Here is a 57671-nt window from a genome sequence, read left to right on the forward strand (position 1 = left end):
CCGCATGCTGAAGCGGGACGATTTGACGACCGATGAACGAAATGAATATTTGGATACGATTATCGATGAATCAGAACGGCTTGCAGAACTAGCTTCAAATGTGCTTAATCTATCCAAAATTGAGCGGCAGTCTATTCTGGCTGATAAAAAACACTATAACGTCAGTGAACAGCTTCGTCTGGTTATCGCCCTTCTTGACCGCAAGTGGAGTGATAAACATATTGACATAACTTTTGATTGTGGAGAAATCTTTCTCTATGGCAGTGAGGACTTGCTGAAGCAGGCCTGGATAAATCTTCTCGATAACGCCATTAAATTTTCGCCTGACTACGGAACAATTTCGCTTGCAATTCATCTGCAAGGGCAGACTGTTGTTTTTTCCTTTGCTGATCAAGGTGAGGGAATGAGTGAAGAAACAGCCGCCCATATCTTTGATAAATTTTATCAAGGGGACACCTCTCATGGCACAAAAGGAAATGGCCTGGGGCTTACCATTACGAAAAGAATCATCGAACTGCACGGTGGAAGTATTGCAATCGCCAGCACAGGGAAAGAGGGGACCGTATTTGAAATCAGACTGCCGCAAGATAGGAATATGGAGATGTAAATGCCGATTCTATTTTTAGTTGCTTATTTGTGGTATAATGAACGCACAATCTTACGACGTTGTCGCAAGGAAGCGTTCATTGAATCATGTGCTGCGATTGTAATTAAAAAAGTATATGGCATCATATTTGAAATATTAGCGGGAAAAAGTTGTGTATAAGGGTAAGGGGCTTGCTCTTTGGGAAAGGAGAGGAACTATGGAGGACAGCAAGATCGTAGAACTATACTGGCAGCGATCTGAAGCGGCTATCTCAGAGACAGCGAAGAAATACGATAAATACTGCAACCACATAGCCTACAACATTCTTTACAATTCGGAAGACGCAGAAGAATGTGTAAATGATACTTATATGAGAGCCTGGAATGCTATTCCTCCTCATAAACCGAGCAGATTGTCTACTTTTCTGGGTAAAATTACGAGAAATCTGGCTTTGAATAAATACAAGGGATACAACACCCAGAAACGCGGTGCAGGACAAACCGATCTGGTTCTGGCGGAGCTAGAGGAATGTTTATCCACTAATGGAAAGGTAGAGGATTTGGTGGACGAGATGGTCTTGGTGGATGCAATCAATCGATTTCTGGCAGGACTGCCGAAGGCGAACAGGATGGTATTCGTCAGGCGATACTGGTATATGAATTCTATCAAAGAAATCTCAGACCAGTTTGCTATGAATCCCAATAAAGTGACCACCATGTTATTCAGAATGAGAAACGATTTAAAACTTCATCTTGAAAGTGAGGAGATACACTTATGAAAAGCGATAAATTTTTATCGGCGATAGGCAATATAGACGATGATTTTATTGAAGAAGCGGCAGAGTTTAAAAGTCCGCAGGCGAAGCGGCCGATCAGAAAGCTGTGGGTCAGATACGGCAGCCTGGCGGCTTGTCTGCTCATTGCCGTCTTTACTTGTGTACATTTTTGGCCGGCGGAGGAATCAAAGCCAATCTCAGGCGATAACGGACAGAAAACGGTTTTAAATCTGCCGAAGCTGACCATCGATACCAATCACCCTCCAAAGGAAAATGTAACAAAGAAAGCGGCTGGTGAATCTCTACTGGACGACGGAAGCCCTTGGAGTGAAACACTGGATGTAAAAGAGATGCCCGTATACAAGAACACGATGTTTACTGCAGCAGAAGGTGAATCGGCGCCTATCGATGAAAAGGAATTGAAGGACCAGGTCGAAATGATAGCGGCAAGTCTTGATGCAGAAGTACAGGATATCAATTACGATAAAGGGCAGGAAAGCGGTATTGACAACGCTGAAGATGGAACGACTGCTGCTACAGCCTACAAGGCTACGGCGACTACAGATATAGGAGAGATTTCTGTGACTAGCGATCATCACACAGTGATTAACTTTTTTCAAAGTGTAGAAGTGCCAGAAGAATACCGTTACCCTCCTGCAGAAATGAATAAAGTGGAAGCGGAATCTGTGTCAGAATATTTGTTGGAGGCATACGGCAGTCTCTTGTCGTTTAAGAACCCAAAGCAGTCAACCTCTGCTGTATATGATGAAACGGGGAACCTCAAATGGATTATCAAAGGTTATGACGACGTGGGAGACAGCAAGGATGAAATCATCAACTACAGCATGAAGAAAATGATCTTTGAAACCGATGAAACGGGGAACTTGAAATCAATTACCTTAAACGACAGTCTGTCCAGCAGTAGAAAAATAGACAGTTACCCGATTATCAGCGCGAGTGCAGCAAAGAAGCTTCTGAAAAAGGGAAATTATATTACCTTTGGAGACAACCCGCTGCCGGCTATAGAGCAGATTGAAAACGTCAATTTAGTCTACTTGACGGGTAGAACCTTCGAGACATTTCTTCCGTACTATTCATTTGATATCAGAAGCCAGGATACAGAAAGTGAGACGAGCGGTTTGGCGCAATACGCAACTTACTATGTTCCGGCTGTGAAAGGAGAATATATCTCCAATATGCCAAATGCAGCTGAATAAGATGCATTTTAAATAGACGGTAACACAAAGGACTGATGATCCATTTGTGCTGCTGTCTCTTTTTTATAACATAGGAAATATTGTCCGGAGGACGTATTTCCTATGTTTCAAGAAACGTACTCTGCGAAGAGTCGCCCCTTGTGGGCGACATAAGTGCATAGAAGCACCGCTTCGTTATGCACTCGGTTTTTATAATTGTGTGCCCCTTTGCGGAACATTCGCATAAGATAAACCTGGGGTGTAATTATGGTAAGAAAAAAAGGAATCGATGTGAGTTATTGGAATGGATGGCTCACAGAAAAACAATATAAGAAAATTAAAAAAAGTAATATAGAGTTTGTCATAGCCAGATCTGGCGGCTATCGCGGAACGATGGTAGACAGTACCTTTGACAACAACTACAGACAGTCCAAGGCGGCGGGATTGGATTTCGGCGCCTACTATTATTCCACGGCAGTGAACACGAGACAGGCGAAACTAGAAGCCAGGCATGCAGTCAGACTTTGCCGTGGCAAGAAGCTGCAATATCCAATTTGGATGGATGTAGAGGATGCTGCTACCCAGGGCCGTCTTTCTAAAACGGCTTTGACCAGAGTCATCAAAGCCTTCGTAAAGGAAGTGAAAAGATTGGGATATCCCTGCGGCGTATACGCTTCCTACTACTGGTTGACAGAGAAAATCGGCAGTCTCTCCGGTATCGATGTATGGGTTGCACAATACAACTCCCATACAAACTACCGGAAGCCGGCTATGTGGCAATTTTCCAGTGGAGGAAAATTCTCTGGCGTGCCAGGCACCTTTGACCTGGACTGGAGTTATAAGGATTATACGGGTGATTCTGGCTCAGAGGAACCGCCAGAGAAAAAAGAGCCTTACCCTGGACCGCTCTCTCTGCCTTTCAGAGGTTATTTTAAACGGGGCGATAAAGGCCGCAAAGTTCGAGAACTGCAGCGTTTTCTCAACTGGTGCGGCAGGGATCTAAAAGTCGACGGTGTTTATGGCGATAAAACCATTGCCGCCGTAAAATGGTTTGAACGAAGGAATGGCCTCTATGTAGACGGTCTTTTCGGCAGAGCATGTCTAAAAAAAGCGAAAGCTATGAAGAAATAATCATAAGCAATCAGTTTTCTGTGCCGGTAACAATTTGCCGGCACAGAGTTTTTGACCCAAAGTAAGAATTGTATGATAAAATATACATAGGAGAACACTGTCACCACTGAAGATTGGAGGCATACTATGAGAATCATTTATATCATAACAGGCGCAAATGGATTTCTTGGCAACAATATCATCAGACAGTTAAGCGACGAGTCCTGTGAGATAAGAGCCTTGATTTTACCGGGCGAATCTACTGCTGCATTGAAGGGGCTGAACTGCAGCATATATGAAGGAGATATTACTGATCTCCAAAGCTTAAGGGAGCTGTTTGATGTAGAAGCCGGGGCCAAAGTATATGTGATTCACTGCGCGGGTCTGGTTTATATTAAAACGAAGTACAATCCGGCTGTCCAACGGGTTAACGTCGACGGAACAAAAAACATCGCAGAGATGTGCCTTGAGACGGGGGCGAAGCTTGTATATGTAAACAGTGTACATGCCATTGCGGAGCCGCCAGAGGATGTGATAATTGCAGAGTCAGATTGTCTTGATCCAGAACGTGTAATAGGGCTTTATGCCAAAACAAAGGCGGAGGCGGGAGCCTATATATTAGAAAAAGTGCGGCAGGGTGGACTTTGTGGCTGTATCGTGCAGCCTTCGGGCATGATTGGCCCTTATGATTTCGGAAGCAGCCACCTGACGCAGATGGTTTTGGACTTCCTGGAGGGTCGCTTAAAAGCTTGCGTGAGAGGAGGCTACGATTTTGTGGACGTGCGTGATGTAGCGGACGGAGCCATCAAAGCCTGCAAATTTGGCAGAAGCGGCCAGTGCTACATATTATCGAACCAATTCTTTACCATTAGAGATTTTCTGAATCAGATTGCTGAGATCAGCGGGAAGAAAAAAATCTCTCTCGTTCTGCCCATGGGTCTGGCAAAAGTCACAGCGCCACTGTCGGAAATCTACTATAAATTACTGCGGCAGCCGCCTCTGTATACCAGATATTCACTCTACACTCTGACAGCAAAATCATCCTTTTCCAACGAAAAGGCCAGGAGGGAACTGCACTATTGTAATCGGCCCATGGAGGAAACCATAACGGACACTGTCTGCTGGTTGATGGAGAATAAACGATTGACGATAGGAAAATGATGTGCTATTCTGTAAAAGATAATATGTGTTCTTTCTTCGGAAACGAGTTTTACTCTACTGGCGGTACAGCCCGCGAGCAATACGCTAATTCGGTTTAATTCCGAAGCCAACAGTTAGTCTGGACGGGAGAAGAAAGCTTTCGGTTATATGCAACTGGATGCGTTTTTCTCTTTTTGTTTACGAGAGTCTCATTAGACGATTTCGCATGCATCCGGTAAATAAACCTTCTAATCTTTTAGATGGATTTGTTTTCTAGGTGCTTTTTTCATGCAGAGAAAAGGGGGAAACAAGTTCAAATATCAACGTAAAGGAGTAATTCTAATGAACCAGCAAAAAGAAGAACGAAACCCATTGGAAACAGAACCCATTACAAGATTAATCGCCAAATATTCTATACCGACGGCTTTAACGCTGATGGTCAATTATCTCTATAATATTGTCGACCAGATCTTTGTAGGGCAGGGGGTAGGTGTTACCGGCATGGCGGCTACAAACGTTGCCTTTCCTTTGACCATCATCGCTATCGCTATCGCGCTGTTGATTGGAGACGGCTGTGCAGCAAATATCAGCCTTTGCCTGGGAAGAAAGCAACAGGAAATAGCCGACCGAACTGTCAGTCACGCGGTGACACTGCTCATTGCTTCCGGTGTCGTAATTTTGCTGCTTTGCAGTATTTTGGCGCCTCAGATTGTCACCCTATTCGGCTCTACGGATACAGCCTTTCAGTCCTCTCTGACTTATACGCGCACCATCGCCTGGGGACTGCCGTTTCTGATGTTCAGCTCGGCGCTTACTGCTATCATCAGAGCAGATGGAAATCCCCAGTATACCATGAAATGCATGATGGTCGGTGCTGCAATTAATTTGGTATTAGATCCTATTTTCATTTTTGGTCTGAAAATGGGCGTTTTTGGTGCAGGCATCGCAACGGTTATCGGTCAGGCGGCGGCAGGTTTGCTCTGCTTTGCTTATGTGAAAAAACTAAAGACCGTGCACATCTTAAAATCTGCTTTAAAGCCCACTTGGCAACTTACTAGGCAGATTTTCGCGCTGGGATTTCCAAGCCTGCTGACGCAGATTATGACTGCAGTGGTGCAGATTACCATGAATAATCTGATGACGATTTACGGTGCGCAAAGCGTTTATGGCAGCGATACAGCTCTTTCTGCTTACGGTATGATGATGAAGGTCTATCAAATTGCCCATTCCATGTTTGTCGGTGTCTCCTCTGCGACACAGCCGATCAACGGCTACAACTTCGGAGCAAAGCTTTATGACAGGGTGAAGCAGACTTACAAACTGGCGGCTGTGATTGCATTGATTGTCTCTGTGGTGTGGTTCGCAATCTATCAGTTGTTCAGTAAGCAGATCGGCATGCTCTTTGTGTCTGGAGATGCGCTCTATGCAGACTGCGCCCAGCATATTTTCCGGATTTATATGATGGCCTTTTTTCTCTATGGATTACATATGGTCACAGCCTCTTTTTTACAGGGAATTGGCAAGCCGGTCAAAGCGTTGCTCATTCCGCTTTCAAGACAGGCGATCTTTCTGATTCCGCTGGCCATCATCTTATCTGGCAAATTTGGCTTAGACGGCGCGCTGTTTGCAGCGCCTATTGCGGATACCCTGGTCTTTGTCTTATCGCTGGCACTTGCGGCAGGGGAGTTCAGAAGCTGGAAACATCAGCAAATTTCGTGAGAAAGATAATTAGCAGACCTGTCAAAAGGAATTCTCTGCATACAGTGGCGGGAATGTCTTATGGCCTCACTGGTTATGACTTCCCACTATGAACCTCTGCCTGGATTACAAATGCTTTACCTGCCGCCACGGTCTTTTTGTGCTTTTTGACTGATTTTACTCGGTTCTGCACAAAACCGCTGTGCGGTTCCTCTCCTGACGGGATAAATCTAGGAGTAGGAGGGGGATTTTTTTGCACCTGGTTATTTTTAGAGGATATTATACCCCTGATTATCACAAAAAGTTGCTGAAAAAGTAACTGAAAGTGTGTTCATCACTGTTCTAAACTGTATTTGCCAGCTTGTCTATATTGGAGGCGCCTTTTATTGCGACCAAATTTGTGCAGAAAAAGTAGAAACATGGCAAAAAGCACAAAATGATCGTGATGAACTGTTCAGCAACTTGTTTCTGGAGTATAGAAAAGAGGGGCTGTAGCTGCGGCCGACTTAATCCGTCAACTGTGCGATAGCCTTTTCTTATTAGTATCGCCTAGGGGAGTTACGCAGTCTGCCTGCAGACTGCCGTCTCTAGGGAACGCTGTATAAACGTTGAAAAATACACAATTTTGTAATATCTGGACGATGATTTATCACTATTTTATCACTTTAGTTATCAGTAAGCAGAGCTATTATCTTGATTGCATTCAGCTTGTCATCAGTATCAACATTGATGTAATAGTTACGAGTTACGTTAATATCTGAGTGACCCATAAGCGCTGCAACAGTCTGTATTGGAACTCCTTTTTTAGCAAGGCTTATTCCAAAGGTATGACGGTATACATGAAATGACCGACAGGTGACCCCGAACTTCCTATATAACCGATTACATGCAGTTCGTATGGAATGCTTATCATAAATATTCCCAGTTTTTGTGGTGAAGATATATTCAGTACGATATCCATTTTCCATCATCTCAGCCTTATGCCACTTCTTGTAATAATGGCAGCCCAGCAATATCTGACTGCTTGAGATTATTGTTATAAGCGTTTACATATCTTGTCTTAGTGGAATCTGAGTACCTGGAGTCTTTCAAAAATGCCTCTTTGATAAAAGTGTCCATCATTTCGCCGAAAAATAGAGTCTTGTTAGTGACACCCTTTTTCTGATTGTCCATAAAGGCTTCGAATTTAGCCTCTGCTTCGGTTTTATTCTTGCCGTAGAATGGTTTTATAGTCATCAACCCAAACGCCCTTAGAATTGAGTTTTTTTCCTATCTTGCGTTTGATGCGGTAATAGTCTTTTCCATGGATGGTGCAGTTCGTCTTGCTGGCCATGTAATCACACTCCTTCGGAAGGGTATAAAATGTTTAATCCTTTCATTTCAGTAATTTGGCATCTTTTATCATTTCAACTGAAGGATTGTCAATTAATGAATTTAACTGATTGATTGCTGCTTGATTTAGCCTAATAAGCCTATCGTGCTGAGGAACCCCATCTTTTATTAGTTCAGCATTATAGCTTTCCAGATTGGTAAGAACAATTAGTTGTTCTAAAGTTGCACTGTCACGAATATTATCTCCTCGTTTTGCATTTGGGTTTTTATCACGCCATTCTTTTGCTGTCATCCCAAATAGAGCAACATTCAAAACATCTGCCTCGTTTGCATATGTGAAACCTTGTTCTTTTTTTGAAAGGTCTTCAGGAATGAGATGCTCTTTAATTGCATCGGTATGTATCTTATAATTTGTTTTTGATAGAGTTCTTCGCAGATTCCAATCCAGGGAGAGTCTGCTGTTCTCATCTTCTTTTAAGCGTTGATAATCTTTGATAATATACAGCTTGAACTCTGGAGATATCCAAGATGCAAATTCAAAGGCGATGTCTTTATGCGCAAAAGTGCCGCCATACCGACCTGATTTAGAACGAATACCAATTGCGTTTGTAGATGCTATCCATTTCTGGGGGGATAGTACAAAGGAGTTTGAGCCTGACTCAATTCTAAACTGGTCGAAATCGACCAGTTTAAAATTAGGATTATTCATTCTTTCCCATAATCCGAGAAATTCTATTGTGCTTCGACTACGTAACCAGTTTTTTATTATATCAGCTGGAAATTCAGGATTTCGCTTTTTGGCAATGTCTGTAAGCGAGATATAATCATCATCATTTCCAACAGAAACGACAGTAATTTCCACACCAGCAGCTTTGATTTTATCTTTAAATTCTTTTTTTGTCATAATTAATCTCCTGTACTATATTATATATTTTGATTACTTAGTCGATGATGCATATTCATTAGTAACATCGCTTGCAGGGTTGAAAGCCCATATTTAGAGCTTCTTCAAGCGTTACCTGGCTAGGGTTATTCATGTTGCTACAGTTTGGATTGTTGTGATATTTTGAGCCAGTTTGAGGTATGTAAACGTAAGTTTGAGGAACCTCCTGCTTCTGGTTTTGTTGAGCTTCTTCTTTTTCACGTTTTTCCTCGAGTTTTTTCAGTCGTTCTTCCTCAGCCTTTTTCTTAGCAGCTTCTTCTTTAGCCTTTTTGATTTTTTCTTTATCTACAACTGTAATTTTGATTTTCTGGCTTTTTACTCCGTTATCAGCAACTATATAAATATAAGCTTCGCCTTCTTTATGGGAACTGATCTTGCCGGAATCAGAATCACCAGAAAAGGTAATGACGGCATCATTTGATGTTTCAAAAGAAAGATCAACAGCGCTTGCTTCATCAGGAGTGATAGAAAACGTAATATCCTGTTCATCGTTGATGTCCATTTCCTGCTCTGGTATCTGCAAGGATATACTTTCTATGTCCGGTTCAGAAGGCGCAGCAAAGGCTAGAATGATACCTATGATAATTAGCCCTATTGAAATTATAAAGCCTAAACTCTTTTTCTTTGGAGTGTTCGGAATTCCCTCGGAGGTTGCAGGGTTATCCTTCCTTGAATTTTTCAAACCGATAATTGAAAGACCCATAAAACCTGCAATCATGGTTAACATGGCAATGCCTAATAAATCCGGACCTTCTGTAAAAATTACGATTAATCCGCCGAATGTAGTAAACCCTAGAACACCGATAAGAACGCTAAAAAGGATTGTTTTAACGGTGCGCTTGCCTTTATTAGGCTTTTTAGGAATTCTATTTTTTGGAGGATTAGGTGGCGCTCCTTCTACATTTGAACCAACTCTTGAATTACGATTAGAAGTTTTGTCGGTAGAAGCACCTATTTTAGAGGTCTCTGTGTAAGACAGCCCTGTGCCGGGAATTCCCACTGTAGTAGTCTTTCTCCCCTTGGAATTCACTGATACATGAGCGCCTTTAACGCCGGCAGTAATACCTATGCTTTTTTTGTTGATGTTGAGTTTCACTCCTGGGGCAATTTTTATACTCTTTCTAAAACGTGTTGCCATAGCTTCCTTCTTTCTTAAATATTATCACAATAATTCTTACATTGATGGGTTAGATTATTAAAGTAGCACTTAAGATGTTTTAGCTTCTTATTACCATCGCCACGATTAGGGTTACTATTAGATTAATCCTTTTCTCTTTCATTTTGAACCTTCTTTCTTTTATTTTATGCCTAACTTTTAGAGGCAGTTCATTGTTTGAATTCAGGGGTGTAGGTACGTCTTGGGCGACGCTGTTTTTTCTCGGACAGGATGATATTTCCTTTCCTTCGTATGACTTTATTATATATGCCCTTAAAATATCTGTCCAGTTTATTGTAGCCTATCTATTTGCCAGAAGATGAAAAAATGAAAATATTCAAATGATTGACTTTAAAAAATATTTTCAGAGAATATATAAAGAGACTGGGTGTAATTATAAAAAATGGCTAGATAATATAACCAAATGCGGAAAGGCAACCGGAAACACTGAAATCTATTTTTTTGGACATTCCTTGGATGTTAGTGATAAAGATATACTGAAAGAGTTGATCATGACCGATACGATACATTGCGTGTTTTATTATCATAACGCTGATGCACGAAGACAACAGATTGCAAATCTAGTAAAAGTTATTGGACAAGATGAATTAATAAAACGGAGTGGTGGATTGAATCAAACTATACGGTTTGTCAATATTGACTCATATGGAGAATAATGGGCAGTCCTGTCTATTTCGTACCTGAAAAGTATTGAAATAGACAGGTTAGATAAGGCGAAAATTATCACTTTTTTATCACTAAAGTTTTGGAAGAGTATTAAAATATGAATATTAATACGAAAAATGTGAATATATATCAAAAATATCGAAGTTCTATAGATGTTGCAATTCCAACGAAAAACAAAAGAACCGCTGTTTATCAACGGTTCTTTTTCTGTATTGGTATCGCCTAGGGGAGTTACGCAGTCTGCCTGCAGACTGCCGTCCTGCGCAGCCCCGTACAGGCTGCTTGGACCGCTCGCTACGCACCAGTTCGCAGAACTGGTGCGTTACCGCTCGCGCCCTTTCGGGTTCGACTCCCCTGCGGCTTTTATGCATAAACAAAATAGACTGACATAAAGTCAGTCTATTTTCTTTGGTATCGCCTAGGGGAGTTACGCAGTCTGTCTGCAGACTGCCGCCCTGCGCAGCCCCATACAGGCTGCTTGGACCACTCGCTACGCACCAGTTCGCAGAACTGGTGCGCTACCGCTCACGCCCTTTCGGGTTCGACTCCCCTAGACTCTAATATAAAGTACAGAAAAAACAGCACCCGATGGATGCTGTTTCTCTGTATTGGTATCGCCTAGGGGAGTTACGCAGTCTGCCTGCAGACTGCTTGCAGACTGCCGTCCTGCGCAGCCCAGTACAGGCTGCTTGGACCGCTCGCTACGCACCAGTTCACAGAACTGGTGCGCCACCGCTCGCGCCCTTGCGGGTTCGACTCCCCTGCGGCTTTTATGCATAAACAAAATAGACTGACATAAAGTCAGTCTATTTTCTTTGGTATCGCCTAGGGGAGTCGAACCCCTGATTCAGCCGTGAGAGGGCTACGTCTTGACCACTTGACCAAGGCGACATATTAAATTTTATATCTCTTATTGAAATCTCACGATATTTATTATATACTTAATGTTAACTGTTGTCCAGTAAAATTTTTAAAAAGTTTAAAATAAAAGGAGAAAGCTATATGATGAAGTTCAAAAGTACTCGTGGAAGCGACAGAGAGTTGACAGGTGCACAGGCTATTATTCAGGGAATCTCTGAAGACAAGGGGCTCTACGTTCCAACAGAAATCCCAGCACTGCCTTTCAAAATTGAGGATATGATTGGCAAGTCATATCAGGAAATTGCTTTCAAGGTAATTGGAGCTTTCTTTGATGACTATACAGAAGAAGAGATGAAGTACTGCATTGACGGGGCCTACGACGAGAAGTTTGAAGCCAAAGAAATCGCACCGATTGTAAAGGCAGGAGACGCATACTTTTTGGAGTTATATCATGGAAAGACTGCCGCGTTCAAAGATATGGCGCTGTCCATTCTGCCATACCTTTTGACGACTGCAACAAAGAAAGAGAAAGAAGATAAGAAGATCTGTATTTTGACCGCGACATCCGGCGATACAGGAAAAGCCGCTCTGGAAGGTTTTGCCGATGTACCGGGCACAGAAATCATTGTATTCTTCCCAAATCAAGGTGTCAGCCAGGTGCAGGAACAACAGATGATTACCCAGGAAGGCGAGAACACTCACGTCTTCGCCATCAACGGAAACTTTGACGATGCCCAGACTGGCGTAAAGAAAATCTTCAACGACGACGCTTTTGCTGAGAAGCTGGCGAAAAGCGGCTGCAAATTGTCGTCTGCCAACTCCATCAACGTGGGCAGGCTGGTTCCACAGGTGGCGTACTACGTCTACAGTTACATAAAGCTAGTGGAGCAGGGTGTAATTAAAAACGGCGAGAAGATGAACATCGTCGTGCCGACGGGAAACTTTGGAAACATCCTGGCCGGCTATTATGCAAAACAGATGGGCATTCCTGTCAACAAGTTTATCTGTGCATCCAATGAGAACAAAGTTCTGACAGACTTCATCAATACGGGCGTTTATGACATCAAAAGAGAGTTTTATCTGACGAATTCACCGTCCATGGACATTTTGATCTCCAGCAACCTGGAGAGACTGCTCTACCATCTGAGCGGCGGTAATGGAGAAGAGATCAAGGGACTGATGGAGAATCTGGACTCGCAGAAGAGTTACGAAGTCAGCCAGAAGATCAAAGACGGCATGGCGGACTTCTACGGCGGTTATGCGGATGTGGATACAACAAATCGGACCATCGGAGAGATGTACGCAGACCACGACTATCTGATGGATACCCATACAGCGGTGGCCTACAAAGTCTACGAGGATTACAAAGAAGCCACTGGTGATGAAACGCCGACCATCATCGCATCTACTGCCAGCGCATACAAATTTGCCGAAAGTGTGGCAAAATCCATTGGGTTGGGTGAAGAAGAAAACGGCTTCAGATATGTTGAGGCTCTTGCAGCAAAGACGGGCGTGCGTGTTCCAAAGGGTCTCAAAGATTTGGAACTGAGAGAAGTAAGACATACCGGGGTTATCGACGTGGATCAGATGCAGGCTACGGTGGAGAATTGTGTAGAATAATATTGCGATAAAAAACAGAGTCAGCAAAATAGTTGAAAATTCACTATTGAGCGGGCTCTGTTTTTGTCTTTAGAGCTGTCCGGTTTTGAGACATCTAGGCAAGACAGGCAAGGTGTGAAATAAAATGGCGTGCAGTCATTTTTGATTTTTTTAAGTTTATTTGCATTAAACCCTTTGGAGAAATGAAGTTTTTGTTATAGAATCTTTCAAATAGCGCAGAAAATTACATGATTCAGACCAAAATCGGTCGAATAAAAGAACAAAGTCTACTGAGATCAGGCGGATTCAACTCCTGTACGCAAGCAGGAAGCCTAAATTTAAAAATAAAGGCAGATTTTTAATAGTTCTGCCATGACATATCCCGCACCCGTTTATTCCTTCTGACAGCAGTCCGGTTATTTGGGAATGCCTGGATACACCCAAAAATCCTAACGTTACCGTAACAAGACAGGAACTTAAGGCGTTATCGTATTTGATGCTGATTTTAAGCAGATTTTACAAAAATTACTTGCAAAACTTCTCGATTTATGTTAAATTATAATGGTGCCTGGAGGATTGACCGAGTGGCTAAGGAGCCTGATTGGAAATCAGGTAAGGTGTAACAGCCCCGCGGGTTCGAGTCCCGTGTCCTCCGCCAAAAGAACCCTGTGATTGCAATAATCACAGGGTTTTTGTTTTTTTTGACCAGTGTATCATGTTATTCTAGTATGATTTCATAGCAATAAAACTTCTATAAAATATCGCCGTCCATTTCAATAGGTTTTTCCAACTCCGTTTTCAGAATTACGCATTATTTGTACGCGCCAAAACGTATTTAACATTTGTTATTGAGACCTCTTATTCATCAAAACTGAGGCGTCTTTGTTAGATCCCACTCACCTCATTCAAAAACATTCTAAATTTTGGAACTTTAAATGGGCATCTTATGCATACTGTGGTATACTTAAAGACATGAGTGAATTTTCATAGAAAGGATATTAAGATTATGAAATTGAGAAAGTATCTAGTGGGAGTTATTTGTGTAGCAATGTTGGTTTTATTGTGTGGATGTGCACCAAAAAGCAACTTGGACCCCGATTCTCCGCTTACAATAAATATATGGCATTACTATAATGGAAAACAGGAAAAAGCCTTTAACAAACTGGTAGAGGAGTTCAATCAGACAGAAGGGAAGGAAAAAGGCGTTATCGTGGCATCCTCCAACTACGGGAGTGTATCAGAGCTTGGCGACAGTGTACTGGACGCTGCAAATGAGAAGGTGGGTTCTGAGGACATGCCCAATATCTTTGCCGCCTATTCAGATACTGCCTACGAAATTGACAAGCTGGGAAAAGTCGTCTCCCTCAACGAGCTCTTTACAGAAGAGGAATTGAAAGAGTATGTGCCGGGGTATCTGGAAGAAGGGTACTTTAGAGGCGACGACTTAAAAATCTTTCCAATTGCCAAATCGACAGAAATCTTTATGATGAACGAGACCGACTGGGACAAGTTTGCAAAAGCGACAGGCGCAAAACGCAGTGATCTGGATACCATTGAAGGCATCACTGAGACCGCTGCCGCTTATTATGCATATACCGATTCATTGACGCCGGAACCTGACGACGGACAGGCCTTTTTTGGACGTGACGCCATGGCAAACTATTTTATTATCGGTGCAAAACAGCTCGGGCACGAAATTGTAAGCAGTGACGACGAAGGCAACCCGAAAATTGATTTTGACAAAGAGACAATCAGAAAGCTGTGGGACAATTATTATGTGCCTTATGTCAACGGATATTTTATGTCAAAAGGACGTTTCCGCAGTGACGATGTGAAGATGGGCAACATCATTGCCTGCGTATGCTCAACGTCGGGATCTACCTATTTCCCAAAAGAGATTATCTCTGATGATGAGACTTCGTACAAGATTCAGTCAATAGCCCAAGAAGCGCCAAAATTTAAGGGCGGTGAGAATATTGCAGTGCAGCAAGGAGCCGGTCTTGTGGTCACGAAGGGTACAGAGGCAGAAAATGAGGCGTCCGCAGTCTTCCTCAAATGGTTCACCGACGAAGATCAAAATATCGCCTTTTCAGTAGATTCCGGTTATATGCCGGTAAAGAAAGATGCAACAGACCAAGAGAAAATATTAGAAAAAACCAGTGTAAAAGATGAGCAGATGAAACAGGTCATCATAGCGGCAGCGGACACGATCAACAATAACGAATTATATACGCCAAAAGCTGTAGAGAATGGGACCAGCATCCGAAATATACTGGAGTACAGCATGTCAGATCAGGCATCCGCTGATAGGGAAAAGATTGAGAAGCTGATGAAATCTGGAATGTCCAGAAAAGAGGCTGTCAGCAAATTTGCTACCGACAAAAATTTTGAAAAGTGGTACAAGGATACCCTGAAAGCATTAAACGAAGCCGCAGAACAGAGGAAATAACATGGAATCTAAGATACGGGTGAAATGGCAGAAAGGGACGATGTTAAAGAGAATTTTCATACCCATGTTCATTCTCGTGCTAATTGTGTCCATTCTGTTTTTTGGAGTGATATTTTACAACAATATCCTCTCACAGATGGAGAAAAATACGAGGGATATCTTTGACTCCAAAGTGATAAACCGTTCCCACGAACTGGAAAATATGATGGTCAACCAATGGAGCAACTTAGAAACGGAAGTGGAAGATATCCAATCGGTCATAAATAATTTGACTGCTAAGAATCAGATTGACCCGAAACATCTTGCCGATAATCCCGACGATAGTCGAATCATACTAGAACATATCACAGACAATGTCATTTCCACCCTGCGCAATCACAGAGTGACAGGTGCCTATGTCTTTTTATGCAGCGATATCCCCGGCGACAGTGACAAAGTATCCCTGCCGGGCCTTTATATCAGCGACAGCAACGTAGAGAACGACAACTCCATTACCAATTCGGATTTAATGATTAGACGCGGTTCTAAAAGTTTGGTTGAAAAAATGGGGATTGCAACGGACTCTGCATGGGAGCCGAACATCATTTTAAAAGGCCATAACCTGGAAGAATTTAAGGCAGTCTATGACAACTATCACCGTTTTCAAGAAGATACCACGGACATCACAGATTTGGGCTATTGGATGCCGATGCTGCAGGTGGAAAATGATTATGTGGTATCCTACGTGCTTCCAATCGAATATAAGGGAACCGTTATCGGCGTACTGGGCATCGACGTTTCCCACGAGTATTTGAAAACGCTGCTAAACTATTTGGAACTGGACAGCGATGCAAAGGGCGCCTACAGCTTGATATTAGAGGAAAACGGAAAATATACTGATATCCTGACCAACAACTCCTATTTTGCTGTGGATTTTAAAACTGGAGATCAATTAAAAATCCAACAGAACGGCGATCATAAATATTTGATGCAGAACCATGACCGGGTGGCCTTGAGTTCGGAAAACCTCAACCTGTATAACAACAATACGCCCTATGAAAAACAGCAGTGGCAGCTGAGCGGAATGATGAAAGAGAAAGACCTTTTGGCCTTTACTTCTCAGATTAAAGTGACCTTGTTATACGCCATCATCGGGTCCGTCTTGATCGGCTTGATACTGAGCATCCTTCTCAGTATCTGGATTTCAAGGCCAGTCATATCCCTAGCTGACAGCGTCAGAAAGATGACCTTCAAGGACAAGATTTCCATTGAAAGAACAAAAATCATCGAAATTGACCAATTGATTGATGCGATTGAAAAGACTGGAAATAACGCAATTGATGCCGTAGCTCGATTTACAAAGATCATTCGTCTGGCCAATACCCAGTTGGAAGGCTTTGAGCTGGATTATGAGAAGAAGCAATTGTATGTAACAGATGACTTTTTCTCCGCTTTCGGGCTGAAGGTCGATGTGAGTCAGCTGTCCATAGAAGAATTTGAACGGCTGATGCGGCAGTTTAAAGACCGCTGCAGACCGAGCAACTCTAAAAGCGCTAATGAATATATTTTTAATTTGAACAAAAATGGCAAGAGCATTTACTTGCGCCTGCGTTATATCGACGATGAGGTGAATCATAAATACTATGGACTGGTAGAAGAAGTCAGCGAATTGATAAAGGAACGCCAGCTGATCGAATACGAGAGAGATCACGACGTGCTGACCGGCCTGGTTAACCGCAGAGCATACCAGAGACAGATGAAGCGGCTATTTACCATTGAAGCGTCCAGCATCAATATTGGCGCTCTGCTGATGTTGGATTTAGATAACCTAAAGATGATTAACGATAAATTTGGTCATGAATACGGAGATCTTTACATTCAGAAAGCGGCGGATATGTTCCGCAGGCTGTCACCGGAAGGTACGATTATCTCGCGAATATCCGGCGACGAATTTAACCTATTCCTGTATGGCTATGACAGCAGGACGGAACTGCGTGAAAAGATTGACCGCTTTTGGCGGGAACTGAGCAAGAGTTCCATCACCATGCCGAACCAACAGGAGATACATATTCTGGTGTCCGGCGGTATCGCCTGGTACCCAGACGACAGCCGCGACTTTAATACCTTGCAGAAGTACTCTGACTTCGCCATGTACAGCGTAAAACACACCCTAAAAGGGGAAATAGGAGATTTCTCCTTGCAGGACTATCGAAACGATGTCTACATGATGAAGCGAAAGGCAGAATTGAGCCGCATATTAGAAGCAAATGCCTTCACCTATTATTTCCAGCCTATTGTCAGCGCGGTAGATGGAGAGGTCTTTGCGTATGAAGCGCTGATGCGGACTGTGGATTCCACTCTGAAAAATCCTTCTGAGATTATTGAAATAGCGAAGATGGAATCAAAACTATACTTGATTGAGAAAATCACGATGAGGAACAGTTTAAAGCAATTTAACGATTTGATTGCCAGCGGTAAGGTTTCAAAAGACCTGAAGCTGTTCGTCAATTCCATTGCAAACCAACGTTTGAGTGAGGGAGAGGTACGCAGCATTGAAGAACAGTACGGAGCGTTTTTGCCTAATCTGGTTTTAGAGCTGACCGAAAACGAAGAACTCAACGAAGAATACACTGCATATAAGAAAGAAGTCCTGAAAATCTGGAACAGCCGTCTGGCCCTGGACGATTACGGAAGCGGTTATAACAGCGGGCGCAATCTATTGTTCCTCAACCCGGACTATGTGAAAATCGACATCGATATCATCAGAGATATCGACAAAGACATGGACAAGAGGACCATTGTCAAAGATACGATTACTTACTGTCACGAACGCGGTAAATACGTCATTGCAGAGGGAATTGAGACAATTGCTGAGCTCAAGACCGTAGTGGGCATGGATGTGGATTATATACAGGGCTATTTGACTGGCAAGCCTGCTCCGGAACCAAAGGACGTGTACAAAGAGATAAAGTCGGAGATTATGAACTGCCGCCGTCCTTCCCCTTTGGACTAAATAGGAAAAATCGTGGTAAAATAGCTGAGAGGAGGTGAAGCCTGTGAAAATCTCTGTTCAGGAAGTAGACAGCTGTGAAGAGGAAGAAATTATCATTAAATGTCACGAGATGAACGACGATATTATGGAATTGGTACGCAGACTGAAGATGGAGCAGCACAGGCTGACCGCCTATAGGGACGATAAGGTCTATCGACTGTCTCTCCACGACGTTTATTACTTTGAAACAGTGGACAGCAAAGCGTTTCTATACTGTGAAGACAAGGTCTATGAGTCAAAATTGAAACTGTACGAGTTTGAAGATCTGACTAGGGCCAGCAAATTTTTCCGGGCATCCAAATCAACAATTATCAACACCACAAAGATTAGTCACGTCAAACCCTCGATGAGCGGTCGGTTTGAAGTGTATTTAAAAAACGGCGAGTGTGTACTGGTGTCCAGACAGTACGTACCGGAACTGAAAAAACAAATTGGTCTGTGAGGAGGTGCAGTATGGATTTCAAAGAACTAAAAAGAGAAATGCTTCTCGGATTTTTTTATATCTACACGGGTTCCATATTTGGCACCTATGTGTTCTGCAGTCTGTTTTATCCCGATTTGACCTTCAGTTTAAGTTATTTTCCCTGGATGGCGCTTTTTTCCCTGGCAGGGGACGCTACCCTGCTGGTCTTTTATTCAAAGAAGGTTCTGACGGAAAAACAATTTTTATTCCGTACGGTGATCCATTTCATCCTGCTGGAGATCGTGCTGATGACTTTTGCCGGTCTGCTCCAGCTGTATGAGAGTACACTGGAAGCGGTGGCCTTTTTCTTCATCGTCCTCTTGGTGTATTTCATGGTAAAGCTATTGAGCTTCAAAAGCGGCAGCAAAGAGGCGGAGGTCATCAATCAGAGAATACAAGAAATCAATAAAAAAGGAGAGGACTATTGACCTCTCCTTTATTTTAACTGCAGACGGGTCTCTGCGGCATCTGAAGGATGCCTGCCGCACTGTGATCAAAGGACAGAGCGATGCTTTGATTGCGGTAAAAAACCACCCGCTCTAATACCAGGGCATCTATAGGGATTCCCCTGGCCAGGCTTTCTGATTCTTTCTGAATCTGTTCTACTGCAGGCAGGTTTTCCAGGGTTTCTCTGATCCAATCCAAAGGCAGCTTTGATACGGCAGCTTCATTCATTTCAAAGATGCCGATAAGGCTATTTCCATCAAAGGGAAAACGAAAGGAGCAGTAAGGCATATCGGGAATCCAGTTCGTAGCCTGGAGCAGTTCTTTGATAGCCGTCAAATTTTCTTCGTTACAGACGACGCCGGAAATGGCGTCCAGCTTTGCCTGACCGTCTGTATCGCCTTCGACCAAGTCCCGGTCATCCTCTTCGTAAATATAATGATTTAGTAACTGTTCCAGAGAGCAGTCCTGCCGCAGCTCCTGCTCCTGCCGGAGAAATTCGTAGTCACCAGGTACCAGAGCTAGTCCGGCATTGTTCGCTGACAGTGCGCCTTCCTTATCTCCAAAATGGCTGCGCAGTTTTGCCAGCTGCAGCCAGCCCCACGGATAATCGGGTTCTTCCATGACGCCTTTTTCCGCATAGACCAGGGCCTCTGTCAATCTGCCACAGTACATCAAAGCGCTGGAATAGCGGTAAAACCAGACACCGCAGCCCTGAGCCAGGTCCTCCACATCGGCGAGCCAGCGTACAGACGTATAGTAATATTCATATTCGTCAATATTGTTGCAGGCGTAAGAAACCCATAATGCAATCTGCAGATCGTGTTCCGCCTCTTTTTGGGTAAATCGTTTCTCCTTGAGGCCAGTATCGATGAAATCGCGAATGTAATGCAGCATCTTATAAAAATAACCTTCGGAATAGGATTCCAAGGTTTTAATGTCTTTTTCTGTAAGTAAAGTGTCTTTCATATCCTGACTCCTGTTCTATATCCTTTTACTGTTTTTATTATAGTATAATCTGCAGATCGCCGCAAGTTATTGCTGATTTTTTACAGCTTAAGTGCCTGCCAAAGCAGGTCGCTTTCTGCTATATTTACTTGATGCCGCTGAAATGCTATAGTCACAGCGGAGGTAAAGAAATGAATCATATTATAGAAGTCGACCATTTAATGAAAAGTTATGGAACTGTAAAGGCGGTACAGGATATCAGCTTTTATGTGGAAGAGGGAGGTCTTTTTGCTTTTTTAGGACCTAACGGGGCCGGGAAGTCCACGACAATCAACATGATCTGTACGTTTTTGCGGCCAGACGGCGGCAGCGTCGTCGTAGACGGCTCCCGTCTGGGAGAGGATGATAAACACATTCGAGAGAATATCGGCATCGTGTTTCAAAACAGTTTGTTGGATGATTTGCTGACAGTAGAAGAAAACCTTTTCATCAGAGGGAGCTTTTACAACTTGAAAGGGGACGCTCTGAAGAAAGCAGTTTTAAAAGCGGCCAAGGCAACAGAACTGATGGGATTTCTAAGGCGCCCGTACGGCAAGCTTTCTGGAGGACAGCGACGCAGGGCGGATATCGCCCGAGCGCTGATTCACACACCCCGCGTCCTTTTTCTCGACGAACCGACCACAGGCCTGGACCCGCAGAGCAGAAGAAGTATTTGGAACACCATAAAGAAATTACAGGCGGAGCAGGGGATGACTGTTTTCCTGACGACACACTATATGGAGGAAGCGGAAGATGCGGACTACTGCATCGTGGTGGATGACGGCAAGATCGCCGCCAAAGGTACGCCCTCAGATTTGAAAGGCAGATACGCCAAAGATAAGCTGCGCATCTTGCTGGCAGAAAGCGGTGAAACGATCAATCTAAAATTAGGATCGACAATAGAGGCTCTCGAAATTTTAAAGAAGTATGAAGGGGATATAAAGGAATTCACCGTGGAGAAAGGTTCCATGGACGATGTGTTTATTGGAATTACCGGAAAGGAGATCAGAGAATGATTGCATTTACAAAGAGGAATTTAAAAATATACTTTCGCGATAGAGCCAGCGTTCTCTTCTCCCTTTTAACAGTATTTATCATCATCGGTCTCTATGTCTTATTTCTGGGTGACGTATGGACTAAGGATCTGCAGGCGTTTGAGGGGGCAAGAGAATTGATGGACAACTGGGTTATGGCAGGAGTTCTGGCTGTCACCAGCTTTACCACTACGATGGGAATGCTGGGATCTATGGTGAAGGACCGGGAGCTGAAAATCAACATGGACTTTTATATCTCACCCATCAGCCGTACGGCTTTGACCGGCGGCTATATTGCAGGCGCTTATATTGTAGGGCTGACTATGACACTGCTGGCTTTCGTGGCGGCAGAAATTTATATCGTAGTGAACGGCGGTTCTTTCCTGGCAGCAGAGCAGATTGTCAAAGTGTTAGCGATGATTCTCTTAACTACTCTGATGAATACCACCCTGATGGTGTTTATCGTATCGCTGTTTCGCAGTCAGAGCGCTTTTTCCGTGGCCAGCACCGTCTTTGGGACAATGATTGGTTTCATTACGGGAATCTATCTTCCTATCGGCATGTATCCAGAAGCAGTACAATGGATCATCAAAATTTTCCCAGTGTCTCATGCAGCAGCAATTTTTAGAAATCTGATGATGGAGGGGCCGATGAAGACTGCTTTTGAGGGAGCACCTGCGAAGATTGCCGCAGACCTGAAAACGGAGCTGGGCGTCTGCTATGAGTTTGGCGGTCATACAGTAACACAGACAGAGAGTCTGCTGATTATCGCCGCTTGCATCGTGATATTCTTCGTCCTCGGCAGATTGTGCAATAGTAAAAGAAATGTGAAATGATTGTCTTGCTGACTGTTCTGCAGCAGATGTTAGACGAGTATCTGGCTGATTCATCCTGCTCATGCAAAAATGCAACTAAAGTTCAATAGGAAAAATAGGTTCCACCTGTTACAATAACCTCAAATATTTTAATTAAGATGGGGGAGAAAAATGACAGAAATACATAGGAACCTTATTTTTTTTGACAAAAATAAGCGAACTCGAACTTGGATCAATGAAGAGGAAATGGATGAATTCCGCTATCATCAGGTCCGGACCATGCTGACCAGCAGCCTTATATCCGGACATCAAATGAAATTCTACTATAAAAGGAGATGCAGAGATGGGCACAAGTGATGTTTTAATGCTTTTGGGCGGACTGGCTCTCTTCTTATACGGCATGCAGATGATGAGCAGCGGCCTCGAAGCGGCGGCGGGCAATCGAATGAAGACCATCTTGGAGAAACTGACCTCTAACCGGGTGAAAGGGGTCTTAGTGGGCGCAGGAATTACAGCCGTCATCCAGTCTTCTTCGGCTACCACTGTCATGGTGGTGGGTTTTGTTTCCGCCGGCTTGATGACTTTGAATCAGGCGGTATGGGTCATCATGGGCGCCAACATCGGTACGACCATTACGGGGCAGTTGATTGCCCTGGACGTCAGCGCTATTGCGCCGTTGATTACCTTTTTCGGCGTTGTGATGATGGTCTTTTTAAAGAACGAAAAAGCGCAGCACCTGGGCAACATCATAGCTGGTTTAGGCGTGCTCTTCATCGGCATGAATATGATGAGTACCGCTATGGAGCCGCTGCAGGATTCAACTGTGTTCACCAGCTTGATTACCAAATTTGATAATCCTCTGGTAGGCATTTTAGCTGGTGCAGTATTTACTGCGCTGATTCAGTCTTCCTCTGCTTCTGTAGGCATTCTGCAGGCCCTTGCGGCCAGCGGCGTTCTCGGTCTGCCCCAAGCCGTATACGTGTTGTTCGGGCAGAACATCGGCACCTGCATTACAGCAGTTTTGGCTTCTATTGGGACAAAGGTCAACGCCAAACGTTCAACGATTATCCATCTGATGTTCAACATCATCGGAACCTTTCTGTTCACCTGTATCTGTATGGCCACGCCTTTTGTGCTGTGGATGGAAGGGCTGACTCCAGGCAATACCGTAGCGCAGATTGCCAATGTACATACAGTGTTCAATATCGTCACTACACTGCTGCTCCTGCCTTTTGGCAATCTGATGGCAAAAGCGGCGACAAAGATTCTGCCTGGTGGTGAGGAAGAGGCGGAAGAGGCACATAAGCTGATTTACCTGGAACCTATCGACGGCCGGAAGACCAGACAGGTGGGCCAGATTTCCGTGTCCATCAAACAACTTGACAACGAAATCGCTCGTATGTTTGATTTGGTGTGGCAGAATGTGAAAGACGGTTTTGACGCGGTGATCACGCGGAAATGCAGCAAGATGGAACATATTGTCGCAAGAGAAGAGTACATCGATTATCTCAATGCAGAGATATCCAAATACATTGCAAAGGTCGTTGTCATGGAAATGTCTGAGTCGGACTCAGAGAGAATCAGCTCCTATTATAAAATCGTCGGTAATCTGGAACGGATTGGCGATCACGCTATGAACATTGCAGAATATGCCTACGCGATTGAAAAAGGCGAAGTACTGCTTTCGGATCACGCCATCGAAGAGACTGGAGAAATGAAAACGTTGACAGATTTTACTCTGACCTGTATCAAATGCGGTCACGAAAAGGACGGCAAAGAAGTGCTGAAGCAGACCGCGCAGAATGAACAGAAAATCGACGACATGAGCGAGACGATGAGGAATAATCAAATTAAGAGAATGAAAGAAGGACGCTGTTCGGCGGAGGCAGGAATTCTTTTTTCAGAGATGGTTACAGATTTTGAGCGAATCGGCGATCACGCCCTGAATATTGCAGAACAGTACGGGGAAATATGATGAAAATCGTAAGTTGAAACCATTCCCAATAAGATGTAGAATATCTACAGTAAATCGTAAAGCGAGGATGGAGAAATGGATATCAAAAAGATCGTTAACGCTTTTAAAAAGAATAACTACCAGGTTTCTTATTTCGAGACGGCTGCCGCCGCTGCGGATTACCTGGATCATGAAATCAATCAGACGACAGTTGCGTTTGGCGACTCACAGACGCTTCTTTCGATGGGACTGTATGAAAAGTTATCAGCGCATAACATGGTCTACGATCCAAAGCATGGGGAGGATTTTTTTAAAACCGCCAGAGACGGCATGCAGGCAGAATTCTTTGTAACTTCTGTCAATGGAGCGACAGAGGATGGCATCTTAGTCAATCTGGACGGAACCGGCAACCGGGTGGCGGGATCCTTGTACGGACACCGAAAAGTATATCTGGTCTTCGGAACTAACAAGATTGAACCTAATCTGGAAAAAACCATTTGGAGAGTGCGCAATGTGGCTGCACCTAAGAACGCCCTGCGAAAAGGGCTGAAGACGCCCTGCGCCTTAAATGGAGCAGATAAATGCCATGATTGCAGCAGCCCAGACCGGATCTGCAACGGTTTGATGATTCACTACAAAAAGATGCGCCATGAGGAAATGGAAGTCGTGATTATCGACCAACCATTAGGGTTATAAAAATAATACTTAAGTTGTATCTTGCACGAGGCTATGTCATTGCAAAGGGTTCGACAAATTTCGACAATTGCAGCACTGTTTACATAATTATGAATATAACGAAAACCATTGATTCTTCCTCTTGAAAGTGCTAAAATCCTATCTATGCAAAAGCAGAATTTTGACAGCAAGAGGTGAAGATAGTGGAAGAAATCATAGCAATTGTAATTTTTTTAGTAGTGATTGTCGCCATAATGACTGAGAAAGTACACAGGACTGCGGTTGCCCTGGCAGGCGCCGTTCTGCTGATGTTGAGTCATATACTGACAGTCGATAAGGCGGTCGGTTACATAGACTTTAATACCATAGGAGTTTTGATCGGCATGATGCTTTTTGTTGCCGTCGTCAAGAACTCAGGTATCTTTGAATATATTGCAATCAAAGCGGCCAAGCTGGCCCACGGTAACCCGTGGAAGATCATGGTCGCTTTTATGGTGATTACCGCCGTTTTGTCCGCATTTCTGGACAATGTGACGACCGTACTTCTGGTAGGTCCGATGACGATAACCATAGCCAGAATGCTGAAGGTGAACCCGGTACCATTTTTAATGACGCAGATCCTGGCTTCCAATATCGGCGGCACAGCGACATTGATCGGCGACCCGCCTAACATTATGATTGGAAGCGCAGCCGGACTGGATTTTATTGACTTTATTACGAACACTGGCATTGTGGCGGTCTTCGTCATCGCAGCCTTAGTGTTGATTATGAAATTTGTGTACAAGTCAAAGCTGGCAGCTGATGCAGAAGCGATCAAATCCGTCATGGAACTGGATGAAAATAAAGCGATTGAGGACAAAGCCCTGCTCTATAAGAGTATCGTAGTAATGATACTAGTCGTCGTCGGCTTCATGTTCCACAGTCAGCTGGGGATTGAATCTGCCACTGTTGCACTGACTGCCGCTGCCATCATGCTGGTCATCGGCAAACAAAATGTGGACTATATCATCGGGGAGGTAGAGTGGACGACCATTCTCTTTTTTGCAGGACTTTTCATCGTGGTAGGAGGACTGGATGAGACTGGCGTAATCGGACAGCTGGCAAAGCTGGTTATCGATATGACAAAGGGCCATGCAATTATGACCATGATGGTGCTGCTTTGGGCCTCGGCTCTTTTATCCTCCGTTTTGGACAACATCCCATTCGTGGCAACCCTGATTCCTTTGGTGCTGGCCTTGGGCGAGAGCGGCATAGACGTTACGCCGCTGTGGTGGGCAATTTCCTTAGGCGCATGCCTGGGCGGCAACGGCACACTGATCGGCGCATCAGCCAATGTGGTGCTCTCTGGTATCAGCGGCAAACACGGTTATCCAATCAGCTTTAAAGAATATACAAAAGTAGGCTTTCCCGTTATGATAATGTCAGTAGTGCTTGCTATGATCTATCTTTTGATCAGGTATGCTGTGTAAAAAAGGAGTGGTGATATACAATGAGAAATAGAATTTCAGACGATATGGTCAATATCATGCTGCGGCAGATGGGTGCGAAATCAATTAAAACTTCGCCGGCTCATATCAACATTGCCAAATTTGATTTGGGAGAGGATCTGAAAATTACCTATATGTACGAAGTCAAAGAGGAAGAAATCTATCTGCAGAGGGTCAGTCCTTATCCGATGATGATTGGAAAAATATATAACGAACAACAAATCGTGGATATCATCGGCACTGATCTCAGAAAGTTTCAATCGGCATACAACAGTACGAATTTTACGAAATTTATCGATGTTGCCAACAGTTTAGCCACTTTTGACAAAGAAATTGAAAATCTTTTTATGACGCATAATGTAGAACGGGAAAATCTGGTAAAAATTGAAGAGGAGATGCAGAAGCTGCACACTCTAATTGCTGAAATCACTGAGGTTTCGCCGTTACTTGTATAATGCATAAATAACCGTTTTGAGAGTATATTTTTTCTGCTTCAGGAGAGATAGGCTCTCTTTTTTTGCGTCAATTTCAACAATTATCGACTTTTGTCGTTTGACTTTGTTCAGAATTGTCGGTATAATTATATGTATTGGGGAACTTATTCTTTCGAGGACAGGAACATCCTTGTCCGCGGAAGGTACGATTAATTGAGAATCAGATAGGGGGTTTTATTATGATTCAATTTCGTGGCGTTACGAAAGAATTCAAAGGTAACGTCGTCTTATCAGACATTTCTATGGACATCAATGACGGTGAGCTTACCGTTCTAATCGGTCCCAGCGGTTGTGGAAAGACAACGACACTTAAAATGATCAACAGATTAATTCCAGCAAGCAAAGGTGAGATTTTTATCGATGAGAAGAATATCGAGGAGATGGACAAAGTCCAGCTCCGCCGAAACATGGGTTACGTCATCCAACAGGGAGGCCTGTTTCCTCATATGACCATTCGCCAGAACATCGAAATCATCGAACGCCTGGAAAAGAAAGATACTGAAAAAATTGTAGAGAACACCAAGCAACTGATGAAGATGGTAGACCTGGATCCTGATCAGTTTCTTGACAGATATCCTACAGAACTTTCAGGCGGACAGAGACAGAGAATCGGCGTCATCAGGGCCCTTGCCAACGACCCTGAGATTATTCTTTTGGACGAACCCTTCTCAGCGCTTGACCCGGTAACCAGGAGCAGCCTGCAGGATGAGCTGATCGAACTGCAGTCTAAGGTAGAGAAGACCATGGTCTTTGTTACCCACGATATGGACGAGGCTATCAAGATTGCAGACAGAATCTGCATTATGAAAGGCGGTCACATCCTTCAGTTTGATACGCCGGAAATGATCCTGAAACAGCCTGCTGACGAATTTGTAGCCAACTTCGTCGGCACCAACAGGATATGGGATTCCCCAGAATACATAAAGGTAGAAGACTTTATGATTAAAAACCCAATCACCTGTAAAGGCGACATGATTAGGAACAGATGTATCAAGCGCATGAGAGATCATCACATCGATACGCTGCTGGTGGTCGACGACGAGAAAAAACTGCGCGGCATCGTCGGCAGAAAAAATCTGTTTAAAGCCAGCAGGCCTTTGATGCAGGCAGAGGATATTATGAACGAAGTAGCCTATGTTTCTCATGTAGGCGATAATATCGTCGATGTGCTGAAGATGGTAGAAGAGACGGAAGTCAACAATATTCCTGTTCTCGACGAAGAGGAAAGACTCGTCGGTCTATTGACCAACAGTAATTTAGTTTCCACATTGAGCAAGCAGTTCCTGACGGAAGATAGTACAGAAGGGACGGTGAGCCAGTAATGATTGCATTATTTAAATATATGGCGCAGCACTTGGGGCAGATTGCAGATCTGCTCATGGAACACGTCCAAATGACGGCCATCGCCGTAGGCTTTGCCATCGTCATCGGCGTGCCTCTGGGCATTTTGATCAGTTATGTCAAAAAGCTGGATAAACCCATTATCGGCGTAGCTAACGTCGTACAGGCCATTCCGAGCATGGCGCTGCTGGGTCTTGCCATACCGCTTCTGGGTATCGGAGTTCTTCCAGCAGTTGTCATGGTTATCATCTATTCGTTATTACCGATTATAAAGAACACTTATACAGGAATCGCCAGTATCGATCCGGAGATGGTAGAGGCGGCAAAGGGGATTGGACTTACAAAGTGGCAGGTTCTGACCAAGGTCAAAATTCCCATGGCGCTGCCTGTCATCATGGCCGGTGTCAGAATTTCCGCTGTTACAGCAGTGGGACTTATGACCATGGCGGCCTTTATCGGAGCTGGCGGTCTGGGATACCTGGTTTTTTCTGGTATCAGAACAGTCAACAACTTGCAGATTCTGGCCGGTGCAATTCCAGCGTGTCTGCTTGCGCTATTGGTGGATTTCCTCATGGGACTGGTTGAAAAGCTGGTAACGCCGATCAGCCTGCAGAGCGCTTTTGGTACATCAAAGGCAGAATTGAAGAAGAAGAGAAAGAAAGAGAAACTCGTCTTGGCAGTAGCCGGCGCTTTGATCTTAGTGTTGATTGGAAACACCGTGATTGGCGGCATGAACCAGGAAGAGAAGACCATTACAGTAGGAAGCAAAGACTTTACGGAGCAGTTAATTCTCTGCAACCTGTATGCTGATGTCATCGAACACGACACGGACATCAACGTGATTCGCAAAGAAAACCTGGGCGGCAGTCAGGTCTGCTTTGAGGCTCTGAAGAAGGGCGAAATCGACATGTATGTGGATTATACTGGTACGATTTATGTCAACATCCTCAACCAACCGGCCAAGGCTGATATGCAGGCGGTCTATGACGAGTGCAAAAAGGCCTTGGACGAGAAGTACAAGATCAAGGTTTTGGAACAGGCTAACTTTAACAACACCTATACTCTGGCAGTTTCACAAGAGACGGCAAAGAAGTACGGCCTCAAGACCATGAAAGATTTGCTCAAGTGTGACTCTCAGCTAATTCTGGGTACCACGATGGAATTCCAGAACAGACCGGACGACGGTCTGCCGGGACTGCTGAAGAAATATGATTTTAACTTCAAAAAGACTTTAGCTATTGACGGATCACCGAGATTTACCGCTTTGAAGAATGGCGAAACGGATATCGTCGACGCTTATGCTACGGACGGTCTTTTGAAAAAGTATAACCTGAAAGTCCTGGAAGACAGCGACGGCTTCTTCCCTCCGTACTATGCGATTCCAATCATCAACGAAGAGATGCTGGATAAGTATCCGGAATTGGAAGATGTCATCAATAAACTGAGCAAGATTCTCACCAATGAGATCATGCAGGAACTGAACTATCAGGTTGACGAAGAAGGAAAAGAACCGGCTGACGTGGCAAGAGAGTTTGCCAAGGAGCAGGGGCTGATCTAAATCCAATATATGAAAAGGAAAGAGTTGTTGCTGACGGCGGCCAGAAAAGCTGCCGCGGCAGCGGCTCTTTTTGATTGAAAAGACAGATTCGGGCGATATCTTTACCAATGCCATCAGCCTGGATCTGACCATGCCGGCAGTTGAGGGGAATGAATCTGAAATGATCATGCCGCTCCTCGAAGAGGCAGTGGGTTTCACCCTCAATACATCCCAGACAGAGGGCGTCACCTGGTATGCGAAGGCTGGCGACGGCGAATACCAGCAGATTACGCCGGGAGAATTGACCTACGTTCTAAATTTGAACAAGCAGCAGATTGCTGCGTCGGGTTTCCATATCAAAGCGGCAGCGGAAGATCCAGCCCTTCTTGAAAATGTAGCCTGCACTATGCAATTTGCCGTCATGGAAAAAGAGACCTTTGAGGTATCCTCTGCCGAAGGTTACTGGCCTGAAAATGTCACAGCGCAGGACAAAATCAATTACAAGACCTACGTGCGCTGGGATATCCCGGAAGACGTGCCGGAAGGCCTCACCTACGAAGTCTACAGGAGCACCCTGAAAAACTTTGTTCCGGGCGAGACCACATTGGTTGCAGAAGACGTGACTGACGGCTATTGGTGCGACATCAATACCAACTACAGTATTTCCCTGTATTACAAGGTCAGAGCTGTGGTGAAAGACAAAGAAGGTAACGTGGTCTCGGCCAGCAGTTACTCCGACACTGCAGAGAGCACGCCGATAGACCGCAATGAGTACAAGAAAGCCCTCGGTCATAAGGAGTACTGGGCTTATGCAGATATTGCAACGCCAGCCGGAAACGGCTATATCGAGAAGAGCCAGGGGAACTTCCTCTATGAACAGACCGATGCGGAAATCCCCAATGAACAGCTGGACGTGGCTCTGACCAGGACCTATAATAGCATGGCAACCAGCAAATCCGGCTTCGGATACGGCTGGACCCATAGCTACGATATCGAGCTGCTCAAGCTGGGTAAGGACAACAGTCTGGAAGACGGCATCCTGGTGCTCCGCGATGGAAGCGGAACCCTTCATCAGTTCAAAACAGATGGGGACACCTACATCTCCAGCCTGGGCAAACACGTGAATCTGAAAAAAGAAGACAAGACCCAGGCCATCGCCTTGAACAACCCTGACGCAGACGGTGGAAACCAGGTGACCACGGTCAATGTGACCAGCGCCTACACCATGACCACCAGGGACAGTCAGACCTTCTACTTTGATACCAGTGGAAAACTGGTCTGGATGGAGGAATCTAACGGAAACCTGCTCCTGTTCCATTACGATGAGAAGCGGGGACTTTTAGATAAGATCACCACAGGCAATAACATCTCCGTGGAGTTCACCTACAACGAGTCGGCAGGCGGAAGCGACGCTTTGACCATTCACGATATGACATTGCCTGACGGGCAGAAGATCGTTTACAACTATCAGAACTCCCTGCTGACCGGCGTGACAAAATACCCAGCAGGACAGGCCAGCGGCGGCATCACCTATTCCTATGGTTATAACGGCAGGAAGATGACGTCTCTGACAGACGGAACAGGCAATGCCTACAGCATCCAGTACAGCGGCAGCGACGGAAAGATGGACAGATTCAACTATCCTGCGGCAGGAGGAACCGCTGAGAGCATCCGCATGACACGGTCAGATGACTATACCCTAACGGAGAAACTGGCAGGCGGAGCGGTTGTGAAACAGGAAAAAGACGAGTTTGACGGCTCTGGCCAGTGCACCAGACATACGGACATCCTTGGCGACCAGGAGCAGAGTACGACTTACGAATATATGGACAGCCTGCTAACCAAGGAAACCGAGACAGTGTCTTTTGGTACGCTGAACAAGGACGGAACGAACGGGGGCAGCGTGGTCATGAGCGAAAAGAAGAAAACGACCACCTATACCTATGACGATAAGGAACTTGTCATAGAGGAGCATGACGAAGACACCGCGGTCAGCGATTTCTTCTACGCCCATGACGGGGAGTGGACGGAATACCAACCATCTAGTTATACAGAGACCACGGAAGACGGCGTTAAGACAGCGGACGAGGTCTACCAGTACGACCAGTACGGCAATATGACAAGGCTTGTGGATAACGTGGCAGGAACCTTTACCAATTACACCTATTATACCGAGGCATCTGATACGGCGAAGGGTGCGCTGAAGAGCGAGGCGGAGTACCTGATAGAAGACGGTACCTGCATCTCTTCCACCGATATCGACATTCAGATGCTTGCAGGCGGTCAGAAGAAGGAAACCACGACGACGGTCTCGGGAGAGAATAAGACGGTGACCGAGGTTACCTATGACGTCATGGGAAGAGAACTGTCCTCTGTGACCTATACCTACACAGCCTTTGGCACAAGCAGCCAGAAAATCAGTAAAGAAGCGAAGACCTTTACTTATGACGGATTTGGACGTATGACCGGAATCACGACTACCACGTCAAAGGTGAATGGCTCTCTTGCAGATATCGAAGGAACAGTCAATACGACCACGGAGTCTAAGACCTATGATGGAAACGGCACACTGCTCAGCGAGACCGGTACAGACGGCATCACATCAAGCTACCAGTATGACGCTATGAACCGTGTGACAAGAACGGCAAAGAGTGGCGAAGGGCTGACCCAGGTGAGCCAGAACACTTACAGCTACGGTGATGTCAGCGTCAATGAGGGCAAAGACAGTAAGAAGAACTATCAGAATGCCCTTACAACGACGGAAACGGTGGACGGCCTTGTTATGAACGTCACTTACCAGGACGGCCTGGGAAGGACGGTCCGCCAGGAAGCAGACGGCGTCGTCACGGATTATTCCTACGACCTTTCCGGGAATCAGCTGACCTCCTACACCAAGACAGGCGAGAATACCGGACTTCTGGCGCTCCATGTCCTGGACGAAAACGGCAACGAGACGGCTACCCTGCAGAACCCGGTATGGGACAGCGCATCGGGAAGCTACATCCTCGGCGCAGACACCATCTGCGAAACCGCGGGCTATGACAAAGCGGGCAACCTGACATCTCAGACTGATGGAGAAGGCAATACCACTTTGTTTACCTACGATGAACAGAGCAGGATCACTGGTGTGAAGCTGACTGGCAAGGGAGGCGAATCCAACCAGACCACCTATGCCTACAGAGAGGCAGGGGAGGACGGACTGTACCGCTCCTCTGTGACGAGGACCAGTGCAAACGGCGCAGTAAGCACGGAAACCGCAGACGCTGACGGCAACGTTCTTCTGACGAGAGACGAGGGATCTGGCGCGGCAGCCATTGAAACCACGGCTTCTTATGACGCTTTTGGTAACGTCCTTGAAAGCCGCCAGTCCAGCGGCAGGAAGACTAGGTACACCTATGACGCAAAAGACAGGGTCAGCGAAAAGACCCAGTATGCGGCGGACGGCACTGCCAAATACAAGACAGTGTATACCTATTACGCCGACGATCAGGTGAAGGAGATGTACGACTACAAGGTCAGCGGCAGCAGCCAGACCCTGTACCACTACGTCTACAACACCTATGACGGGCTGAAACGACTGAAATCCACTGCGGAAGTCAGCGGTAGCAGTATCCCGTCTGATTTATCACCGTATACCATCACCTACTCCTACGACCTGAAGGATCGCATCACCGCTGTCAATTACGGCAGTGCGTCCGGCAGCGAGGTGGACGCACTGGTCTACAACTACAGCGGAAGCAGGCTCAGCGATATCCGCGTGAAGATTGGCGGGAGCACATATCTTGCCAAAGCCTATACGTATAATGTTGACGGCAGCGTGGAAACGGTGAAGGACTACTACAACTTCAGAAGCGGCGACACCACCAGCCATGCGCTGCTGACCTACGGCTATGATGTCTTCGGACGTGTCTCTGCCATGGATTATGCCAAGGACGGCACGACCTTTGAAAAGCACGGCTACAGCTATAACAAGAACAGCAGCATCACCAAGGAACGCAATGTCAACGCCCTTGCAGGCACCGACGAGGTCAGGGAGTATTCCTATGACTACAGGAACCAGCTGGCGTCTTCTACGGTGAAAAACGTCATCACCGAGACGGTCACAGTGGAAGGGGAAGCGGACGAGGACGGGAATCCGACATACACCACCCAGACGGTGACCAGGGAGGAGGCGAAGCTGCAGACCGCCTATGCCTATGATGCGGCAGGAAACCGGACAAAGAAGACGGAGAACGGCAAAGCCACCACCTACACCTACAACGGGCTGAACCAGCTGACGGGTGAAAGCGGAACAGGCACCAGCCTGTCCTACACCTATGACGCAGACGGCAACCAGACCAAGGTGACCGGCACGATAGGCGGAAGCAGCGTGAACAAGAGTTACACCTATACGCCGGAGAACATGCTGGAGACCTACACGGAAGGCTCCAAGACCCAGAGCAGCCTCTACAGCGGGGACGGCCAGCGCGTGCAGAAGAAGGATGGCAGCGATGTCACAAATTACTTCTACCAGCTGGGCAGCGTGCTGTACACCGATGACGGAAGCGGCAGTCTGAAATCCTTCAACCTGCTCAACGGGGCGGACGCTTTTGGAACTGAACGGAAGGTCGGAAGCAGCCATGACTACTACCTGTATACGGAAGATGCAAAGGGAAGCACAGTAAATGTGCTGGACAATACAGGCTCCAGGGTGGTATCATATCTGTATGACGACTTCGGCGATGTGACCGAGAGCAAAGCCACAGGCTACAGCGGTTTTGAGAACGAACTGCAGTACACCGGCGCGGTCCATGACGAGCTGACAGGACTGCTGTATCTCAACGCCAGATACTACGAGCCAAGGACCGGAAGGTTCATCACCAGGGACAGCTACAGAGGTGAGAGGGAGAATGCAGATACGTGGCATCTGTATGCGTATTGTGCAAATAACCCGATCAACTATGTGGATCCGAGCAGGCACTATGCACAGGCTGTTTATATGGGTTATAAGACTTATAGGGTTGCGAAAAGTGTAGCAGCAGTCGGAGCTTTTATAACAAGCCCTGCGGGAACCTTGCTGGTAATAACCGCAGTGCTGGGCGTGGTAGTCTATCACGGAGCTAAGTATTACAAGGCGAAGGCAGAAAAGGCGAAAAGCAAAGGAAAGGCAAAAAAACAGTTCAGCAAATCAAAAGCCTCCTCAAAAGCCTCTAAAAATACGGCCCAAAAAGCCCGGGAAATTGAATTTATCAGGAGAAAAATCCCAAATGATTTGTTAAAACCGGATGGAAGAGTAGATCTGAGTAAGTTTAAAACGAGGTTACCTGGAAATCAAGGATACAAAGGACCTAAAGGTTGGAGAATCAAAAAAGATTTTGACGGACATGGTGGATCAGCTTGGAAGTTATTTAACAAAGCGATGGATCGTATCGCTTCAGTAAGAAATAATGGTAGTATAAGGGGAGAATAGTGAATAATATTATATTTGATATATTCGACAAGGCGAATATAGAAAAATTACACGATGTATTAGAAACTGAGACAGAAAGAGTCACACGATTCTGCCTTCTGTACCAGGGGGAAGACATTTTTTTTCAGCGCTGCCGTAATAGAACGGTAAGATTGGGCACCTACATGTACTACGAGCGTAAGATGCTTGAGTTATGTAAAATATTACACTCTACGAATGGAGGTACTGAAGTAATGGTTGTTCAGGGCAGCAATAGCGATGATCCTGTAGATAACCCTTATGCAAGACTGACAATGAAGCTGGAAGACCGTAAGTTGATCCGAAGCATCTGCTGGAAATGCGTAATCATCGAAGAACTGCCTTGCCTATTAAAGCTGGCAAGATGTGGATGCAGATGTGTAGGAACCTCTTACATTTACTTCCCAGGAGTGGATATCGTTTTGCTTATCGATGAATTGGGAGGAATAATCTTTGGCGACAAAAAGATTGCCAGAGAGCTATTAGAACAATTGAATGTTCCCTACGAAATTAATTCGTGAGAAGGGATGTAAGTTGATATATGGGGTAGGCTAAATGCCTACCCTGTATTTTTTGTAAGCCCGATATGGACGCAATCAAATGAGTTATCGTTGGAGAACATGCTAGATAGGAATCCACGACTCCGACTGGGCAGCGTGCTGTATACCGACGACGGAAGCGGCAATCTGAAATCCTTCAACCTGCTCAACGGTTCTGATACTTTTAGAACTGAATGCGAGGCCAGGAGCAGCTATGACTACTACCTGTATACGGAAGATGCAAAGGGAAGCACGGTAACTGTGCTGGACAATGCAGGCTCCAGGGTGGTATCATATCTGTATGACGACTTCGGGGACGTGACCGAGAGCAAAGCCACAGGCTACAGAGGCTTTGAGAACGAACTGCAGTACACCGGAGCGGTCCATGACGAGATGACTGGACTGCTATACCTCAACGCAAGATATTACGAGCCAAGGACCGGAAGGTTCATCACCAGGGACAGCTACAGAGGCGAGAGGGAGAACGCAGATACGTGGCATCTGTATGCGTACTGCGCCAATAACCCGATCAACTACGTGGATCCGACAGGGCATAGGAAGAGAACAATTAAAACATGGATTTCTACTCTGGCAATTGATGGTATATTAACTATATTTGCCGGGTGGTGGAAATGGTCGTATGATTTAGTTGGTAAATCAATAAAGAAGGCTTTTAATAAATTTGGTAGAAAAACTGCTTCACAAAAGTTGTTAGGAGCAATTCCGAAAGTAAGAGGTGCGTATAGCAGGTTTTATACGAAAATCAGGAAAGCCATTTGGAGAGCTACCGGATATACGATTAGAATCGGCTCTTCTGCGGCAATTACAAACGGATTAACACGATTAGTGAAAATTTTTAAATCTGCAAGGGCAGATACTGTGGTATATATAGTAACCAGCTTAACTAGTTTAGGCGGTGCGATTTCTCTTGCTTTGGATTATGTCAGTGATAGAAAGGTGGATGGTAATATAACACTATGAGTAATATGAATCACAAGTTAAGAAAACAGGCAAGGCAGAACAGTATGAGAGAAAATCAAAAAGAGTGGAAGAATAAAGAAAAATTCAGATGGTTTAAAATCAAGCTAGTTACAATAAATATATTTGTTGCCTTGATTTTCTGGCTTTGCAGGAATTTGTCAGCAATTTCGACGGGAGTCATCACTTTATATGAGATAATACTGATTGTAATAAGTGTTATCTCATTGAACCAAAAAACGAGGCTTCGAAAATATGTCGGATGGTGGAACTTTATTGTCCCATTCTGTATGGGGCTGCTATGGAATGATTATTCGTTTTATAACGATAGAGAAAATCTGTTTTCCTTTGGAAAACCGGCGCTGATTATACTGGCAGTCTCTGCATGCATCGGTGTGCTGATAGTATTTATGATAAAGAATATGCGTAGTTCGCAAAAGGGAAATGCTTTAATCTTGCCCATTATTATGATGATTATTACATTAAGTGTCTCAGGCCAAATCATTAATCTGAATGCTGTTTTGGGAGCAGAAAAAATCAGTACAGAATCTTATGTAATTACGGATAAGTATGAAGAGAGTTTTAATACTCCTTTTACTCGCTATTATCTAAATGCAAGGAAGGATGAGAGCCATAGTATAAACGTAAAAGTGAAAAAAACGAACTATAAAAAAGCTGCAGTGGGAAGCACATTGATGATTCCTGTATATAAAGGATTTTTTGGAATTGAGTATTTAGAAGACATTTCATTGATTGTAAATAAACAGATTGATGATATGTAAACTTACAGGACTTTGAATTATCGTATGAATACCGAATTAAAAGATTCTACAAACTCTCAAGAGTTTGATACTTTGGAATCTTTTGCAAGTTCAAGTCTTTAAAAAAGTACAGGATTCATTCTAGTCTATAGTCTAGGAGTGAATTCTGTACTTTTTTGCTGAAATAATATAGGCGACAAAGTTGTCTCTGCCATGGACTATGCCAAGAATGGAACGACCTTTGAAAAGCACGGCTACAGCTACAACATAAATGGCAGCATCACCAAGGAACGTAAGGCCAACTCCCTTGCAGGCACCGACGAGGTCAAGGAGTATTCCTATGACTACAGGAACCAGCTGGCTGCATCCACGGTGAAAAACGTCATTACCGAGACGATCACAGTGGAAGGGGAGGCGGATGAGGACGGAAACCCAGGCCTCACCACCCAGACCGTGGCTGGAAGCAGCCATGACTATTACCTGTATATAGAAGATGCAAAAGGAAGCACGGTAAATGTGCTGGACAGCGCAGGTTTCAGGGTGGTATCATATCTGTATGACGACTTCGGCGATGTGACGGAAAGCAAGGCCACAGGCTACAGCGGCTTCGAGAACGAACAGCAGGGCGCTGGCAGTCCAAGATGAATTGACCGGATAGTTCTACCTCAACGCTAGATACTATATTAGCCCGTCCAACGAGCTATACGAGTTGCAGACGAACTTATGCAAGAAACGCCCAAATCTTTGATTTGGCTGCGTTTTACTGCCGAGCCGAGGACAGGAAGGTTTATCACCAGGGACAGCTACAGAGGCGAGAGGGAGAATGCAGATACGTGGCATCTGTATGGGTACTGTATGAATAATCCAATCAACCGAATAGACCCAAGCGGGCATGATGCAATTGTACTAAAGTCGAACTTTTTGACAAGAGCAATCGGACACATGGCTGTATTAATTAAAAAAGGAAGTAACTGGAGATATTTTTCCTGGGGACAGAGGGGTTATAAAAGCCCTCATCTTGGCGAAATGGCCAATCAAGGGAAATTTATATCTGTAAAAGGAAAGCAAGTTTATACGGATATAAATAAGCTGTTTGGGAGAAATAGCAGTTCTACCAAATATCGAAAGTATCTCTATATTAAAGGAAATTTCTCTGGCAGTTCAAAATACATTGACCAAGTAAAAGCTGGACGTTCATATAGAGACTATGGATTTACGTCACACAATTGTTCATGGATGGCGCTTGAAGTACTTAAACACGGAAATCTATCCGCTTCGAAAGAGAGCAGAATAGAAAAGATGCAGTATGAGTATGTGTGGGTGCCATATAAGAAAAAATATGTCAGAAAGGTTAAGACCGTAATACCAAGCACAGCATTTGAGAATTTGAAAAGTATCTTCAATGTAAAAACACGGTCGGTAATAGGGCGTAAAGGGAGCAGACGATGAAAGTAACAAAGCTGATTCTGAAAATCATTATAGGATTAGTCATCTTGCAGATGATCTATCTGCTGTTGGCGGAAAAGCTGCCCAAAGATATATCTTTGGGAGAAACAAGAGAAATAGGCCGTATGGGAGACCACGCACAGGGCAATTATGTCCTGTATACGAATCGCAACACCATCCTGAGCGCACCATTTGTTTTTGGAGCAAGGCTGTATCTTTATGATATCGAAAAAGATAAGAGCTATTTAATCAAGAACCAGAAGCTGCCATTCCAGGACTGGGATATGAAAATGTGTTTTGTAGGGGGACAGATTCTTGCTTACGGGGGGGCTGGCATGGGTGGTCCTCCCCCGGATATCCGCCTCCTTTCACTGAATGGAAAAGAGCAGGAGTTACAGCTTGATGTGTCAGCGTACGGTGTTCTGTTATCAAAGAGCAAAGTGTATTATGCAGAAAGAGAACGTGATTCGGCAGGGAAATGGCATATGAATGCAGGGAGGATGGACATTAAAACAGGTGAGAAGGAGATTCTCCTGCAAAGAGGTGAGTATGCCTTTGAGTCATTCTATATCTATGGAAATAATTTGCTTGCTATAGACAAAAATGAAAATAAACTGATCGTCAAAAACCTTTCGACGGGAAAAGAATCAGAGGATGAATTCTATGAAGGTCTTTATCCCGTGCAGATTCTAGAAAAAACGAACCAGACTGTGATCATTATCGGTTTAGATGAAAAGGAGGTATGGAAGGCGGTCGAATATAACCTTGAAAGCAAACAGGGAAGAGAAATTACAACATTGAGATCCGGACGGGATGATATATATTATCTCTGGGATAACAGCACTTACAAAGACGGCTGCCTGTATTGCAATGATGTTAACGACAATCTAGTGAGAGTGGATGTGGATACAGGCAAGAGGAAGATTATAGTAGAAGCCAGCCAGATTGGCGGGGATATGAGCGATTGCGTTGTGAGTTATTGCACTGATTACATCGCCATAGAAGCGTACTATGAACATATCAAGAAGCTTTTAATCTTTGATTACGATGGAAAGCTGGTAAAGAAGATGGGTTTACTATAAAATTACGATTTAAAGGTACGTTCTTATGAAATCCCATGAGACTTGTGTTACGTTTTACAATACTTTTACGCTTTTTGGGTGTATCTGGTTTTTTTCGCGTAACAGAATCGTTTCTTGAGGGTTTTTCCAGGGGGTATATCTGATTCGGGTTATTTTTTGTGTGATTTTTTATGCTTTAAATATCGTGTACCGCTCACAAAAGTAACCCATCAACAGATTCCGTAGGCCGTCAGGCCATTTTTCAGGTAAATGACTTCGGAAATTATTATAGAGTTAAGCGAAATCCATAGAACTGCATCAAAAAACCTAACTTTAACGTAAAAACATTCATCACATACCCCCACCCCCTACACACCAACAAATGATTCCCCTCATCCGAGATTATGAACATTTTCATAAGTGTATCATAAAAAAATACTCTGTTTATATTAAAAAAACGCCATATCGGGCCAGAGCAATTTTACAGTTCGGCTCGCACAATGGCGTTTTTTTTATAACATAGGAAATATCGTCTATAGGACGTATTTCCGTATGTTTCAAAAAACGTACCTTGCAAAGAGTCGCCCCTTGTGGGCGACATGTGGAAATAGGAATCTTTGATTCCGTCATTTCCACGTTTTTTACTTTTTTGAGACGTTTTGCCTCCCCGCGCCGTATACAAAAGGTATAGGCGAAGTAAATCAGTCTGCCCAAAGGTCGCAGACTACGATAGGAGGAAGGCATGGAAAACAAAGAAGTATTTAGAAAGTCAAACCTGGAGCGGATCTCTTCTCCAGAAAAGATGAACGACTATATCAAGGTCATCAATCCCAGCGTCGTCATCATGCTGGCGGCTTTAGGCCTGCTGCTGCTGGGAGGCCTGGCCTGGGGCCTTATGGGTAACATCCCCCTTACAGAAAATCTGTCAGGGGCGTTTTATGCCAGTGAGGAACAAGGCCGCTGTGACAAAATGGCCGCAGTGGTATCTGTAGAAACTGCAGCGGAACTGAAGACGGGAATGGAAGTGCAGGTTTCCCCGAGTACGGCTGACCGAGAAACCTATGGATACATGAAGGGCAGGATCGAGAGCATCGGAGAATTCCCCGTATCCGAAGAGGAGGTCGTCACCCTGGTCAAGAACAAAGAACTGGCAGGTTATCTGATGCCAGACTCTGTGGGCATTCTGGTGGTCATCTCCTTTGACAAAGACCAAGAAACCGCCAGCGGCATCGCCTGGTCCAGCAGCAAGGGTAAAGACGTCACCGTCAAAAAAGGTTCCACTGGTACGGCGCTCGCCGTCGTCAAAAATCAGAAACCGATCGAACTGATCTTAGAGTAGGAGGGATATCATGGCGAAACCAATCAAAGTGCCAGTTGTCATGCAGATGGAAGCCCTGGAATGCGGGGCTGCGTCTCTAGCCATGATACTGGCTTATCACGGACGGATCGAGCCGCTGGAAAAGGTTCGCATGGCCTGCGGTGTTTCCAGGGACGGCACCAGTGTCAAAGCCATCAAATCGGCGGCTGCCGCTTACGGACTGACTGCAAAAGCCTTCCGCTACGAGCTGGACATGGCCCAGGATATTTCCTTCCCGGCAATTATCCACTGGAATTTCAATCACTTTGTCGTCCTGTGCGGCTTCACGAAAAAAGGCGCTGTCATCAACGACCCGGCCAGAGGGCGGGTGACAGTTTCCATGAAGGAATTTGACCAGGCATTTACCGGCGTTGTGATCATGTTTGAGAAGAACGATGACTTTGAGGCTGGCGGAGAAAAGCACAGCGTGATGAACTTCGCCAGAAAACGGCTGCGGGGAACCAGGTCTGCCATCATCTTCGTCTTCATCACCACGGTATTTGTCACGGTAGTCGGCATCGTGCAGCCGCTGTTCTCCAAGGTATTCATGGACAGCATCTTGACCAAGGGACAGTCAGACTGGCTGACGCCGTTTATCGGCATCATGGCCATCGTCCTGGCCTTCAGCATCGTCGTCAACTATCTGCAGGCGGTCTACCTCAGAAAGATACAGGGCAAGTTTGCCGTCTCGGCCAACTCAGAGTTCATGTGGCATGTTCTCCGTCTGCCCATGCATTTCTTTTCCCAGCGGAACGCGGGCGACCTGGTGGGGCGGCAGGGTCTGAACCAGTCTATCACCAATACTCTGGTGGGCGAGCTGGCACCGGCCGGCCTGGACCTTCTGACCCTGGTTCTCTATCTGACCATCATGCTCAAGTACAGCGTGATTTTGACAGCGGTGGGTCTGGTCACAGTGGCGATCAACCTCTTTTCTGCAGGCTACATATCCAACAAAATCATGAACATCAGCCGTGTGGCCATGCGCGAGAGAGGCAAGGTGGACAGCACCACCACTTCCGGTATCGAGATGATTGAGACCATCAAAGCCGCCGGAGCCGAAAGCGGCTTCTTTGAAAGATGGTCTGGCTTTATCGCCAGAGAATCAGTCGAAAACAACAGAGTGTTGAAGACCAACATCTACATGAACAGCATTCCCCAGTTTCTGACCTCCCTTGCCAACAGCTCGGTACTGCTCATCGGCGCCCTGCTGATCATCAACGGGGATTTTACCGTCGGCATGCTCATGGCTTTCCAGGGCTTTATTGCGGAATTCCTTTCGCCAGCGTTGTCCCTGATCAACGTGGGCACCACCGTGCAGCAGATGCGCGCCTCCATGGAGAGGGTAGAGGACGTCATGGAGTATCCGGCAGACGTGGATTACACCAAAGACGAGAAGGAATCTTTAGAGGGAGCAAAAAAACTGAGCGGCGATATCCGCCTGAAAGACGTGACCTTCGGCTACAGCACCAATTCACCCGCTCTGATCAAAGACTTCAGCATCGACATCAAGCCGGGATCAAAGGTGGCTTTTGTGGGAGGCTCCGGCTGCGGCAAATCCACCATGACCAAGCTGATCTCGGGGCTGTACAAACCGTGGTCCGGCACCATCGAATTCGACGGAAAACCCATGGAGGAGCTGAACCACATGATCTTCACCAGCTCGGTTGCTGTGGTGGATCAGGACATCATCATGTTCGAAGACTCCATCAGGAATAACATCAAGATGTGGGATCAGTCCATCGAAGATTTTGAGATGATCATGGCGGCAAAGGACGCCAGCATGCACGAGGAGATCATGCTCCGTGAAGGCTACGACTGTAAGCTGACCGAGGGCGGAAAGAACTTCTCCGGCGGCCAGCGGCAGAGATTGGAAATCGCCCGCGTACTGGCGCAGGATCCCAGCATCGTCATCATGGACGAAGCGACCAGCGCCCTGGATGCAAAGACGGAGTACGAGGTCATAAACGCCATCAAGGATCGCGGGATCACCTGTATCATCGTGGCCCATCGTCTTTCGACCATCAGGGACTGTGATGAAATCGTCGTTATGAATTACGGTGAAGTTGTGGAGAGAGGCACCCACGAAGAGCTGATGGCAAAGGGCGGCCTCTACACCCAGCTGATCACCACGGAATAGGAGGGTACCATGAGCTGGTTTGGTGAACAACTAGAAGAAAGAAAAACAAAAGATAATGAGCTCTTTGAGGGTGCCTTTCAGGATCTCTCTTCTGTGGTCATGCCTTCAGCGGGCAGACAGAAGATGGAAGACAGCATTGAGGAATCCCAAAGTGCCATCGAAGCAATTTTGAAATATCTCCATGTAAAAATCGCTGAGGTTCCAGAAGAGATCAAAGATCTGAACGACCAGATCGAATACATGCTGCGGCCTACAGGGGTTATGAGAAGGCGCGTCGAGCTGACAGACACCTGGTACCGGGATTCTATCAATCCCATATTGGCGGCAAAAAAGGACGGCACGGTGGTAGCCCTTCTGCCCAGCCGTACCAGCGGCTACAGCTATTTTGACAAGCAAAGAGGCAGGCGGATTCGGGTGACGAAGAAGGTGGCGGAGGACTTTGAAACGGATGCCTACTGCTTCTACCGCGCCTTTCCGCTGAAATCGCTGCACATCAAAGACCTGGTGGTCTTTATGGCAAAATCCTTGAGCTTCTGGGACTACGCCTATGTGGCAAAGCTGACCCTGGCGGTCAGCCTGATCGGCCTGATTACGCCTTACGCGACCCAGATGATTTTTTCCAGTGTCATACCGGCAGGGGTCAGCTTCTATGTCCTGCCCATGGCGATTCTGGTGGTGACATCCCTCGTCGCCAGCAACCTGTTTGGCATCTGTAACACGGTTCTGGACACGAAGATAGAGAAGAAGCTGAGCGTCGCGGTAAAGAGCGCTTCTATGGCAAGGCTGCTGCTGCTGCCTGCGGGATTTTTTAAATCCTATTCCTCTGGGGAGCTTTCTAAACGTTTGGAGAGCATGGACACCCTGACAAAGATGCTGCAGGACACCATCATGAATACGGGTCTGACCGCAGTGTTCTCTATCGTCTACGTGGTGCAGATCACCAGGTATTCCAAGGCGCTGGCAGTTGCGGCAGTTGCCATCCTGCTGCTGAACCTGGTCTATACCATGATCAGCAGTATTCTGCAGCTGGGTTATTCTAGGAAGAGACTGGCAGCCAGCGCCAAGCTTTCCGGTATGGTTTTTGCCCTCTTTTCCGGCATTCAGAAGATCAAGCTCTCAGGATCGGAGAAAAGAATGTTCGGGCGCTGGGCGAAAACCTACAAAACCAGTGCGGATCTGGAGTACAACCCGCCGATAATCATCCGGCTGGCGCCGGTATTTACGGTGATCTTCACCTTCGGCAACCTGCTGGTGCTCTACTATATCGCGGCGGTGACAGGGGTTTCTGCGGCTGACTACATGGCCTTCACCACGTCCTATGGCCTGGTAAGCACGGCCATCATGGGCCTGTCCAGCATTACTAACGTGATCTCCGACATCAAGCCTGCCATGGAGATGGTGGAACCGATCATGAAGACCATGCCCGAGGTGGAGGAGAACAAAAAGGCAGTGACCAGGCTGAACGGTTCCATTGAGTTGAGCAACATCTCCTTCCAGTATTCTCCTGATGGGCCGAAGATCATCGACAACCTGTCCCTGAAGATCAGGCCCAACCAGTATGTGGCCATCGTCGGCAAAACCGGCTGCGGCAAGTCCACGCTGATGCGGATTCTGCTGGGTTTTGAAAAGCCGCAGACGGGATCGGTCTATTTTGACGGAAAAGACCTCGACTCCCTGGATGTGAAATCGGTCCGCCGCAATATCGGTGTCGTCATGCAGAACAGCTCCCTCTTTGCGGGAGACATCTATTCCAACATCGTGGTTTCGGCTCCATGGCTGGGTCTTGAAGACGCCTGGGAGGCGGCAAGGATGGCGGGAATCGCAGAGGACATTCAGCGGATGCCGATGAACATGCATACCGTCATTTCTGAGGGCAGCGGCGGCATTTCCGGCGGACAGAAGCAGAGGCTGATGATCGCCAGAGCCATCGCGCCCAAACCGAAGATCATCATGTTTGACGAGGCCACCAGCGCTCTCGACAACATCACCCAGAAGCAGGTGTCTGAATCCCTCAGCGGCCTCAGGAGCACCAGAATCGTCATCGCCCACAGGCTGTCCACCATCAAGCAGTGCGACCGCATCATCTACCTGGAAGACGGCAAAATCGCCGAAGACGGTACCTTTGACCAGCTGGTTGCGCTGAATGGGAAATTCGCCGAATTAGTAAGGCGGCAGATGATTTAAAAACTTTTGAGACACTTTGCCGCAGAGTCCGTATATATAGATACAAGGCATTTACGAGAAGATGTCAATGGAGGAAACAATATGGTTGAAGAAAAAGAAAAAAAGGTCACGGAGCTGACAGATGAGGAAATTGAGAGTGTAGACGGCGGAAAAATGGGTTTTTTCTGCGGGCGCATGATTACCTCGGGAATCACCAGCGCGAAGAGCTGCCCGCACTATGAAGCCGGCAGGAACTTCTACAACGAACAGGTTTTGGCGATCAACAGGACTTGCGGCGCGTGCAAGCATCTGATGACTGATGCAGGGTGGCATGTGTGTGCAGCGAGAACTTGTGAAGAGTAAATTTAAAGGAGGAAAATGAAATGACAGAGGAAAAGAAAGCAGTAGAACTGACAGAAGAAGAAATTCAGAGCGTAGACGGCGGATCCGGCGTGTATAACGGACACAGGATCATAACGGGTATCAGTTCCGCTAAGGGATGTCCATACTATGAAGCTGGCAGCAACTTCTACAACAAAAAAGTGATGGGCATCAGCAAGACCTGCGGCGCCTGCGTACACATGATTACAGAAAGCGGCTGGCATCTGTGTGAAGCCAGAAACGAGTAAGGAGGGTCTGAACATGGAAGAAAAGAAAATGCCGACAGAGCTCAGCGAGATGGAGCTTGAAAGTGTGGACGGCGGTGCTGCCGTCCATAACGGACACAGGATTACCACAGCCCTGACTTCATCAAAGAATTGCCCGTACTATGATGAGGGATCGAACTTCTATAACAAAAAGCTCCTTGCATTCAAGGGTACCTGCAGCGCCTGCACGAACCTGATGAAAGAGGATGGCTGGCACCTGTGCAAAGCGAGAAACGACTAAAAAAATAATGGGTTTAAAAGCTATGTGTGTAAGGCACATAGCTGATACCCGTTATAGGACCATAATACGACTAGCGCCTGACCACTCGCAGACGCTTGTGGGGCGCAAAGCATAAGGTCTGCCATCAATTTGCTTTGCAAATTGTGGCGAGGACCATAATACGACTAGCGCCTAGCCACTCGCAGACGCTTGTGGGGCGCTAAAGCATAAGGTCTGCCAAGCCAAATCAGCAGTAAAACTCACCAAATCAAAGATTTGGGAGTTTCTTGCATGAGACCTGCCATCGGTTTGCAGTGCAAACCGGGCTAGGGCTTCAAGATTTGGGGCAGGACCATTAAGGAGGGACGGTATGAAGGAAAAATGGGTGCGAAAAGACTTTTCCAGAGACAGCAAAATCAAAGATAGCCTGCTTCTCGATCTGCTGCGCTATCAGCGGATGCGAGAGCATGAGATTCCAGAGGAATACGAGGAACGGATTGCGGCAGCGGGAATCAGCCGAGAGGAGCAGAGGGCCATTGAAGAACGAAAGGAAAAGAAAAAACGCTGAAGACTTTCCAGGACATGAAAATGCCGGGAAAGTCTTTTGTCATATTTTGACGAAATAACAAATTTCAAGAAAAAAAGTACAGAAATCATCGATTTGCTAATTATGGAAAAATTTTTGTTATCATGAAAATATGTTATACGGCGAGACAGAATGGAGGCACGGCATGGAAAAACGACGGAACGGGAAAGAAATACTGATTGAAATTTACGAAGAGTTTTTCCCTAAAATATATAATTACATATATTATCAGATCAACAATAACGCCGTCTGCGACGACTTAGTCAGCAGCGTATTTATGAAAGTAGTGGAAAACATAGATAAATTTGACGAACAGAAAGCCTCATTTTCCACATGGATTTATACCATAGCCAGAAATACAGTGATTGACTATTACAGAAAAGCGAAGATTGAGTCTGATATCGATGACTACGTCGATTCAGTCAAATACTCTCTCTCTTTTGAAGACGCCTATCGAGAATATACACAAGAATACAGAGGCAGCACAGAAGCTTTGATGGCTATCCTCAACGAGAAAGAACGCCCAGTTATCTATCTTCGATATTTTGAAGGTCTCAGTTTTACGGAGATAGGAAGCCGCCTGGGAAAGAACAGCAGCACTGTCAGGACACTACACGAGAGGGCGCTGAAAAAAATGTTCAAATATCTTCAGGATAAAGGGATATGCTACGAAGATATAATATAGAGGAGATAGAAGGATGGAAGAGAAAAAAGTATGTGGTATAATTGGTATTACAAGCGATGGATATCCCATTATTATGCCGGACCATGTGTGTCGATACTTTGAAGCTGACGATACGACGACTTATGATGTAAAAGAGTGCTGGTACTGCCGTTATGCAGATTTCCGCAGGTCCAATGAGATCATGCTGGAAAACAGCGTCTGCAGACATATCTTAAATCGCGTAAAGCCCATAAGATAATGATCTGTCCATATGGAATATACTGATAATCATTGAAATAGGAGAGTTTTATGATACGGTTTGCAATCTGTGATGACTTTGCTGAAGACCGGGAATTTGTCCGAAAGGTTTTAACTGCATATTTTTATAAACGCAACGAAAGAATTGAAATAACTGAATACGAAGAAGGGACTGTGCTCCTTGACGATTACGCTGACGGAGACACCGTCTGTTTTGATGCGATTTTTTTAGATATTTTTATGAGAAAATCTCACGGAATGAAAGTGGCAGAACAGCTTCGCCAGTACGATAAGAACGTGAGCATCATTTTGATTACGACAACAGACGAGTTTGCCTTGGCGGGTTACGGCGTTCACGCATACAGCTATCTTCTAAAGCCTATCGAATCTGAAACCTTGGTGGAACTATTGGATGGATTTGTACGCTTTTTTCATGCGGATAGGAAAGAAAGCCTGCTGGTGAAAAACGGTACGACCCAAGAACGAATTCGTTACAACGATATTGTCTATCTGGAGAGTCAAACGCCCTACGTCTATATTCATCTGCGAGACGGGGCGGTACACCGCATCAGCGCTAAGCTTACCGATGTAGAAGAGGAGCTGAAAGGCAGGAGTTTTACCCGCTGTCATCAAAGTTTCATCGTAAATTTTGAAAACGTGGTCAAAGTGGACAAAGTGTTTCACATGGAGGACGGAACCCAGGTGCCTATCCGCAGGCAGGAGATGAAGGCTATGAAAGAGGCCTATTACCAGTATGTCATCAAGACTACCCTATAATGAAAGGAGAGACCATGTTAAATCCTCTCAGATACGCCATCATCAATATCGTCATGTTCATCTGTCTTTTATTGACTTTTTTCAGCCTTTATGCGCCAAAGGAGGGGACGAAGCTTTATAAGCCGGCCTGCGTTGTACTGATCGCGGCAGATCTGGGTTTCATGGCTTATGTCACTTACGCCAAAGGACTGATGGCTGCCAATAATCTGCTGCTGGTTATCTGGATAGTTCCCACTTTTTTTCTATTTATCTTCTTTTCCAAATATAATATCGAAAGATATATCGTCGCCTACTTTTCATCCCTTCTCAGTGTTACTTTAGTCAATAGTCTGGGCTTTATCGCAGTCCATTATTTTTTTGGCTGGCAGCAGACAGCCCATCTGCTGATCCGGTGCGGACTGATGATTACTGTTACGCTGGTCGTGCGGCGATTCATCAAAAAGCCGTTTTCAAAAGCGCTGGAATCAGTTGACAAAGGCTGGAAACTGATGGATGTGGTCATCATCTTATTTTTTCTATTGAGCATTATTTTTTTTGTCTATCCCAAGCCGTTTACAGAACGGGCAGGAGAATATGGATTTGCTGTTTTATTTATCATAACTATCTACTGTGCCATTGCGCTGGTCATCTGCACGATTCTCAACATGAGCAAGGAAAATGAAAAACGAATGGCAGAGGCGCAGAGGCGTAATGAACTGCGCATAGACAGCATCAAGCTGGAGCAGATGGAACAGCAGTATAAGACGATGATGAATACGTTGGAACAGACCAGTGTGGTCCGTCATGACCTCGCTCACCATTTCCTGGTGATTGCAGAGTATTGCAGACGCGGTGAATACGAGAAAATTCCAGTCTATTTAGAAACGCTGAACTTTCAAAACGTCACCGATGAGGTGAAAGTTTATTGTAGGAACTACACGGCAAACATCATTTTCAGTTACTATGCCTGGTTATCAAAGTCTGAGAATATCAGTTTTGCCTGTGAAGCAGATTTGCCAGAAAACGTCCTTCCCAATGAAATGGAATTGAGCGTGCTACTGGGTAATGCGCTGGAAAATGCGGTAGAGGGCTGCAGAAAAGCGGGAAAAGAAAAATACATTACTGCTAAAATCAGATATGAAAAGCACAAGCTGATTATGGATATCCGCAACCCTTTTGACGGCGTGCTGTGGATACATAGCGGTACTTTACAGTCAACGAAGGAGGAAGATCTTCACGGCTATGGCATGAAAAGCATGCAGAGAGTAGTCGATAAATACAACGGTTATCTGGCTTATTTTAAAGAAGACAAGGAATTCATTCTCCAAATTGTTCTGATCTGCATTGAGACGATTTAGCTGATGATACGTATCTATTAACAGTGTATACGTATCATCAGTCAGTCAAAGGAGTCCCTCATGTTAAATGCAGATCAGTTTACTATTATTAACATCGTGATGATTACATGCGTTTTAATTACTTTTTTCAGTGTTTATGTGCCAAAGCAGAGAAGCAGAAGTTATCGGGTTAGCGCGGTCTTATCTCTCTTAATCTGTGCGCTGTTTATGGCAGGCATCGCCTATTTCAAGGGAATCATGGCAGCCAATCATTCTATGCTGGCTGTTTGGATTCCCCTGACTTTCTTGGTATTTGGGACGTTTGCAAAATATAAAGACGGCAGATATGTTGTAACTTATTTTATTTCGCTCCTTTCTATCACCTCGATCAATGGTCTCGGTTTTATCATCGTAGATTCTTTCTTCGGCTGGCAGCCGGTCGCTCATGTCTCTGTCCGCTGTGGCCTGATGCTTTTAGTGGCCTGGCTGATGTGGTATTACGTCAAAAAACCTCTTGCAAAAGCATTAGCCTCAGTCAGCAAGGGATGGAGCCTGATGGCAGTTGTCTCAGGCTTATTTTATTTGCTCTTTGTCGTATTCTTTGCTTATCCCAAGCCCATCACAGAACGGCCCAAGGAATATGGATTTGCAGTCTTGCTGATTCTCACCATATACTGCGCCATTGTTTTGGTCATCTATACCATTCTAAATCTGAGCCAGGAGATTGAAAAAGGGCTGGAAGAAGCCCAGCAGCAGAACGAACAGCGCATTGACAGCATGAGACTGGAACAGATGGAGTTGCAATATCAGAACATGATGAGTACATTGGAGCAGACCCGCATCATTCGTCACGATTTGTCTCATCATTTCCGCATGATTGCAGAGTATTGCCGCAGCAGACAATACGAAAAAATTGAAGAATACTTAAAAGAACTGAATTTTAAAAATGTGGTAGAAGAGATAAAGGTCTATTGCAAGAATGATACCGCCAATATCATACTCAGCTATTACGCTTGGCTGTCTGAAACAGAGGGCATCCATTACATCTGTGAAGCAGATTTGCCCAAACGGATTTCCTGTGATGAAATGGATTTGAGCGTTTTGTTGGGCAACGCCCTGGAAAATGCGGTGGAAGGCTGCAAAAAAGCGAAGACGGAAAGGGACTTGCGCATAAAGCTGCGTTATGAAAAGAAGAAACTGATTCTCGATGTTCGCAACAGTTTTGACGGTTGCCTGAGAGAAAAGAACGGGGTTTTGTTATCCACCAAGGAGCTGGCACAACATGGATTCGGTATGAGAAGTATCCAGCGGGTGGTAGATAAATACGACGGATATCTGCGCTACTATGTAGAGGATCTGACCTTTGTACTGCAAATTGTGCTGATGTTAAATTGAATTTTTTGAGACGTTTTGATCGGCTGTACGTATATAGACATATAACATAGGAAACAGGGTCCGAAGGAGAAATATCATGGATAAGAAAATCAAGCAGAATATCATCCTCATTTTGCTGCTGATCAACTTGACTGCAACTGGCGGGCTGGCCGTTTATCTGTTTGCCGGAAGTGAAAGCCAGGATGCAGAGACAGCAGTTTTTCACAATATGGAAACAAAACAGAAATACACCCTTTATATAGGCACCAACGATAAAGACACGTATAACCAGTTGATTTCCACAGCTAAGGCTAGGAAAATCGTCGACAGAATCTGTACCAAACACGTGGAAGGTTATACCTCCTCTGAGGCCAAGGGAGGCTGGGTAGACGAAACGGGAGCCCTGACACAGGAAAATACCCTGGTCTATTCCTTTTACGATGTGAAAGACTCGCAGATCAAGGCTATTATGGACGAGGTATTGTCCAAATTGAATCAGAATTCTATTCTCTTAGAAATCGCCGAGAACCGGTCTGTTTATTACTATGGAGAGAAGGAGTAATCGTAATGACGAGAAAAGAAAACAACATCGTGCTATTTTCCATTACGCTCTGCTGGGCAGCATCCTACGTTTTTATTAAAAGCCTGCCGCCGGATTTATCTTCCTATGCTTATCTGACCTTGACGACAGGCACTGCCAGTGTGGTGCTGGTCATCGTGTTCGCAAAACAATTAAAAAAGTTAAACCTGCGCATATTGGGGCAGGGTTTTTTGATGTCTCTGCTGATGGCAGGAAATCTCTTAGCAGAAAAGGCAGGCATCGATCAGCTTCCGTCTTCTAACGCAAGCTTCATTTCTTCACTGAACATCTTATTTGTTCCCTTGCTTTTGCTGATGCTCCACCGCTATCCCACGAGAAATAACATGCTTGGCATTCCTATTATTCTCTTTGGCCTTGCACTGACCAGCGGGTTTGAACTGCGAGGATTCCTCAACACGGGTACTTTTTATATGATTGTCGCTTGTTTGTTTATGGCTGTCTACACCATTTCCGCCGACTATTTTACCAAGAGTACAGATCCGTTGCTTTTAGGGGTCACTCAGATGTGCTTTACCGCAATCATCGGATTTTTGCTGTGGCTGATAGAAGAGCCGCAGACCTTTGCCAGTATTGAATATACGAGAGAATTGCTGTCCTCTGTTTTCATCCTCGCCTTTTTTGCAAAGGCATATGCTTACATCATGCTGATGTATTCCCAGCGATATACAAGTCCTGTCAGTGTCACGATCATTGCTTCTACGGAACCGATTGTCACGCTGCTTTTAGCTTTGCTGATTCCAGCCAGCTTCGGCGCAAAAGAGGTCTTTCACTTAGAATCTCTGCTGGGCGCTATGTTTATCATGGCAGGCGCTATCGTGGCGGGAACGAATTTCCTTGACAAGAGAAAGGAGCAGGCAGCATGAAGCTTTCAAAGTGGAAACAATTTTTGATCTGCACGGCGGTCTTTGCAGTATTGGGCGCGGCCTTCAAGGTCATGGTTTTAGTGGAAGGTTTCACGGAGGTCAGACCGGTCAATGCGGTGCCCATGTTGGCGGGCCTCAGCTTTGGTCTTATAGGCGCCCTGGGATGCGGAATCGGAAACATCATCGCCGACATCTTCGGTACCTTCAATCTGACCTCAATCCTGGGGCTTTTTGCTAACTTCGTAGCCGCTTATCTGCCTTTCAAACTGTGGCATCTGCTGAAGAAGGAAGAGCCTAACGTGCATACCTGGAAGAATATCGGAATCTATGTGTACCTATCTGCCTTGTCAGCGCTGACTGCGTCCTGCATGCTGGGTTTTGGCCTCTATTATTTTTTCGGTCCGTGGATAGAGACCATCTACACCTATGTGCTCTTCAACAACTTCGGCTTTTCCGTAGCCTTGGGGCTGCCGCTCTTCATCGTATTGACCTCTGATTCTGTCAACCTGATATGCGCTGAAAACGAGGAGAGCAAATACGAGTTACTTACGCGGTGGAAAAAACCGGCAATGATTCTCTACACCCTGTTGATGATTGTCATTGCGGCCGGGGTTTTGACGGGCTGGATGCCGGAAAACCGAATTGCAGCGGGCTTTTTCAATGGGATGTCTCTGCTGTTGTTACTTTATCTGCTATTATAGAGGAATAAATTATGGAAAGAAAAACAATCTATAGAAATGCAATCAGGATGTTGCTATGCGGTCTCATTTTTTTCGCAGTGACCATGCCTTTTCGAGAACTGTTTTCTTTAATGCCGGTTACGGAAGTACGTCCAGCCAGCGCTCTGCCGCCGGCCTTCGGACTTTTGTTCGGTGTTTGGGGCGCTCTGGGAACCGCCCTGGGAAATCTGACGGCTGATATCATATCCGGTTATTCTCCCTGGTTATGTGTAACCGGATTCGCCGCCCAATTTCTGTATGGCTACATTCCTTTTAAACTGTGGTATGCCCTGGGCTCGCTAAAGGAGGAGCAGGAATTCCCCAAGCTGGATACAGCCAGACACGTGGTCAAATATCTGTTCATCGTTGCCATCGATTCTCTGATGGTGGCAGGACTGCTGGGATTTCTCATGGAGGGATTCGGCATTTCCCAGTTTCTTTCATCGACCACCTTTGTGCTGCTGCTGAACAACTTTGACTTCTGCATTCTTTTAGGCATGCCGGTGATTATTCTCGTATCGGTGACGGGCATTTCCGTTGACGTACAGAAAGAAAAAAACCACTCCCAAACAGGTCTTCTGGCAGCTTGGGCAGGCATTCTCCTGCTGTGCGCTTTTGCACTGACGGAAGCTCTGCGGCCTGGATTACTTTCTGTCTGGCCTTGTGCTGCAGCGGCTTTTCTTTTCTTCTTTGCTGCAGCAATCTGGTCTCCGTCAGGTCAGACGCTGAAAGAACGAAAGGGCAGGCACCCTCTGTCTATGAATGAAAAGATCATTTTGATTTTTCTCATCTTAGGCATCATCGCGGGAGCCATCGCAGGCAACGCCGCTTATCACGGCTTTTTCGCCCAAGGGGCTGCGGCTGTGGACTTATGGAACCGAGTATACAGCTATGTGGCGATTTCTCTGAACCTGTTTTTCCTGATTTCCCTGCTGTTCCTCTGGTATATGGAGACCAACATCACCGTACCTCTTGCGTCTCTGTCCGATGTAACGCGGTATTATGCAGAGGACAGGTCGCAGGCAATCAACCACGACAGGGTGATTGAAACCTGCACACCTCTCGGCAAGAAAAAAACGGAGGTGGGCAATCTGGCCCGCTCCTTTGTGAAGATGGTGTCTGATTTAGAAACCTACATGGAGAATCTGACAAAGGTCACGGCAGAGAAGGAACGAATTGGCGCAGAACTGGATGTGGCGACACATATACAGGCCAGTATGCTGCCCTGCATTTTTCCACCCTTTCCTGACAGAACAGAATTTGATCTTTCCGCTTCCATGGCGCCTGCCAAAGAAGTGGGCGGAGACTTTTACGATTTCTTTTTGGTGGATGAAGACCATCTGGCGGTAGTCATTGCCGATGTGTCAGGAAAAGGCGTGCCGGCAGCCCTGTTTATGGTCATCGCTAAAACTCTGATCAAAGATCAGACGCAGACTGGAAAATCAGCGGCAGAAGTCTTTGACGAAGTCAATGAACAGTTGTGTGAGAGCAATGACGAGGGACTTTTTGTCACCGCCTGGCTGGGTATTTTGCAGATTTCCACTGGACATATGGAATTCGTCAATGCAGGGCATAATCCGCCGGTCATCTGCAGCAGAGACGGCGAGTTTGCTTACTTGAAAATGAGACCGGGATTCGTATTGGCAGGTATGGAGGGCATGCATTACCGCATGGGGACCTTTGACTTCCATCCTGGAGACATTCTTTATCTGTATACCGACGGTGTGACCGAAGCTACCAACCTGAGAGAAGAATTATATGGAGAGGACAGACTGAAGAGGATCCTCGATGAAAATAAGCAGGTCGCTCCAGCAGAACTGATAGAAAGGGTGAAGATGGATGTAGATGCGTTTGCAGGGCAGGCCCCGCAATTTGACGACATCACGATGCTGGCGCTGAAAATTCTACAACAAACGTCAAACCGGCTAAAACCGGGGTGCTAAAGCAAAAGGAGTTTCCAACAATTTACTCCGTAAATTGAGGCAACTTCATTAGGAGGTGAAAAAATGGCAGAAATGACATTACAGGCAGTTCCCGAGAGTTTAGACCGAGTTCTGGAGTTTATTGATGAAACTTTAGAGCGCAGTCAGTTTCCTGCAAAGGTGCAGGTGCAGATCAATATTGCCATCGAGGAGCTGTTTGTCAATATTGCAAGATACGCCTACAGGCCTTATGTCGGCGAAGTGACGATACGAGTGAAGACGGAAGAAAGACCGCCCCAGGTGACAATCCGGTTCATCGATCAGGGAAAACCCTACAATCCGCTGAAAAAAGAAGATCCGGATGTCACTCTTTCGGCTGAAGAACGGAAAATCGGCGGTTTAGGCATCTACATGGTAAAGCAGAGTATGGATGAAATTTACTATGATTATTTGGACGGAAAAAATATATTGACGATTAAAAAGAAAGCTGATTAGCAGGAGGAAATTATGAAAATCACGAAAAGTAAAGAGAATAGCGCTTTGACCTTGGCACTCAATGGCAGATTGGATACCAACACTGCGCCGGAACTGGAGACGGAGCTTAAGGCCAGCCTGGACGGCATTGAAACCTTGGTGATAGATATGGAAGAACTGGCCTATCTCTCTTCTGCCGGTCTGCGTGTCATTCTGGCAGCACAGAAACAGATGAACAAGCAGGGCAGGATGATTATTCGAAAGGTCAATGACATGGTCATGGAAGTTTTCGAAGTGACAGGCTTTACAGATATTCTGACCATTGAATAATACTGCCCAGGGAAGGAGGAAGACGGTATGGAACTGAATATGGAGTTTTGGAACGCTTTCCTTCCATGTATAGAAGGTATTTATATCATCGATGAAGAGACAAAGGAAATCTGCTACGCCAATGATTTTATCAATCAGTCAGAGGAATCCATCGTCGGCCAGCTCTGCTATCAGGCAATGGCAGGCAGATCGGAACGCTGTGACTTTTGTCCCTCTATTCGAGAGGAAGAACTGGAAAATGGATCGGTCTATTCCTGGGAATTTTATGACAGACGGTCAAAGCAGTGGTATAAGATCAAAAATCGTCTAGTCACCATCGACGGCCGTTTATATCGCCTGGGCAATGTCAACGTAGTCGGCGATATGATGGAGCTTGGCCGCGATGCCATCAAAGAAATGGCAGTCATGCAGCACTTGGCCTGTGATCGGGATAAAATCGGCAAGATATTGGAATTCGAAAGTTCTCACGATAAACTGACCGGCGTATACAACCGTAATCAATATATTGCCGACCTGGAAGGCCAGTTTCGGAATGTGCAATGTGCGGGGATTCTTTTCTTCGACTTGAATAATTTAAAAGAAGTCAACGACAATTATTTTCACTCGGAGGGAGACCGGCTGCTTTGCCGCCTGGCAGAAGCAATTTTCACATCGGCGGGCCGAGGTAAAAGGTGTTACCGCATCGGCGGCGATGAATTTATATTAATCGCCCCAAATTGCACGAAGAGAGAACTCGAACTGTGCCGCAAAAGAGTTCTGAGCGCTTTGAAGGAGCTTGACCAGGGGGAACTGATTCCCTGCAGTGTGGCAGTGGGCAGCGCCTGGAGTCCATCAGGTAAAGATTTGGAGTCCCTGGTTACAGAAGCAGACCGATGTATGTATGCGAATAAAAAAGCGATGAAAGGTGTAAAATAATAGAAATCCCAGTCATAACGTTGACTGGGATTTCTCATGAAAAGGATTTTACTATGACAGATTCCAGGAGCCTTTCTGCCATTTAAAACTAATTTACGACAGTATTTGACAACATTCAGAATTCTTTGGTATAATGATTCTACGATCTTACGGCGATGCCGCAGGGAAAGAATCATTGAATCATGAATTTCGATTGTATTTTCAAAGGAATCGTCATGGTATAATGAACGCATCGATCCTACAGCTTTGCTGCAAGGAAGCGTTCATTGAATCATGAATTTCGATTGTATTTTCAAAGGAAT

51 protein-coding genes, 2 tRNA genes and 1 riboswitch (1 of these 54 running past the window's edge) are annotated in these 57671 nt (G+C 45.5%); of the genes, 47 read left to right on the forward strand and 6 right to left on the reverse strand.

The genetic code is table 11. The annotated features are described in order from the left end of the window. The 6 genes from BN6539_RS14440 to BN6539_RS14465 form a co-directional block, all read left to right on the forward strand. Positions 1 to 607 carry the 3' portion of a HAMP domain-containing sensor histidine kinase gene (locus BN6539_RS14440; protein ID WP_242869419.1) on the forward strand. 455 nt of this gene lie to the left of the window's left edge, so only the last 607 of its 1062 coding nucleotides appear in the window; the start codon falls outside the window, past its left edge; the stop codon is at positions 605 to 607. Between the two features lie 196 nt (positions 608 to 803). Next, positions 804 to 1364, forward strand: a complete 561-nt coding sequence (locus tag BN6539_RS14445) for an RNA polymerase sigma factor (protein ID WP_067540013.1) — start codon at positions 804 to 806, stop codon at positions 1362 to 1364. Continuing rightward, positions 1361 to 2578 (forward strand): hypothetical protein, encoded by a 1218-nt coding sequence (locus BN6539_RS14450; protein WP_067540015.1) that lies wholly within the window; start codon positions 1361 to 1363, stop codon positions 2576 to 2578. Before BN6539_RS14445 ends, BN6539_RS14450 begins: the two co-directional genes overlap by 4 nt. Before the next feature lie 246 nt (positions 2579 to 2824). Continuing rightward, positions 2825 to 3688, forward strand: a complete 864-nt coding sequence (locus tag BN6539_RS14455; RefSeq protein WP_067540018.1) for a GH25 family lysozyme — start codon at positions 2825 to 2827, stop codon at positions 3686 to 3688. Between the two features lie 126 nt (positions 3689 to 3814). Next, complete coding sequence (locus BN6539_RS14460) at positions 3815 to 4828, forward strand: NAD-dependent epimerase/dehydratase family protein (RefSeq protein ID WP_067540021.1); 1014 nt, start codon at positions 3815 to 3817, stop codon at positions 4826 to 4828. Between the two features lie 28 nt (positions 4829 to 4856). Continuing rightward, a riboswitch (FMN riboswitch) is annotated at positions 4857 to 4966 on the forward strand. Between the two features lie 183 nt (positions 4967 to 5149). Continuing rightward, positions 5150 to 6526, forward strand: a complete 1377-nt coding sequence (locus tag BN6539_RS14465) for an MATE family efflux transporter (protein ID WP_067540024.1) — start codon at positions 5150 to 5152, stop codon at positions 6524 to 6526. 644 nt (positions 6527 to 7170) lie between these two features. On the opposite strand, the gene BN6539_RS23480 is transcribed toward BN6539_RS14465, so the two are convergent. The 4 genes from BN6539_RS23480 to BN6539_RS14485 form a co-directional block, all read right to left on the reverse strand. Next, positions 7171 to 7476, reverse strand: a complete 306-nt coding sequence (locus BN6539_RS23480) for a tyrosine-type recombinase/integrase (protein ID WP_067540027.1) — start codon at positions 7474 to 7476, stop codon at positions 7171 to 7173. Positions 7477 to 7483: 7 nt separating this feature from the next. Then, positions 7484 to 7741, reverse strand: a complete 258-nt coding sequence (locus BN6539_RS14475) for a hypothetical protein (protein ID WP_067540030.1) — start codon at positions 7739 to 7741, stop codon at positions 7484 to 7486. A 139-nt stretch (positions 7742 to 7880) separates the two neighbouring features. Continuing rightward, on the reverse strand, positions 7881 to 8741 hold the full coding sequence (locus BN6539_RS14480) for a KilA-N domain-containing protein (protein WP_067540033.1): 861 nt from the start codon (positions 8739 to 8741) through the stop codon (positions 7881 to 7883). A 58-nt stretch (positions 8742 to 8799) separates the two neighbouring features. Then, positions 8800 to 9918, reverse strand: a complete 1119-nt coding sequence (locus tag BN6539_RS14485) for a DUF4236 domain-containing protein (protein ID WP_067540036.1) — start codon at positions 9916 to 9918, stop codon at positions 8800 to 8802. A gap of 359 nt (positions 9919 to 10277) precedes the next feature. Between BN6539_RS14485 and BN6539_RS14490 the strand changes: the two genes are divergently transcribed. Next, the gene (locus BN6539_RS14490) at positions 10278 to 10613 is read left to right on the forward strand and encodes an AbiH family protein (protein WP_067540039.1); all 336 of its coding nucleotides are present in this window, start codon (positions 10278 to 10280) and stop codon (positions 10611 to 10613) included. An 826-nt stretch (positions 10614 to 11439) separates the two neighbouring features. Here BN6539_RS14490 and BN6539_RS14495 read toward each other — a convergent pair. Beyond that, positions 11440 to 11514: transfer RNA gene (locus tag BN6539_RS14495), tRNA-Glu, on the reverse strand. A 111-nt stretch (positions 11515 to 11625) separates the two neighbouring features. Between BN6539_RS14495 and thrC the strand changes: the two genes are divergently transcribed. The 6 genes from thrC to BN6539_RS14525 all read left to right on the forward strand — a co-directional run bounded on the left by thrC (position 11626) and on the right by BN6539_RS14525 (position 19454). Further along, a complete protein-coding gene (gene thrC, locus BN6539_RS14500; protein ID WP_067540041.1) occupies positions 11626 to 13104 on the forward strand; it encodes a threonine synthase in 1479 nt (492 codons plus the stop codon). A gap of 549 nt (positions 13105 to 13653) precedes the next feature. Then, positions 13654 to 13741: transfer RNA gene (locus BN6539_RS14505), tRNA-Ser, on the forward strand. Between the two features lie 348 nt (positions 13742 to 14089). After that, the gene (locus tag BN6539_RS14510; protein ID WP_082907543.1) at positions 14090 to 15532 is read left to right on the forward strand and encodes an extracellular solute-binding protein; all 1443 of its coding nucleotides are present in this window, start codon (positions 14090 to 14092) and stop codon (positions 15530 to 15532) included. 40 nt (positions 15533 to 15572) lie between these two features. Then, on the forward strand, positions 15573 to 18524 hold the full coding sequence (locus tag BN6539_RS14515; RefSeq protein ID WP_207645102.1) for an EAL domain-containing protein: 2952 nt from the start codon (positions 15573 to 15575) through the stop codon (positions 18522 to 18524). A 43-nt stretch (positions 18525 to 18567) separates the two neighbouring features. After that, positions 18568 to 19005, forward strand: a complete 438-nt coding sequence (locus BN6539_RS14520) for a LytTR family DNA-binding domain-containing protein (RefSeq protein ID WP_067540047.1) — start codon at positions 18568 to 18570, stop codon at positions 19003 to 19005. An 11-nt stretch (positions 19006 to 19016) separates the two neighbouring features. Beyond that, the gene (locus BN6539_RS14525) at positions 19017 to 19454 is read left to right on the forward strand and encodes a DUF3021 family protein (RefSeq protein ID WP_067540048.1); all 438 of its coding nucleotides are present in this window, start codon (positions 19017 to 19019) and stop codon (positions 19452 to 19454) included. A 13-nt stretch (positions 19455 to 19467) separates the two neighbouring features. On the opposite strand, the gene BN6539_RS14530 is transcribed toward BN6539_RS14525, so the two are convergent. After that, on the reverse strand, positions 19468 to 20439 hold the full coding sequence (locus BN6539_RS14530; RefSeq protein WP_067540051.1) for a tetratricopeptide repeat protein: 972 nt from the start codon (positions 20437 to 20439) through the stop codon (positions 19468 to 19470). A gap of 170 nt (positions 20440 to 20609) precedes the next feature. Here BN6539_RS14530 and BN6539_RS14535 point away from each other — a divergent pair, with 170 nt between their 5' ends. From BN6539_RS14535 to BN6539_RS14705, 34 genes are all read left to right on the forward strand, one after another. Next, positions 20610 to 21473 (forward strand): ABC transporter ATP-binding protein, encoded by an 864-nt coding sequence (locus tag BN6539_RS14535; protein WP_067540054.1) that lies wholly within the window; start codon positions 20610 to 20612, stop codon positions 21471 to 21473. Then, positions 21470 to 22327, forward strand: a complete 858-nt coding sequence (locus BN6539_RS14540) for an ABC transporter permease (RefSeq protein WP_067540057.1) — start codon at positions 21470 to 21472, stop codon at positions 22325 to 22327. Before BN6539_RS14535 ends, BN6539_RS14540 begins: the two co-directional genes overlap by 4 nt. Positions 22328 to 22649: 322 nt before the next feature. Continuing rightward, on the forward strand, positions 22650 to 24281 hold the full coding sequence (locus tag BN6539_RS14550; protein WP_067540063.1) for a Na/Pi cotransporter family protein: 1632 nt from the start codon (positions 22650 to 22652) through the stop codon (positions 24279 to 24281). A gap of 75 nt (positions 24282 to 24356) precedes the next feature. Further along, complete coding sequence (locus BN6539_RS14555; RefSeq protein WP_067540067.1) at positions 24357 to 24956, forward strand: lactate utilization protein; 600 nt, start codon at positions 24357 to 24359, stop codon at positions 24954 to 24956. 179 nt (positions 24957 to 25135) lie between these two features. Further along, positions 25136 to 26404: an ArsB/NhaD family transporter gene (locus BN6539_RS14560; RefSeq protein WP_074038161.1), complete on the forward strand. Its 1269-nt coding sequence runs from the start codon at positions 25136 to 25138 to the stop codon at positions 26402 to 26404. A 20-nt stretch (positions 26405 to 26424) separates the two neighbouring features. After that, complete coding sequence (locus BN6539_RS14565) at positions 26425 to 26877, forward strand: hypothetical protein (protein WP_067540070.1); 453 nt, start codon at positions 26425 to 26427, stop codon at positions 26875 to 26877. Positions 26878 to 27095: 218 nt separating this feature from the next. After that, on the forward strand, positions 27096 to 28238 hold the full coding sequence (locus tag BN6539_RS14570) for a betaine/proline/choline family ABC transporter ATP-binding protein (RefSeq protein ID WP_067540073.1): 1143 nt from the start codon (positions 27096 to 27098) through the stop codon (positions 28236 to 28238). After that, on the forward strand, positions 28238 to 29815 hold the full coding sequence (locus BN6539_RS14575; RefSeq protein WP_067540076.1) for an ABC transporter permease/substrate-binding protein: 1578 nt from the start codon (positions 28238 to 28240) through the stop codon (positions 29813 to 29815). Before BN6539_RS14570 ends, BN6539_RS14575 begins: the two co-directional genes overlap by 1 nt. Positions 29816 to 29885: 70 nt before the next feature. Beyond that, on the forward strand, positions 29886 to 35243 hold the full coding sequence (locus BN6539_RS14580) for an RHS repeat-associated core domain-containing protein (RefSeq protein WP_067540078.1): 5358 nt from the start codon (positions 29886 to 29888) through the stop codon (positions 35241 to 35243). A gap of 233 nt (positions 35244 to 35476) precedes the next feature. After that, entirely contained in the window at positions 35477 to 35782 is a 306-nt protein-coding gene (locus tag BN6539_RS22420; protein WP_148484495.1) for a hypothetical protein, read from the forward strand. A gap of 99 nt (positions 35783 to 35881) precedes the next feature. Further along, entirely contained in the window at positions 35882 to 36781 is a 900-nt protein-coding gene (locus BN6539_RS14590) for an RHS repeat-associated core domain-containing protein (RefSeq protein WP_067540084.1), read from the forward strand. Then, complete coding sequence (locus BN6539_RS14595) at positions 36778 to 37560, forward strand: hypothetical protein (RefSeq protein ID WP_067540087.1); 783 nt, start codon at positions 36778 to 36780, stop codon at positions 37558 to 37560. The genes BN6539_RS14590 and BN6539_RS14595 overlap by 4 nt, the downstream gene beginning before the upstream one ends. A 192-nt stretch (positions 37561 to 37752) precedes the next feature. Continuing rightward, positions 37753 to 38184 (forward strand): hypothetical protein, encoded by a 432-nt coding sequence (locus BN6539_RS14600; protein ID WP_067540090.1) that lies wholly within the window; start codon positions 37753 to 37755, stop codon positions 38182 to 38184. A 78-nt stretch (positions 38185 to 38262) separates the two neighbouring features. Next, complete coding sequence (locus BN6539_RS14605; RefSeq protein WP_067540093.1) at positions 38263 to 38988, forward strand: RHS repeat-associated core domain-containing protein; 726 nt, start codon at positions 38263 to 38265, stop codon at positions 38986 to 38988. Next, on the forward strand, positions 38985 to 40067 hold the full coding sequence (locus BN6539_RS14610; protein ID WP_067540096.1) for a hypothetical protein: 1083 nt from the start codon (positions 38985 to 38987) through the stop codon (positions 40065 to 40067). The genes BN6539_RS14605 and BN6539_RS14610 overlap by 4 nt, the downstream gene beginning before the upstream one ends. A 721-nt stretch (positions 40068 to 40788) precedes the next feature. After that, the gene (locus BN6539_RS14615) at positions 40789 to 41385 is read left to right on the forward strand and encodes a hypothetical protein (RefSeq protein WP_067540099.1); all 597 of its coding nucleotides are present in this window, start codon (positions 40789 to 40791) and stop codon (positions 41383 to 41385) included. 10 nt (positions 41386 to 41395) lie between these two features. Continuing rightward, positions 41396 to 43540 carry an NHLP family bacteriocin export ABC transporter peptidase/permease/ATPase subunit gene (locus tag BN6539_RS14620; protein WP_067540101.1) on the forward strand — a complete coding sequence of 715 codons (2145 nt, stop codon included), beginning with the start codon at positions 41396 to 41398 and terminating at the stop codon, positions 43538 to 43540. 9 nt (positions 43541 to 43549) lie between these two features. Next, the gene (locus BN6539_RS14625) at positions 43550 to 45724 is read left to right on the forward strand and encodes an NHLP bacteriocin export ABC transporter permease/ATPase subunit (protein ID WP_067540104.1); all 2175 of its coding nucleotides are present in this window, start codon (positions 43550 to 43552) and stop codon (positions 45722 to 45724) included. A gap of 81 nt (positions 45725 to 45805) precedes the next feature. Continuing rightward, positions 45806 to 46066: a hypothetical protein gene (locus BN6539_RS14630; protein ID WP_067540107.1), complete on the forward strand. Its 261-nt coding sequence runs from the start codon at positions 45806 to 45808 to the stop codon at positions 46064 to 46066. Positions 46067 to 46086: 20 nt separating this feature from the next. Then, positions 46087 to 46332, forward strand: coding sequence for a hypothetical protein (locus BN6539_RS14635; protein ID WP_067540110.1), 246 nt, complete (start codon positions 46087 to 46089; stop codon positions 46330 to 46332). A gap of 13 nt (positions 46333 to 46345) precedes the next feature. Next, complete coding sequence (locus BN6539_RS14640; protein WP_067540112.1) at positions 46346 to 46591, forward strand: hypothetical protein; 246 nt, start codon at positions 46346 to 46348, stop codon at positions 46589 to 46591. Between the two features lie 349 nt (positions 46592 to 46940). Then, on the forward strand, positions 46941 to 47138 hold the full coding sequence (locus tag BN6539_RS14645; RefSeq protein ID WP_067540114.1) for a hypothetical protein: 198 nt from the start codon (positions 46941 to 46943) through the stop codon (positions 47136 to 47138). Between the two features lie 163 nt (positions 47139 to 47301). Then, positions 47302 to 47841: an RNA polymerase sigma factor gene (locus BN6539_RS14650; RefSeq protein ID WP_067540117.1), complete on the forward strand. Its 540-nt coding sequence runs from the start codon at positions 47302 to 47304 to the stop codon at positions 47839 to 47841. 13 nt (positions 47842 to 47854) lie between these two features. Continuing rightward, positions 47855 to 48079 carry a hypothetical protein gene (locus BN6539_RS14655; RefSeq protein WP_067540120.1) on the forward strand — a complete coding sequence of 75 codons (225 nt, stop codon included), beginning with the start codon at positions 47855 to 47857 and terminating at the stop codon, positions 48077 to 48079. Between the two features lie 50 nt (positions 48080 to 48129). Then, the gene (locus tag BN6539_RS14660) at positions 48130 to 48855 is read left to right on the forward strand and encodes a LytR/AlgR family response regulator transcription factor (protein WP_067540122.1); all 726 of its coding nucleotides are present in this window, start codon (positions 48130 to 48132) and stop codon (positions 48853 to 48855) included. A 14-nt stretch (positions 48856 to 48869) separates the two neighbouring features. Then, complete coding sequence (locus tag BN6539_RS14665) at positions 48870 to 50192, forward strand: ATP-binding protein (protein WP_187375512.1); 1323 nt, start codon at positions 48870 to 48872, stop codon at positions 50190 to 50192. A gap of 60 nt (positions 50193 to 50252) precedes the next feature. Beyond that, positions 50253 to 51566 carry a sensor histidine kinase gene (locus BN6539_RS14670; RefSeq protein WP_067540128.1) on the forward strand — a complete coding sequence of 438 codons (1314 nt, stop codon included), beginning with the start codon at positions 50253 to 50255 and terminating at the stop codon, positions 51564 to 51566. Positions 51567 to 51642: 76 nt separating this feature from the next. After that, positions 51643 to 52107 carry a DUF3574 domain-containing protein gene (locus tag BN6539_RS14675; RefSeq protein WP_067540131.1) on the forward strand — a complete coding sequence of 155 codons (465 nt, stop codon included), beginning with the start codon at positions 51643 to 51645 and terminating at the stop codon, positions 52105 to 52107. Between the two features lie 5 nt (positions 52108 to 52112). Continuing rightward, positions 52113 to 53009, forward strand: a complete 897-nt coding sequence (locus tag BN6539_RS14680) for a DMT family transporter (protein ID WP_067540134.1) — start codon at positions 52113 to 52115, stop codon at positions 53007 to 53009. After that, positions 53006 to 53710: a QueT transporter family protein gene (locus BN6539_RS14685; RefSeq protein WP_067540137.1), complete on the forward strand. Its 705-nt coding sequence runs from the start codon at positions 53006 to 53008 to the stop codon at positions 53708 to 53710. Before BN6539_RS14680 ends, BN6539_RS14685 begins: the two co-directional genes overlap by 4 nt. An 11-nt stretch (positions 53711 to 53721) precedes the next feature. Continuing rightward, positions 53722 to 55671, forward strand: a complete 1950-nt coding sequence (locus BN6539_RS14690; RefSeq protein WP_067540139.1) for a PP2C family protein-serine/threonine phosphatase — start codon at positions 53722 to 53724, stop codon at positions 55669 to 55671. A gap of 63 nt (positions 55672 to 55734) precedes the next feature. Beyond that, positions 55735 to 56145 carry an ATP-binding protein gene (locus BN6539_RS14695; protein ID WP_067540142.1) on the forward strand — a complete coding sequence of 137 codons (411 nt, stop codon included), beginning with the start codon at positions 55735 to 55737 and terminating at the stop codon, positions 56143 to 56145. A 12-nt stretch (positions 56146 to 56157) separates the two neighbouring features. Further along, positions 56158 to 56454: an STAS domain-containing protein gene (locus BN6539_RS14700; RefSeq protein ID WP_067540145.1), complete on the forward strand. Its 297-nt coding sequence runs from the start codon at positions 56158 to 56160 to the stop codon at positions 56452 to 56454. Positions 56455 to 56481: 27 nt separating this feature from the next. Continuing rightward, positions 56482 to 57369, forward strand: coding sequence for a GGDEF domain-containing protein (locus BN6539_RS14705; protein ID WP_067540148.1), 888 nt, complete (start codon positions 56482 to 56484; stop codon positions 57367 to 57369). The last annotated feature ends 302 nt before the right edge of the window (positions 57370 to 57671 follow it).

The organism is Emergencia timonensis (assembly GCF_900086585.1).
GTDB classification, from domain to species: Bacteria; Bacillota; Clostridia; order Peptostreptococcales; family Anaerovoracaceae; genus Senimuribacter; species Senimuribacter timonensis.

Coding starts and splice junctions, on each gene's coding strand:
- BN6539_RS14665 (WP_187375512.1), top strand. CDS start 48,870: ATGTTAAATCCTCTCAGATACGCCATCATCAATATCGTCATGTTCATC.
- BN6539_RS14535 (WP_067540054.1), top strand. CDS start 20,610: ATGAATCATATTATAGAAGTCGACCATTTAATGAAAAGTTATGGAACT.
- BN6539_RS14475 (WP_067540030.1), bottom strand. CDS start 7,741: ATGACTATAAAACCATTCTACGGCAAGAATAAAACCGAAGCAGAGGCT.
- BN6539_RS14635 (WP_067540110.1), top strand. CDS start 46,087: ATGACAGAGGAAAAGAAAGCAGTAGAACTGACAGAAGAAGAAATTCAG.
- BN6539_RS14650 (WP_067540117.1), top strand. CDS start 47,302: ATGGAAAAACGACGGAACGGGAAAGAAATACTGATTGAAATTTACGAA.
- BN6539_RS14600 (WP_067540090.1), top strand. CDS start 37,753: ATGGACTATGCCAAGAATGGAACGACCTTTGAAAAGCACGGCTACAGC.
- BN6539_RS14620 (WP_067540101.1), top strand. CDS start 41,396: ATGGCGAAACCAATCAAAGTGCCAGTTGTCATGCAGATGGAAGCCCTG.
- BN6539_RS14575 (WP_067540076.1), top strand. CDS start 28,238: ATGATTGCATTATTTAAATATATGGCGCAGCACTTGGGGCAGATTGCA.
- BN6539_RS14555 (WP_067540067.1), top strand. CDS start 24,357: ATGGATATCAAAAAGATCGTTAACGCTTTTAAAAAGAATAACTACCAG.
- BN6539_RS14510 (WP_082907543.1), top strand. CDS start 14,090: ATGAAATTGAGAAAGTATCTAGTGGGAGTTATTTGTGTAGCAATGTTG.
- BN6539_RS14525 (WP_067540048.1), top strand. CDS start 19,017: ATGGATTTCAAAGAACTAAAAAGAGAAATGCTTCTCGGATTTTTTTAT.
- BN6539_RS14565 (WP_067540070.1), top strand. CDS start 26,425: ATGAGAAATAGAATTTCAGACGATATGGTCAATATCATGCTGCGGCAG.
- BN6539_RS14605 (WP_067540093.1), top strand. CDS start 38,263: ATGCAAGAAACGCCCAAATCTTTGATTTGGCTGCGTTTTACTGCCGAG.
- BN6539_RS14615 (WP_067540099.1), top strand. CDS start 40,789: ATGGAAAACAAAGAAGTATTTAGAAAGTCAAACCTGGAGCGGATCTCT.
- BN6539_RS14680 (WP_067540134.1), top strand. CDS start 52,113: ATGACGAGAAAAGAAAACAACATCGTGCTATTTTCCATTACGCTCTGC.
- BN6539_RS14610 (WP_067540096.1), top strand. CDS start 38,985: ATGAAAGTAACAAAGCTGATTCTGAAAATCATTATAGGATTAGTCATC.
- BN6539_RS14695 (WP_067540142.1), top strand. CDS start 55,735: ATGGCAGAAATGACATTACAGGCAGTTCCCGAGAGTTTAGACCGAGTT.
- BN6539_RS14675 (WP_067540131.1), top strand. CDS start 51,643: ATGGATAAGAAAATCAAGCAGAATATCATCCTCATTTTGCTGCTGATC.
- BN6539_RS14445 (WP_067540013.1), top strand. CDS start 804: ATGGAGGACAGCAAGATCGTAGAACTATACTGGCAGCGATCTGAAGCG.
- BN6539_RS14460 (WP_067540021.1), top strand. CDS start 3,815: ATGAGAATCATTTATATCATAACAGGCGCAAATGGATTTCTTGGCAAC.
- BN6539_RS14645 (WP_067540114.1), top strand. CDS start 46,941: ATGAAGGAAAAATGGGTGCGAAAAGACTTTTCCAGAGACAGCAAAATC.
- BN6539_RS14485 (WP_067540036.1), bottom strand. CDS start 9,918: ATGGCAACACGTTTTAGAAAGAGTATAAAAATTGCCCCAGGAGTGAAA.
- BN6539_RS22420 (WP_148484495.1), top strand. CDS start 35,477: ATGGTTGTTCAGGGCAGCAATAGCGATGATCCTGTAGATAACCCTTAT.
- BN6539_RS14685 (WP_067540137.1), top strand. CDS start 53,006: ATGAAGCTTTCAAAGTGGAAACAATTTTTGATCTGCACGGCGGTCTTT.
- BN6539_RS14540 (WP_067540057.1), top strand. CDS start 21,470: ATGATTGCATTTACAAAGAGGAATTTAAAAATATACTTTCGCGATAGA.
- BN6539_RS14690 (WP_067540139.1), top strand. CDS start 53,722: ATGGAAAGAAAAACAATCTATAGAAATGCAATCAGGATGTTGCTATGC.
- BN6539_RS14700 (WP_067540145.1), top strand. CDS start 56,158: ATGAAAATCACGAAAAGTAAAGAGAATAGCGCTTTGACCTTGGCACTC.
- BN6539_RS14655 (WP_067540120.1), top strand. CDS start 47,855: ATGGAAGAGAAAAAAGTATGTGGTATAATTGGTATTACAAGCGATGGA.
- BN6539_RS14480 (WP_067540033.1), bottom strand. CDS start 8,741: ATGACAAAAAAAGAATTTAAAGATAAAATCAAAGCTGCTGGTGTGGAA.
- BN6539_RS14640 (WP_067540112.1), top strand. CDS start 46,346: ATGGAAGAAAAGAAAATGCCGACAGAGCTCAGCGAGATGGAGCTTGAA.
- BN6539_RS14660 (WP_067540122.1), top strand. CDS start 48,130: ATGATACGGTTTGCAATCTGTGATGACTTTGCTGAAGACCGGGAATTT.
- BN6539_RS14670 (WP_067540128.1), top strand. CDS start 50,253: ATGTTAAATGCAGATCAGTTTACTATTATTAACATCGTGATGATTACA.
- BN6539_RS14595 (WP_067540087.1), top strand. CDS start 36,778: ATGAGTAATATGAATCACAAGTTAAGAAAACAGGCAAGGCAGAACAGT.
- BN6539_RS14590 (WP_067540084.1), top strand. CDS start 35,882: ATGCTAGATAGGAATCCACGACTCCGACTGGGCAGCGTGCTGTATACC.
- BN6539_RS14490 (WP_067540039.1), top strand. CDS start 10,278: ATGATTGACTTTAAAAAATATTTTCAGAGAATATATAAAGAGACTGGG.
- BN6539_RS14570 (WP_067540073.1), top strand. CDS start 27,096: ATGATTCAATTTCGTGGCGTTACGAAAGAATTCAAAGGTAACGTCGTC.
- BN6539_RS14625 (WP_067540104.1), top strand. CDS start 43,550: ATGAGCTGGTTTGGTGAACAACTAGAAGAAAGAAAAACAAAAGATAAT.
- BN6539_RS14630 (WP_067540107.1), top strand. CDS start 45,806: ATGGTTGAAGAAAAAGAAAAAAAGGTCACGGAGCTGACAGATGAGGAA.
- BN6539_RS14530 (WP_067540051.1), bottom strand. CDS start 20,439: ATGAAAGACACTTTACTTACAGAAAAAGACATTAAAACCTTGGAATCC.
- thrC (WP_067540041.1), top strand. CDS start 11,626: ATGATGAAGTTCAAAAGTACTCGTGGAAGCGACAGAGAGTTGACAGGT.
- BN6539_RS14465 (WP_067540024.1), top strand. CDS start 5,150: ATGAACCAGCAAAAAGAAGAACGAAACCCATTGGAAACAGAACCCATT.
- BN6539_RS14515 (WP_207645102.1), top strand. CDS start 15,573: ATGTTAAAGAGAATTTTCATACCCATGTTCATTCTCGTGCTAATTGTG.
- BN6539_RS14550 (WP_067540063.1), top strand. CDS start 22,650: ATGGGCACAAGTGATGTTTTAATGCTTTTGGGCGGACTGGCTCTCTTC.
- BN6539_RS14455 (WP_067540018.1), top strand. CDS start 2,825: ATGGTAAGAAAAAAAGGAATCGATGTGAGTTATTGGAATGGATGGCTC.
- BN6539_RS14705 (WP_067540148.1), top strand. CDS start 56,482: ATGGAACTGAATATGGAGTTTTGGAACGCTTTCCTTCCATGTATAGAA.
- BN6539_RS23480 (WP_067540027.1), bottom strand. CDS start 7,476: ATGATGGAAAATGGATATCGTACTGAATATATCTTCACCACAAAAACT.
- BN6539_RS14450 (WP_067540015.1), top strand. CDS start 1,361: ATGAAAAGCGATAAATTTTTATCGGCGATAGGCAATATAGACGATGAT.